The sequence below is a fragment of the Candidatus Halocynthiibacter alkanivorans genome (genome assembly GCF_003333265.1).
Taxonomy (GTDB): domain Bacteria; phylum Pseudomonadota; class Alphaproteobacteria; order Rhodobacterales; family Rhodobacteraceae; genus Halocyntiibacter_A; species Halocyntiibacter_A alkanivorans.
This window is the reverse complement of record NZ_QOLB01000073.1, coordinates 1-45,960: the sequence shown is the minus strand read 5'-3', so window position 1 is coordinate 45,960 and position 45,960 is coordinate 1. Positions and strand designations below refer to the sequence as shown.

The following is a 45,960-nucleotide window of genomic DNA, read 5'->3' as shown; positions in this document are numbered from 1 at the left end:
GCGCCGGACCCGCCCACTGCTGGCAGCCTGATTGCGGTGCAATCAGGCTGTGGCCCCGCATGGAATGCGGGGCGCGGCCCAAGTCGGGATGCGCATCTCTGATGCGGGGCTGAGGCGCGGGAGAGCTGCCCCGCTGCGTGTTCAGGATTTTGCTGCTTTGCTCGGGTCGTCGGGATGGGGTTCATTGCCGACCGGGTCTTTGTGGATGATCACATCGGCTTCGGGAAAAGTATGCAGGATGGCGCGGCGCAGCCCAGCGCCAATATCATGCGCCTGATGCAGGCTTTGTTCGCCATCAACTTCGATATGCAGGTTGATGAACAGTTTTGAGCCTGAGGTGCGTGTTTTCAGGTCATGAAAGCCGTAGACCCCGGGCCAGCTGCCGGCGATCTCTTCAATCCGCGCCACCAGAGCGTCAGGTGCCGCCCGGTCCATCAGCGCGTCCCAGGCGCCTTTGCCGATGCGCAGCGCGCCGGCGCCCAGCACCCCGGCCGCGCTCAGCGCCACCACCGAATCGACCTGCCCCATGTCCCAGCGCGCCGAGGCGAACAGCGCCAGAAGTGTTGCGGTATTGGGCACCAGATCGCCGATGTAATGCAGGCTGTCAGCGTGGATCACCCGGTTGCCTGTCTGGCGCGCCACCCGGCGCTGCCACAGCACGAGGCCAATGGTCAGCGTGACCGAGAGCGCCATCACCACCATGCCGCGCCCCTCGGCCATCAGCGGCGGCGGGTTGTCGTTGCTCAGCCGCAGCAGCGCAGATCCGGCAATCACCAGCCCGGTGATAAAGATAAAGATCGCCTGGCCCAGCGCGGCCAGATCTTCGGCCGAGGAATGGCCAAACGCGTGGTCCTCATCCGGCGGGCGGGCGGCATAGGTGATCGCCGCCAGACCGCCCAGCGAGACCATCAGATCCATCGCACTGTCGCCCAGCGAAGCGGCAATCGACAGCGAGCCGGTCTCGCCAAGCGCCCAGAGTTTGGCCAGCACCAATACCAGCGCCACGCCCGCAGAAGCCAGTGCGGCAGAGAGGTTCAGCTGCAATTTATCTGTCATCAGATCCCACTTTCAACTTTGCCCCCGGCCGATGCAGCAGCTCCGGCAGCGCCACCGAAGCTGTGGCAATGCCGGCAGGCGCGTGGCCCGCCACAATGGCATGTTTTGCGGCAGTCGCGATGTATTTTCCCGCAGCGCGGGTCCTGGGGGAGCCGTTGAAAAAACAACCCCTTCTGGCGGTATCAATGCGGGCGTGGGCAATACGGTGATTACTTAACATTGAGCGCGTCGCGGCGCTGGTACCGTCCGGAGACCAAGCGCTGCTGACAGAAAAGCTGCCCTGGGTCAGCCCCCGCCACAGGCGCACAGAGGCGGCGTGCACCCTGCTCTGAAAACGGTGGGGGTGAGGCCGGTTTGCTGACCGCCGGCTGACTGTTGTTACCGGTGCGGCGGGGATGGCGCTGCGGTCCGGCGTGCGGCTTACGGGGGAAAAGACGCCGTTGTCGCCGCCGGAAATGCACCGCAGCAGGTCTTTGCGTGGTCGAAACACCGCCCGGCCGCGCGCGCCGGGCTGTTGCATTTTGCGGATGCCGCCGCCGGGCCAGGTCAGATCGCGCATCGCGCTCTGTTCCAGCATCGCATCATTCCAGGATTTCTTCGGGGTCCACGCCCCAGAGCGCGGTCTTTTTGGCCCAGCCTTTATATCCTGACGCATTGACGCGGCACCAGTCGATCCGGCACTGGTCGAGAAAGGCCACCACCCCGGCCTCAAGTTCAGCCGTGACCGGTGCATTGGCTTCGGGTGTCCGGCGCAGCGTCAGGATGTCTGGTTCGACAATCACCGTGCGTTCGCCCGACAGCAACGAATAATGCACCCAGCCCCCCAGGCCGTCACGGTCCTGCACCCGGCGCCAGTTGTCATATTCAGCGACCACTTCCAGCGGCATGTTGCGGCGTTGGAACACCCAGTCAATCCGGTGGGTCAGCGACGGGCCCCGGCGTACATTGCCGCTGGCAGCTTTCATTGACACATAGCGCGGGATTGGCAGATTGGTGACCGCGCCGCGCGCCTTGCCATCGCTGGCCGCGTCCGGAGAGGCGGCGGGGGACGCGCTGGCCATCGGCGCCAGCGCCCCGCTCAGCATTACCCCGGCAACAACAATCAGTGCCAACATCTTTTTCATGCGCAATCTGTCTTTCCTCAATCGCCGCCGCTGATGCGCTCAGTCACCGCGGAAGATCTGTCTGCGGGTGCTATATGGACTTGCCCCGGTTGGCCAGAGTTTGCCAGTATGGAGCAGAAAAAGAAAGCAAGGGGAGAGGGCGTATGTCGTCTGAACGTCTGAGTGTTGTTATCACGCGACGCTTACCTGATGTGGTCGAAACCCGCATGAAAGAACTGTTTGATGTCGAGCTGCGCGATGAGGACAGTAAAATGTCCCGTTCCGAGTTGATTGAGGCGATGAAGCGCAGTGATGTGTTGGTGCCCTGTGTCACGGATCAGATCGACGCGGCGATGCTTGCCCAGGCTGGCGACCGGCTGAAACTGATTGCCAGCTATGGCGCCGGGATCGACCATATTGACGTCTCCACCGCCCGCCAGCGCGGCATTCTGGTGTCCAACACCCCGGATGTGGTGACCGAAGACACCGCCGATATGACACTGGCGCTTATTCTGGCGGTCACCCGGCGCATTCCCGAAGGCCTGGCGGTGATGCAGCAGGACGGCGACTGGGAAGGCTGGGCGCCGACGGCCTTTATGGGCGGGCGTATTGCCGGGCGGCGACTGGGCATTCTGGGCATGGGCCGTGTGGGGCAGGCGGTGGCACGCCGGGCCCGGGTCTTTGGCATGCAGGTGCATTATCACAATCGCAAACGGTTGCACGCCGAGACCGAAGCCGCGCTTGAAGCGACCTGGTGGGAAAGTCTCGATCAGATGGTGGCGCGCATGGATATACTTTCAATCAATTGCCCGCATACGCCGTCGACCTTCCACCTGATAAACGCCCGGCGGCTGAAACTGATGAAGCCGGATGCGGTGATCGTCAACACGTCGCGCGGCGAAGTGATCGATGAAAACGCGCTGACCCGGGGCTTGCGCGCAGGTGAAATCGCCGGCGCCGGGCTGGATGTGTTTGAACACGGCAATCAGATCAATCCGCGGCTGCGGGCCTTGAAAAACGTGGTATTGCTGCCACATATGGGCTCGGCAACAGTAGAGGGCCGCATTGAGATGGGCGAAAAAGTCCTGATCAATATAAAAACCTTTGACGACGGCCACCGTCCGCCGGACCTCGTCGTGCCCTCGATGTTATAAGAGTTTGCTGGAGAATTCTGACCTATGGATATCCGTTACTGGCTGCGCAACTTCCTGATTGTTGGCGCGCTGCTTGGCGTCATCACGCTGATAAATTCAGTGCGCCCGTTCGCCGCCAGCGAATCCGGCATATTTGAAGTTGGCTCAATCGTGGTGCTCGCGGCCATGTTGCTGGCCTGGGGGGCTCTGGCGCTGCGCCCGCTCACGGTGGCACATGTCCAGAGCAACGCATTGCATGCTTTCGCAGCAGTGTTTGCGGCGGTGTCTTTTGCAGGGATCGGCCGCGAAACAACCTGGGGCGCAGTTTACGGGGTCTCCAGAACGACGGAACTGATGCTGACCAACATTTCAATTGTTATCTTTGCGGCGATGCTGCTCTACGGGCTAGCATTGTGGGTAATGTGTACATCCGGGCGCCTCGCCTCAGCGCGTGTGTTTTTCAGATCGCGCTCCTGGGGCTGGATCGCCTTTGGACTGGTGGTGTTTGTTTTTGCGGATCTATTTGAAAAACATCTGATTCCTGTGGCCAATTCAGGCCTTTACGAAGAAGTTCTGGAGTTGATCGCATATGGCAGCGTGTTGCTGGGGGCGATGGAAGCGACTCGCCGGCAGAAACTTTCCCCCGATGCAGCAGGTGCCGCGAAGTGACGGGTGTAACCGCGCTGGCGGGGCGGCGGTGTGAAAGTGAAATCGCAGAAAACCGTCAATTCTACGCATGAATAAAGGCGCCCCGGAGGGCGCCTAATGAAGTTATGTTCTGGCGTCAGCGGCTTCCAAAGGGCTAATCCGCCAGAGATGCGCGCCTTCGCTTTTATCTCTGATCGCGGATAAAGGTGCCGTTGTTCAACTCGCGCATCGCCTGCTGCAGCTCGGCGCGGGTGTTCATCACGATCGGGCCGTGCCAGGCCACAGGCTCCTGAATCGGCCGTCCCGCCACCAGCAGAAAGCGCACGCCCTCAGCCCCGGTCTGCACGGTGATCTCATCACCGCTGCCAAAACGCACCAGCGTGCGGTTGCCGCTCATGTCGCGGATGTTGATTTCCTGGCCGGCAACCTCTTTTTCCACCCGTACGCCCAGCGGCGCGGCGGCATCGACAAAGCTGGCCGCCCCCGCGAACACATAAGCAAAAGCGTTGGCGCGGGTATCAATCGGCAGCGAGCGCCGCGTGTTGGGCGGCACCGAGATGTCCAGGTACAGCGGGTCGGCGGCAATGCCGTCCACCGGGCCCCGTTTGCCCCAGAAACCGCCGGTGATCACTTTGACGCTGGTGCCGTCATCGTCAATCACCACGGGAATATCGCTGGACTGAATGTCCTGATAACGCGGCGCGGTCATTTTCAGGCTGGAGGGCAGGTTGGCCCAGAGCTGAAACCCGTGCATCACCCCTTTGGTGTTTCCGCGCGGCATTTCCTGATGCATGATGCCGGAGCCGGCGGTCATCCACTGCACCGAACCGGCGCCCAAAAGCCCGCTGTTGCCAAGCGAGTCACTGTGTTCCACCTCTCCGTCCAGCACATAGGTGATGGTTTCAATGCCGCGGTGCGGATGCCAGGGAAAGCCCTTTTCATACAGCGCCGGATCGTCGTTGCGGAAATCATCCAGCAACAGGAACGGGTCGCTCTCACTGGTGTCGCCAAAGCCGAACACCCGCTGCAAATGCACGCCGGCGCCTTCCATGGTCGGGGTGGCCATGGTCTGGGATGTAACTGGTCTGAATGTCATGGCGGTGCTCCTTTTCTGAGCCTCAATATCGTGTTTCAGGGCATAATATGGCGCGAAAGCGGGGCCGGGGAAACACCTGCCACCAAACGCCGCCTGTGCAAAAATGCGAAGACCGTGGCGCGGGGGAGCGCCGGGTCTGGATCAGCGCGCGCGGCAGACGTCGTTCTTCCCGGCGCGGTTGTGACGTTGCGGCGCGATGCAGATCCCGGTTTTGCGTATCGCCTTTGCTGCTGTAGCGTTTCCCTGCGCGGCTTACCCGCGCGCCAGACAGCGCACAGGATTTGATATGACGACTCACACCGCATTGGCCGGGACGCGCCACAGCCCCAAAAATCCGGATTTTGACCAGGCCGTCAGAACCAGTTTTAAACGCCAGAAGGTGATGGGTACGCTTGGAGTGCAGATCAACACTCTGTCGCCGGGGCTGATTGAGCTGGAAATGCCGTTTGGCGCCGATTTCACCCAGCAGCATGGTTTCCTGCACGCCGGCATTGTCACCACCGCGCTGGACAGCGCCTGTGGCTACGCGGCCTATTCGCTGATGCCGGTTGAGGCGACGGTGTTGACGGTGGAATTCAAAACCAACCTGATCTCCCCGGCCCGGGGCGAGAGGTTTCTGTTTCGCGCCGAGGTTCTGAAGGCCGGCAGAACGCTGATCATCAGCGAAGGCAAAGCCTGGGCGGTGACCGGCGGGCGTGAAAAACTGATCGCTTCAATGACCGCGACCCTGATGGCGGTGCAGGGGCGCAGCGAAACCACCGGGCAAAGCTGAACCTCTGGCTGCCGTGTGGGGTGTATCATCGGGCTCATCCCAATTGTGCGCGCGGGCCAATGGGGCAGGTGAGGCGGGAAACTCCCGCCCCCATCTCATGAACACGCCGTCCTCAGCGGTAGAGGTGCTCCTCGCCGGGAAAGACGCGCGATTTCACATCTTCAGCATAGTCAGACACTGCTTTTTCAATCATCGGCCCCAGATCGCCGTATTTTTTGACGAATTTCGGCACCCAGGGATTCATGCCCAGCATGTCCTCCAGCACCAGGATCTGACCGTCACAGCGGGCGCTGGCGCCGATGCCGATGGTGGGGATTTCAACCTGGCCGGTGATCCGCGCCGCCAATGGCTCGACCATACCCTCCAGCACCAGGGCAAAGGCGCCGGCGTCAGTCACCGCGCGCGCGTCCGCCTCATGCGCCGCCCAGCTGTCTTCATCCCGGCCCTGGGTTTTGAAGCCGCCCATCACATGGCTGGACTGCGGCGTCAGCCCGATATGCGCCATTACCGGGATGCCGCGCTCGCTCAGAAATCGGATGGTTTCCGCCATGCGCGCGCCGCCTTCCAGTTTGACCGCACCGCACTGGGTTTCTTTCATCACATGGGCGGCATTGCGAAACGCCACGCCAGGGCTTTCCTCATAACTGCCAAAAGGCATGTCTACCACGATCAGGGCGCGTTCTGTGCCACGCACCACAGCGCGCCCGTGCATGATCATCAACTCAAGCGGCACACCAATGGTGCTGTCCATGCCGTGCATCACCATGCCGAGACTGTCGCCCACCAGGATAAAATCAGCATATTTGTCAACGATCGCGGCCGTGTGGGCGTGATATGAGGTCAGCGATACGATCGGTGCCCCCCCTTTACGCCCGGCAATCTGAGGCACGGTTGTGCGGCGGATCTGTTGTTTCTGGCTCGACATTATTTCACTCCTTCAAGCACCGGGGCAGGCACGGCAACACGTTGATCTATCAATAGGACTTCGCCAAACCGGGCCGCCAGCAGGATCACCACCGGCACCATGATCAACCCGTCCACTTCGGCGAGCGTTTCCGCATCGCGTACGTCCACCGTTTCCAGCATCGCCGTCGGCTCCCTGGTGATGAAGTCGGCAACCTCCGCCTCCAGTGCTGCAGCGGTGATGCCGTCGGCAACCCGCGTCTGGCCATAATCCAGCGCGGCCGACAGCACCGGTGCTGCTGCGCGGTCCGCTGCGTTCAGACGCAGATTGCGCGAGGACATCGCCAGCCCGTCGCTTTCGCGCACCGTCGGCACGCCAATAATGTCGACCGGCATATCCAGATCGCGCACCATGGTGCGGATCACCAGCAATTGCTGATAATCCTTTTCGCCAAAAACGGCAGAATCAGGCTGAAGAATGTTGAACAGCTTGGTGATCACGGTGCAGACGCCGCGGAAATGCCCTTTGCGCAACGCGCCCATCAGGACGGTGTCCAGCTGTTCCGTCAGCACTGTGGTCTGGGTTTCTGCGTGGTAGATTTCGCTGATATCCGGTGCAAAAACGGCGTCCACACCTGCGGCGCGCAACAGGTCAAAATCGCGGGCCTCATCGCGGGGATAAGCCGCAAGATCAGAGGCTTGACCAAATTGCATCGGATTGACGAACAGCGACACCACCACCCGGTCACACGCCGCTGCGGCCGCGACAAGTTGCATATGGCCGGCGTGCAACACACCCATAGTCGGCACCAGGCCCAGAGACTTGCCCTGCTGGCGCCCCGCCCGCGCCCAGTCCCGTGCCGCCTGTTTTGTCCGCAAAATCTTCATAAAACCTCCAGATCACCAGCTCCGGTACCGTATAAATACGGTATCGCACTCTGGCAACCGGGTACAAAGTCGGTTTCGCTCATTATTGGGTCGTCATTCTGTCGCTGAATCAGGGCGAAATCGGCAATCTGTCCCAAAATAGAATTTGCGGAGTCGGTCTATGAAAACCCATGTCAAAGCTCTGGTTGTAGGTGGCGGTGCCATCGGGACCTCGATTGCCTATCACCTGGCCAAAGCGGGCTGGGACGATGTTATGCTGATTGAACGGGACGAGCTGACGTCCGGTTCAACCTGGCATGCGGCGGGCCTGCTGCCCCTGTTCAACATGTCCTTTGCCACTACGCATATTCACAAATATTCGGTCGATTTCTACAAATCGCTGGAAGAAGAAACCGGTCTGAACGCTGGTTTCGCTGTGGTGGGCAACCTGCGTATGGCGCAGACCGATGAGCGTATGGACGAATATATGCTCTATGCGTCCATCGCCGAAACCTGCGACGTGCCCTATGAGTGGCTGACACCGGATGAGATCAAAGCCCGCTGGCCGCTGATCAAGACCGATGATCTCAAAGGCGCGCTCTATCACAACACCGACGGCTATATTAACCCCGCCGATGTGACTCAGGCGATGGCCAAAGGTGCCCGCCAGCACGGCGCAGTTATTGAGCGCAAATGGCAGGCCGACGCTTTCAACTGGAACGGCGAAGCCTGGGACGTCACCCTGACCAAAATGGTCGAAAAGGGCGGCAACCTGGTACCGTCTGAAGAGCAGATTGTGATCACCGCCGAACATGTGGTTACCGCCTCGGGCAACCACGCGCAACGCACCGCCAAAATGCTCGGCATCAAAATGCCTGCGATTCCGGTGGAACATCAGTTCATTGTGATGGACACAGACCCGGCGCTGGAAAAATACCGTACCGAAGGCAACCCGGAGCACCCGGTGATCCGCGACGCCGACGCCCAGTCCTATGTGCGTGAAGAGCGCGGCGGCTGGATCCTTGGTGTCTATGAGAAACACGCACCGGCTTGTTTTGAATATGGCGTGCCCGACAGTTTCCGCGCCGACCTGTTCCCACTCGATCTGGAGCGGATCGAAGACCAGTATATGGCGATGATCCACCGGATGCCGTCTTGTGAAGAGAGCGGTCTGAAAGACGATTTCAACGGTCCGATCTGCTATACGCCTGACGGCAACCCGCTGGTGGGCCCGGCACCTGGCCTGCGCAACATGTGGCTGGCTGAAGGGTTTTCCTTTGGCATCACCGCGGCTGGCGGCACCGGCTACTACCTCGCCCAGATGATGGTGAACGGCGAAGCCGAGATCGACATGGCGTCGCTCGACCCCAAACGCTATTCCTCCAACTGGCTGACCACCGACTTTGCCGCGCGCAAAAACGAGGAGTGCTACGAGCACGTCTATGTGCTGCACCACCCGGATGAAGAACGCCCCGCCGCGCGCGGCTTGCGCACATCGCCCGCCTATGACCGTCAGGCCGCCCGTGGCGCGCAATTTGGCTGGGTCAACGGCTGGGAACGTCCCAACTACTACGCGCCCGAAGGTTTCGATGACGAGGCGTCCCGCAGCTTCCGCCGTGGTGGCTGGTGGCCCCATGTGGTGGAAGAAGCCAAAGCGATCCGCGAAGGTGTTGGTCTTGTCGACGCGACCGCCTTTACCAAACATGTGGTCAAGGGCCCCGGTGCCACCCAGTTCCTCGACTGGTTCACCTGTAACAAACTGCCCAAAATCGGCCGTATCAACCTGACCTATGCGCTGACCTCGGCCGGCACCACCCGCACCGAATACACCATCGTGCGCAATGGCGAAGACAACTACTATCTGGTCTCCGCCGGCGGGTGGTCTGAATATGACGCCGATTACCTGCGCAAAGCTGCGGAAGATAAAGCAGAAGAGTTCGGTTATATCGAGATCCAGGACGTCACCACTCAATGGGGCGTGTTCGCCATTGCCGGCCCGAAATCGCGCGATGTTCTGAAAGAGATCATCAAAGATGCCGATCCGGAAACCGCGCTGAGCAACAAACGTTTCCCATGGCTGTCGGCGCGTCAGATCGAGCTGGGCATGTGCCCGGTCAACGCGATCCGTGTGGCCTATACCGGCGAGCTGGGCTGGGAGCTGCATCACCCGATCGAGATGCAGAACTACCTGTTCGACCTGCTGGAAGAAGCCGGCAAGAAACACGGGATGAAACTGGTTGGCGCCCGGGCACAGAACTGGCTGCGTCAGGAGAAATCCTACCGGGCGTTCGGCACGGAACTGGGCCGCGACGCGACCCCGCTTGAAGCCGATCTGCCGCGTTTCTTTGACCAGGGCAAAGAGTTTTACGGCAAAGACGCTGCCAACGAGACCGGCATCCGCTTTAAATGCTGTACCTTGCTGATTGACGGGCCGGATGATGCGGATCCATGGGGCCGCGAAGCACTGTTCCTTGATGGTAAAAAGGTCGGTCGTCTGACTTCGGGCGGTTATTCGGTGGCGTTTGAGAAGTCCATCGGCATGGGCTACATGCCACCGGAACTGGCGGTGCCGGGCACCAAAGTCAAAGTCATGATGCAAAACAAGCTCTGGGATGCAGAGGTGACGGCGGACAGCCCGTATGACCCGAAAAACGAAACCATCCGCATGAACGGATAATGTGAAAGGGCCCGCGCGTTGCGGGCCCTTTTTTTGTGACGCGCCTCCCCCCCGGCCCCTGTTTTCCGCGTTGCGTTTTTCAGCGCGTGCTTGTCGGGAAACCCGGTGGCCATGCCATGCGGTCTGCCGGCAGCGGGGGGTACTACGCGGTTGCGGCGGCCCGGGCACAATGCGATGCGCCTCTGGCTGACTCACCCGCCTCTGCGCGGCTTTGCTCTGCCTGCACGGTTGCGCCGATTAAAATCACCACCACGGTCAGAATTAAACGCATGATCATTGCCCCTGTTTTGTATCGTTAAGGGTAATACGCAGCAGTGCCGTCTTTCCGTCGTTATTTTTTCACCATCTGATGCCAGCACTCCAGGGCTTTGGCGGCATTCATCAGGGACGGTCCGCCGCCCATCCGGATCGTGAGCGACAGCACGCGTTCAGCTCTTCGCGACGGGCGCCAGCGCGGCCAAGTGCCAGGATGTGAAAGCCGGTACAGGGTTCGCAGCGATCTGCCACCGAGATGGTCCGCGCCACGAATTCTTTTGTCTTCGCATCCAGCACCCCGGACGCATGCACCGTGCTGGTCAGGGCAGAAAAGGCGCGGCTGGTGTCCGGCATCGCCTTGTTCAGGGACCACAACTGGCTGCGGGTGGATCCAATACTGTTGGCCCAGGCCATGGTGCCCTCCATTGCTGACGTTTGTGCAGCAATGGCAGGCGTGAAGTCCCACCACCTTGATCCTGGCCGATCCGGTTTCAGCGTGGCTACGTCCTGAACGGGTCAGCCAAACCTTTCTGCTGACAGAGCCCGCACCATATCCGGTGCCAGTTCCGGCACACGCCCGGCTACAAGATCCGCAATCAGGCGCGCAGAGGCAGGGGCGGTCTGAAACCCGTAACCACCCTGGCCGGCGGCCCAGACAAAACGTTCATCCTGAAGCGACGGCCCCAGCACCAGCACTTCGTCTGGCGCAAAGCTGCGCAGTCCGGCCCAGGAGCTTTCAAGCCGGGTCACCGGTTCCGTGACCATCTCCTCGTAACGGGCCAGCCCCTCGGCCAGCACCATATCATCGGCCCAGGCGTCATGCGGCTCGACAAGATCTTCTTCGGCGGGAGAGACAATCAGACTGCCGGCGTCCGGTTTGCAGTAAAACGACATATCCACCGCCACCACCATTGGCCAACTCTTCACATCGAGGCCTCCGGGCGCCGGAATGCGGGCCATAGAGCGGCGCATCGGGGTGATGCCGATGGGTTTGATCCCGGCCATGACGGCCAGTTGATCAGCCCAGGCACCAGCGGCATTGACGATGTTGCGGGCGCGATACTCTGCACCACTTACAGTGCGGACCAGCCAGCCCTCAGCCACCCGGGTAATCGCGTTGACTTGCTGGCGGCACTCCACCCTGCCGCCGGCGGCGCGCAATACCCGGGCATAACCCTGCAACATCAGATCGGTATCCATATCCCAGGCCTGATCGGTGTAACCGGCAAAGGCCACAGCGCCGGGTTTGAGTAAAGGCACGCGTCTTGCGGCCTGTTCGAAATTCAGCACCTGAAGCTGGTGATCCGATACCAGCCCGGCAAATTCCACGGCCTGATGCGCGGCGGCGACAAACATGATGCCGCGCTCAGACAACAGCCCGCCTGCGGCCTGAAGCTCTGGCAGGCTGGCCTCGCTCAGCGCCACCACCGGTGCCGCACCATAATTGCCGTCAAACAGCGCCGCCGAGCGCCCCGATGCGTGATAGCCCGGCGCATCTTCGCCCTCCAGCACCAGCACATGACCCAAAGCGGACAGCTCAACTGCCGCTGACAATCCGGCAATGCCGGCGCCGATAATCAGAAAATCTATATCCATGCGCGCAACCTGCCCTGGGCGGCGGCAAGAAAAAAGGCCCGACGGGTGCCGGGCCTCAAATTTTTTGCAGTCAGTTACAAACTTAGTTGGGAATGTCGCCGACAATGCCTTCGACATAGAAGTTCATGCCTGCTAGTGTGCCATCATCCGCAACTTCGCCATCCGCAAGCCAGACAGAACCGTCCTGCTTGTTGATCGGACCGGTGAACGGGCTGAATGTGCCGGCTTTCATCTGCGCAATCAGATCCATCGCTTCAGCTTTCACATCGGCCGGAACCGCATCGGTGATGTCACCGATTTTCACCATGCCGGTGGAAATGCCATCCCATGTATCCGTGGATTCCCAGGTGCCGTCCATTACGTCCTGAACGCGCTGGATGTAATAAGGCGCCCAGTTGTCGATGATTGAGGATACCCGTGGCGCTGGGGCATAGGCGGCCATGTCAGAGGCCTGGCCAAAGCCGATCACGCCGCCAGCATCTGCTGCTTTGGCGAGGGGCGCGGTGGAATCGGTGTGCTGCAGGATCACATCCACACCATCGTCAATCAGTGCCTGAGCCGCATCGGCTTCTTTGGCGGGGTCAAACCATGTGTAAACCCAGACCACTTTCATCTCCACATCCGGGTTCACCTTCTTGGCGCTCAGATATGAGGAGTTGATGCCACGGATCACTTCCGGGATCGGGAACGAGCCGATGTAGCCGATTTTGTTGCTCTTGGTCATGCGACCGGCAATGGTGCCGATAACCGCACGGCCCTCATAGAAACGCGCCGAATAGGTCGAGACGTTGGGCGTGTTGCGCATGAAGCCAGTGGCGTGCTCAAATTTCACATTGGGGAATTTGGCCGCGACGTTGTTGGTGGCTTCCATATACCCGAATGAGGTGGTGAAGATGATGTCAACGCCGGTCAGCGCCATCTGGGTCATCACCCGTTCCGCATCGGGGCCTTCAGGCACGCTTTCCACATAGGTGGTTTCGACCTCATCGCCGAAATAGGCTTCAACCGCCTGGCGCGACTGGTCGTGCTCATAGGTCCAGCCGCCGTCACCCGGCACACCGACATAGATAAAACCTGCTTTGACCACTTCGTTGGCCTGGGCAGAGACCGCCACGCCAAGGGCAAGCGTCGCCCCGGTCAGGATTGTTTTCAAGTTCATTGTGCAAACTCCCGTTGTGTTTTGAATGAGACCCCTGTGGGTCTTTCAGACTATTCTGCCTCTAATTTGAGGCGTGGAAAACTTTGGTCAGCGCCGCAGGTGCGCCGACAAATCCCGGTCCGCGAAGGGCCGAAACGACGACCATTACCAGGATGGTGATAACAAAAGGTGCCATCGACAGATATTCGACCGGCACCGGAATATTGGCAACCTGCAGCTTGAGCTGCAACACGGTCATGCCGCCAAACAGATACGCACCGACCAGGATCCAGACCGGCTTCCAGCTGGCGAACACCACAATCGCCAGCGCGATCCAGCCGGCGCCGGCGGTCATGCCGTCGGCCCATTGAGGCACCCGCACCAGCGACAGGTAAGCGCCGCCAAGCCCGGCACAGGCGCCGCCGAACATGATGGCCAACATGCGGATGCGCACCACTTTAAAGCCCAGCGCATGGGCCGCATCATGGCTTTCTCCCACCGCGCGCAGGATCAGCCCGGCACGGGTGAATTTTAACAGCGCCCAGACCAGCACAATCAGTACCAGTGACAGGTAGACCATCAGGTCATGAGAAAAGAACATCTGCCCCAGCACCGGAATGTCCGAGAGAACCGGGATGTCCAGACGCGGTGTTGAGGGCGGGCGCACACCCTGGTAGCCCTGGCCCAGCATGGAAGACAGCCCAAGCCCGAACAGGGTCAGCGCCAGACCGGTGGCGACCTGATTGGACAGCAGATACTGGGTCAGAAAGCCAAACAAAAACGCCATACCCGCGCCCGAAAGTGCCGCAAACAAGAAACCAAATACCGGGCTGCCGGTGGCGACCGCCCCCATGAAGCCGGTGATGGCTCCGGTGATCATCATGCCTTCGACACCCAGGTTCAGCACCCCGGATTTTTCCACCACCAGCTCGCCGATTGCGGCCAGCAGGATCGGGGTTGAGGCGACCATCAGCGCAGCCACCAGGGTGACCAGATCAATTGATGACAGATCCATCAGGCAATGCCCCCTTTTCTGAAGCGGATACGGAAGTTGGACAGCACGTCCAGCGCCAGCAGGAAAAACAGCAGCATGCCCTGGAAGATCTGGATTGCTGCCGCCGGTAACCCCAGCATGATCTGCGCCAGTTCTCCGCCGACATAGGTCAGCGCCATCAGGATGCCGGCCAGCAGAATACCCACTGGGTTCAACCGGCCGAGAAAGGCCACGATGATGGCGGTAAAGCCATAACCCGCGTTAAAATCGATCGAAATCTGCCCGGACGGGCCGGAGACTTCAAACATGCCCGCCAGCCCGGCCAGCAGGCCTGAAATACCGAGACAAAAGATCACCAGCCGTTTTGGATTGACCGACGCAAAGCGCGCCGCGCGCTCAGATTGCCCGGTGAGGCGGATCTGAAAGCCGAGGATATGGCGGCTGAGCAGGATATAAGCGCCGATCACCGCGATAAACGCGGTCAGCACGCCCCAGTGAATGCCGGTGCCGGTAAACAGTTCCGGATTGCTGGCGGAGGCATATTGGCTCAGGTTGCGCGAGCCGGGAAAACCCGAATTGTCCGGGTTGCGCAGCGCTCCCAACGCCATCGACTGCAGCAGAAACTCCGCCACATAGACCAGCAGCAAGGACACCAGGATCTCATTGGTATTGAACTTTGTACGCAGCAAAGCCGGGATCATCGCCCAGAGCCAGCCACCGAACGCGCCGGCAATCACCATCAGCGGGAAGATGTAAAACGCTTCCATCGGATAAAAGGCCAGCCCCACAGCGGCGCCAAAAATCGCCCCCATGATATACTGACCTTCCGCACCGATGTTCCAGATGCCAGCGCGAAAGCCCAGTGAAAGACCGATCGCGATCAGGATCAGCGGCCCGGCTTTGATCAGCAGTTGCGGCCTGGAATAGGCGGCGAACTGTTCGGAAAACAGCGGATCCCAGAAAATGGTGCGGATCGCCTCGACCGGTGGTTTGCCCAACATGGCAAACAGGATGCCGCCGGCAATCATCGTCGCGATCACCGCCAGAACCGGCGTCAGCGCGATCCACAGTTTGGACGGCTGCGGTCGTTTTTCCAGACGTATCACAGTCGCGCCTCCGGTGCTGTCGTCAGATCAAACATGTGCGGCCTCCATATCATGCGCGCCGCCCATCATCAGGCCAATGTCTTCCACGCTCAGCCCCCGGGCCGGGCGCGGCGGTGTTAAGCGCCCTTCATTCAGCGCGGCAAACCGGTCGGAAATCTCCATCAGCTCGTCCAGGTCCTGGCTGATACAGATCACCGCCGCGCCTTTGGCCGCCAGATCCATCAGCGCCTGACGGATCGAAGCCGCGGCAGAGGCGTCCACCCCCCAGGTCGGCTGGTTCACCACCAGCAGATCCGGGTCTTGCAGCACTTCGCGGCCAATGACGAATTTCTGCAGATTACCTCCCGAAAGCGAACGCGCGGCGTTTTCCGGCCCCGGGGTGCGCACATCAAAGGTTTCAATCACTTCGCTGGCGTATTTGCGGATCTTGGGCCAGTTCAGAAAGCCGTTGCGGGCCAGGCCCTGACGGATCGCCGCAGTCAGCAAAGCGTTCTCAGTGAGGCTCATATCCGGGGCTGCAGCGTGGCCCAACCGTTCTTCAGGCGCGGTCAGCAGTCCCAGCGCCCGGCGCGGGTTCGGCGGCAGGGTGCCGACCGGAATGCCCTTGAAGATGATGTCGTTTAACTCGGTCCGGACTTCACCTGACAGCGCCAGCACCAACTCGTCCTGGCCATTGCCGGCGACGCCGCCGATGCCCAGAATCTCGCCCGCCCGCACGGTCAGGGAAATGTTGCGCAGCGATGTGCCAAACTGGTTGTCTGCCGGCACCGAGAGATCATTCAGTTCCAGCAGCACCTCGCCCGGCTCCCCGGGAGTGCGGGTGGGGATAAGCAATTCTTGTCCCACCATCATCTCGGCCATGGAGCGGGCAGATTCTTCGCGCGGGTTGCACTGGCCCACCACCTTGCCCAGCCGCAGGATAGTGGCGCTGTCACAAATGGTGCGGATCTCTTCCAGCTTGTGGGAAATATACAGGATCGCTGTGCCCTCTTCGGACAGCTTATTCAGCGTCTCAAACAGGATAGCCACTTCCTGTGGCGTCAGCACCGAAGTGGGTTCGTCCATGATCAGCAGTTTCGGATCCTGCAACAGGCAGCGGATGATCTCGACCCGCTGGCGTTCGCCGGCCGACAGATCGCCCACCATCCGGTCGGGGTCCAGCGGCAGGCCGTAATTTTCGGAGACTTCACGGATACGGCGTGACAACTCGCGCATTTTGGGTGGCTGATCCATGCCAAGCGCCACGTTTTCCGCTACGTTCAGTGCATCAAACAGCGAGAAATGCTGAAACACCATCGCGACGCCGTCGCCGCGCGCAGCCGAGGGCGTGCCCGGTTCAAAGGGCGCGCCGTTCATCACCATGCTGCCGCTGTCCGGGCGCACCAGACCGTAGATCATTTTCACCAGGGTCGACTTGCCGGCGCCGTTTTCCCCCAGCAGCGCATGCACTTCCCCCGGTGCAATTTCAAACCCGACCTGATCGTTGGCAACGACCCCCGGATATGCTTTGGTCAGTCCCTTGACTGACAGAAGGCTGGTCGCTGTCACGGTGCCATCCCCTTGTGGATTCTGTATTTCTTTCAATGACCATACTGCCAGCCAGCCGCAAACAACACTGATTTGTGACTGTCCGGTCAAAACCTTTTGCCAATTTGTACCGCCCGGGCAAGTTTTTACCCTGGGCAGCAGGCTTTTCCCGCTAAGCAGTTGCAAAACGGGCATCAATTCCACCAACTCTCCGGACGCAACCGCCGGGTGAGCGGAGTGAAATCGCCAAATGGTGGCTTTCTGCCGGCGGCGCGCTGACATAGGATGCGGCTATGAGCCAGGACCCACGATTCATCCACCTTCGTCTGCACACTGAATACTCCCTTCTCGAAGGGGCGGTGCGTGCCAAGAAATTGCCCGGCATGTGTGCTGCGGCTGGCATGCCCGCAGTGGCGGTGACCGATACCAACAACCTGTTTGCGGCGCTGGAATTTTCCTGCACCGCCAGTGAGGCCGGCATTCAGCCGATTGTCGGCTGCCAGATTGATCTGTGCTATGAGGTTGCCGCGCCGGGGGAAAAACAACGGGATCCCGCGCCTGTGGTGCTGCTGGCGCAGAACGAGACCGGCTATGAGCATCTGATGAAGCTCAACAGTTGCCTCTATATCGACAAGGGCCATCAGCTGCCCCAGGTGACGCTGGATGAGCTTGAGCAATATGGCGGCGGGCTGATCTGTCTCACCGGTGGTGCCGAAGGCCCGGTCGGGCAATTGCTGGTGGACGGGCAGTTGCCCAAAGCCCAGGCGCTGATGGCGCGGCTGAAACGCATTTATGGCGACCGTCTTTATGTAGAATTGCAGCGTCACCCGGGCGAAGGCGGGCGATGTACTGCGCCCGAGCGGGCTTCCGAGCGTGGTTTTGTGGAAATGGCCTATGCGATGGAGATCCCGCTGGTCGCCACCAACAATGTCTATTTCCCCAAAACGGACATGTATGAGGCCCATGATGCGCTGATCTGTATCGCCGATGGCGCCTATGTCGATCAGCAGGCTGACCGCCGCCGGCTGACGCCGCAGCATTATTTCAAAACGCCTGAGGAAATGATCGCCCTGTTTGCCGATCTGCCGGAAGCGATTGAGAGCACGGTGGAAATCGCCAGGCGCTGCGCCTTCAAAGCCTATCGCCGCGACCCGATCCTGCCCAAGTTCGCCGATGACGAAGTGGTGGAACTGCGCCGTCAGGCCAACAAAGGTCTGCAGGACCGGTTGGCGGTGATCCCCCATGCGGTGTCGCTGGAAGACTACCAGGCGCGGCTGGATTTTGAGCTCGATATCATCGAAGGCATGGGCTTTCCCGGATATTTTCTGATCGTGGCCGACTTTATCAAATGGGGCAAAGATCAGGGCATTCCGGTCGGGCCGGGCCGGGGCTCGGGTGCGGGCTCGCTGGTGGCCTATGCGCTGACCGTCACCGACCTTGACCCGCTGCGCTATTCGCTGCTGTTTGAACGTTTCCTGAACCCGGAACGGGTGTCGATGCCGGATTTCGACATCGATTTTTGCATGGACCGCCGCGAAGAGGTGATCCGCTATGTGCAGGAGAAATATGGTCGCGACAAAGTTGGCCAGATTATCACCTTCGGCGCGCTGCTGTCCAAAGCGGCGGTGCGTGACATCGGGCGCGTGTTGCAGATGTCCTATGGTCAGGTCGACGCCCTGTCCAAAATGATCCCGGTCGAAGGTGTGAAACCGGTGTCGATCCGCGAAGCGCTGGACCAGGAAGAACGGCTGCGCTTCGCGGCCAAAAATGAAGAGGTGGTGAAGCGGCTGCTGGATTATGGCATGCAGGTCGAAGGCCTGCTGCGCAACGCGTCAACCCACGCCGCCGGTGTGGTGATCGGCGACCGGCCGATTGATGAGCTGGTGCCGCTGTATCAGGATCCGCGCTCGGACATGCCCGCCACCCAGTTCAATATGAAATGGGTGGAACAGGCCGGCCTGGTCAAGTTCGACTTTCTGGGTCTGAAGACCCTGACGGTGATTCAAAATGCCGTGGATCAGGTCCGCGCCGGCGGCCGCGATCTGCACCAGGCGGCGGATGGCACCACGCTGTACGAGCCGCCCGAGGGCGCGGTCAACGAAATTAACGCCATCCCGCTGGATGACGATGTCACCTACAAACTTTATTCCGACGCCCGCACTATCGCCGTGTTCCAGGTGGAATCCACCGGCATGATGGATGCGCTGCGGCAGATGAAACCGACCTGTATCGAGGACATCGTGGCGCTGGTGGCGCTCTATCGTCCCGGTCCGATGGAAAACATCCCGACCTATTGTCAGGTGAAAAACGGCACCAAGAAACTGGAATCAGTGCATCCGCTGATTGACCATATTCTGGCCGAAACCCAGGGCATTATTGTTTACCAGGAACAGGTGATGCAGATCGCCCAGGTGATGGCGGGCTATTCGCTGGGCGGCGCCGACCTGCTGCGCCGCGCTATGGGTAAAAAGATCAAAGAGGCGATGGACGCCGAACGGCCAAAGTTTGAGAAGGGCGCGGCCGATAACGGGGTGCCAAAAAAGAAAGCCACTGAGGTTTTCGATCTGCTGGAAAAATTCGCCAACTACGGCTTTAACAAATCCCACGCCGCCGCCTATGCGGTGGTCAGCTATCAGACCGGCTGGCTCAAGGCGAACCACCCGGTAGAATTCATGGCCGGGGTGATGAACTGCGATATTCACCTGACCGACAAACTGTCAGTCTATGCCAATGAGGTGATGCGCTCGACAGAGCGTGACGGTCTGGGCCTGACCATCATCCCACCCTGCGTGAACCGGTCTAAATCGACGTTTTTCACCAAAGACGGCGATCTGGTCTATGGGCTGGGGGCGCTGAAAAACGTCGGCGGCGAAGCGATGCAGCTGATTGTGGACGCGCGCGGTGATCGTGCTTTTGCCAGCCTCTATGATCTGGCGCGGCGTGCTGATCTGAAACGGGTGGGCAAACGGCCGATGGAAATGCTGGCCCGCGCCGGTGCCTTTGACCAGCTCGACCCCAACCGTAAACGGGTGTTCTCCAGTCTCGACGGGCTGGTGGCCTATTCCGCCGCGGTGCATGAGCAGCGCAATTCCAACCAGGTGTCGCTGTTTGGCGAGGCGGGCGATGACCTGCCCGAGCCGCGCATGACCCAGGTCAATGACTGGCTGGCCGCCGAACGGCTGGCGGAAGAATACAAGGCGGTGGGTTTCTACCTGTCGGGCCATCCGCTGGACGATTACATGCCGGCGCTGAAGCGCAAGAAAGTGCTGACCCTGGCAGAGCTGGAAGTGATGGCCGCGCAGAAAGGCGCCTGTCTGGCCAAGCTCAGCGGCACGGTCGCGGGCTGTCAGGAACGCAAATCTGCCAAGGGCAACCGATTTGCTTTTGCCCAGCTGTCAGATCCGACCGGTGGCTATGAGATCACCATTTTTTCTGACACGCTGGAACTGGCGCGCGACCATCTGACCACCGGCGCCAATGTGGTGGTGACGGTGGAAGCCACGGTGGACGCCGATCAGCTGAAGCTGCTGGCGCGCGCGGTGCAGCCGGTGGATATGGTGGTGGCCGATGCAGGCAGCGCCGGGCTGCGGGTCTGGATTGAAGACGCTTCGGCAGTGGTGGTGGTGGCAGAGATGCTGGCGCGGGCGCGCAGTGAAGCCAAGACCCGCGCCCGCGGCCCGGTCTCAATGTGCCTGATGTCACCCGATCTGCCCGGCGAGGTCGAGCTGGATCTGGGCGGTGATTTCGCGCTGAACCCGCAGATTAAAAGCGCTGTGAAAAGCATCGAGGGCGTGGTGATGGTGGAGGAATTCTGAACCTGCCGCCGAAAAGCGCCGCCGCCGGAAACGCCCGCGGCCAGAAGGTCATGCTGCGAGAAAATGCCTCTGCCAGAAGATCGCCGTCTGAAAACCTGCGGTCTGATGCCGCCCGGTCTGAAGGCGCTCCATCTGAAGCCCCGCAGCCCGGCGTGCCGCAGGGGGAGGGCTGTGCGTCTCCCCATCGCCGTTGTGACGGCAGAGGCCGCGTGCAGCGGCGCGGTTACCGCCCCTGCCACTGTGGCACCAGGGGACCACGGGGCGGTATGGCGCCAGTTCTACCAGTGCGGCGGGCGCTGATCGGCCAGCGGCACCGAACCGCCACCGTCCATCTCGCGGTGGGCCTCGCGTTGCATCAGCATGCCCAGCCTGCGGGTCGCCAGTTCCAGCTCATTTTCCTGCCGCGCCACGATCTCGGACAGGTCATCCACCGCCCGGCTGAGATGGGCGATCTGTTCTTCCAGCGCGGTGATCCGGGTCTCTGACATCGCTGAACTCCTTTGTATCTGGCCTCCCCCATATGAAAAGACGCGGCGGAATGCACGTCAAATCGCCGCATTGCTGCGCTGCGGGCGCTGCCACCTTGCCCCTGGTGTCGCCTTGGGCTATGCGAAGCCTGCCTGGATAAAGACCTTGAAGGAGCCACATGCGATGGCCAAGCAGAAGAAACAACCCCGGCCCAAGGCGGTCACGCCAAAGGGTTTCCGTGATTATTTCGGCTCTGAAGTGAGCGAGCGTAAGACCATGCTCGATCAGATCGCAGAGGTCTATCATCTGTATGGCTTTGACGCGCTGGAGACCTCGGCGGTGGAAACGGTTGAGGCATTGGGTAAGTTTCTGCCCGATGTGGACCGGCCCAATGACGGTGTGTTTGCCTGGCAGGAAGAAGACAGCGGCTGGCTGGCGCTGCGCTATGATATGACGGCGCCTCTGGCGCGGGTCGCGGCGCAGTACCGCAATGATCTGCCAAGTCCTTACCGTCGCTATACGATGGGGCCTGTCTGGCGCAATGAAAAACCCGGTCCTGGCCGCTTCCGTCAGTTTTATCAATGTGATGCGGACACTGTCGGTGCGCCGTCAGTCGCGGCAGACGCAGAGATCTGTTCGATGCTGTCGGACACGCTCGAGGCGGTGGGTATTTCGCGCGGCGACTACATCGTACGCGTCAACAACCGCAAGGTTCTGAATGGGGTGATGGAAGTGGCCGGGGTGCTGGACGCGTCTGATCCGACAAAATTCGAACATGAGCGTGGCATCGTATTGCGCGCCATCGACAAGCTGGACCGGCTGGGCCATGACGGGGTTCTGGCGCTGCTGGGTGCCGGGCGCGAAGATGTGTCGGGTGATTTCACCAAAGGCGCCGGCCTGTCGGACGAGCAGGCGCAGATCGTGATGGGCTTTATGGCAGCAAAACGCGACAGCGGGGCCGCCACCGTGGCGCGGCTGCATGAGCTGGTGCAAGGCTCTGTGATTGGCGCAGAAGGCGTCAATGAGCTGGAAACCATCGCAGAACTGATGGCGGCGGGCGGCTATGGCTCTGACCGCGTTGAAATTGACCCGTCCGTTGTACGCGGCCTGGGCTATTACACTGGTCCGGTCTATGAGGCGGAACTGACATTTGAAGTGCAGGACGAAAAAGGCCGGCCGCGTCAGTTTGGCTCCGTCGCTGGTGGTGGCCGTTATGACGACCTGGTGAAGCGTTTCACCGGCCAGTCGGTGCCGGCCACCGGTGTTTCTATCGGGGTGGACCGTCTGCTGGCAGCACTGCGTGCCAAGGGCCGCGCCGGCAAAGAGGCGCCAGGTCCGGTCGTGGTCACGGTGATGGACCGGGACCGCATGGCGGACTACATGGAAATTGTCACCGAACTGCGCAATGCCGGTATCCGTTCGGAAGTCTATCTGGGCAATCCGAAGAACTTTGGCAATCAGTTGAAATACGCCGACAAACGCGGCTCTCAGGTGGCGATCATCCAGGGCGGCGACGAAAAAGAGCGGGACATGGTGCAGATCAAAGACCTGGTGCTGGGCGCCAAAATCGCTGAAAACGCAACGCTGGAAGAGTGGAAAGAGCGCCCGTCGCAATATGAGGTGCCGCGCGCTGAGATGGTTGCCAGGGTGCGCCAAATTCTGGAAGGCGAAGGCTGATGATTTCCAAAGCCGATATCCGGGCCGAGGCCGCACGGCTGCTGGCCCGGTTTGAACAGGCCGGGGCCACCGCGGTGGAAGCCGACATTCTGCAGCCGGCGGATGTGCTGCTTGATCTCTATGGCGAAGACATCCGGGGCCGCGCCTATGTGACGTCAGACGCCTGGCGTGGCGAGCAGATGCTGCGGCCGGATTTCACCGTGCCTGTGGTGCAGATGCATATGCAGCACGGGGCCGATCCGGCGCGCTACGCCTATGCCGGTGAAGTGTTCCGCCGTCAGGAAGACGCGCCCGAACGCGCCCATGAATATATCCAGGTCGGCTATGAGGTGTTTGAGCGCGACAATGCCGCCGCCTCAGATGCAGAAGTGTTTGCGCTGTTCGCCGATCTGCTGGCGCCTCTGAAGCTGCGCGCCGCCACCGGTGACATCGGCATTCTCAAAGCTGCGATCACCGGGCTGAAAACCACCGACCGGCGCAAGGCGGCACTGTTGCGCCACATCTGGCGGCCGCGCCGTTTCCGCAGCCTGCTGAAACGCTACAGCACGCAAGGCACCGCGCAGCGCGAGCTGATGTTGGAGCGTACCGTAAACAATGCGGCGGCGATGGAGGGCACACCCCATGTCGGGTTGCGCTCAGTTGCTGAGGTGGCACTGCGTTATGACTCGCTGCGTGAAGACGCGGCGACCGATCCGATCTCCGATACTGAAATGGCACTGCTGGATGACATTCTGGCGCTGCGCGAAACCGCGCCCCATGTGTTGTCCAACCTGCGCGATATTGCGGTGGATATGCCGGCGATCTCACCCGCCGTTTCGGCGCTTGCCGCCCGTCTGGATGCGATGGATGCGCTTGGGGTGGATGTGGAGAATCTCGCGTTTGAGACCAGCTATGGCCGCAGCTCGATGGAATATTATGACGGGTTTGTCTTTGGATTTTACGCACCGACGCGTCCTGACCTGCCGCCCGTTGGCAGCGGCGGACGTTATGATGCGCTGACAAAAGTGCTGGGCCAGGGCAGCGAAATTCCGGCAGTGGGCGGGGTGATCCGTCCGGCGCAGGTGCTTGAACTTGGCGGGCTTACCGGTACCGGCGATCATTACGCGGCAGGCAAAGGAGGGCTGAGCCAATGACAATCAAACTTGGGGTGCCCTCTAAGGGTCGGCTGATGGAAAAGACCTTTGACTGGTTCGGGGAACGCGGTGTGAGTTTGCGCCGCACCGGCTCGGAGCGCGAATATGCTGCGGCCGTCGAAGGTGTAGACGGGCTGGAACTGGTGCTGCTGTCGGCCTCGGAAATCCCTCGTGAACTGGCCGCGGGCCGGATCCATATGGGGGTGACGGGTTCGGATCTGGTGCGCGACAAGCTGGCGCTGTGGCAGGAACAGGTGACGGAAATGGCGTTGCTGGGCTTTGGCCATGCGGATCTGATCATCGCGGTGCCCAAATGCTGGGCCGATGTGGAAACACTTGACGATCTGGATGCGGTGGCGGCTTCGTTCCGGGCCGAACACGGGTTCCGCCTGCGCATTGCCACCAAATATCACCACCTGGTGCGCGAATATCTGCGCGCCAACGGGGTGGCTGATTATCAGCTGGTGGACAGCCAGGGCGCCACAGAGGGCACAGTGAAAAACCTGACTGCCGAAGCGGTGGCCGATATCACCTCGACCGGGGAAACGCTGCGCGCCAACCACCTGAAAATACTTTCGGGCGCGGTGGTGCACAAGAGCCAGGCAACGCTGTTTAAATCGCGCCGGGCGCAGTGGTCCGACAGTGACCGGGGTAATTTCAGGGTGCTGGCAGAAAAGCTCGGTCTCAGCGGCTGATGACGGAAGCGGCCCGGGGTCAGACTGAATTAAGGCGCTCCTCCGCGGGGCGCCTTTTTTATTGGTATCGGGGAGGTTGCGGACGGCGGCAGGCTCCCGCCCCTTTGGCGCCACATCAGAGATGAGACGCAAAGCGTTGGGCCGCGCCTCGCTGCGCTCGGTGTGTTGCGCCAGGAGGCTTGATGATTTTCAGTCGCCGGACAGGCGCAGCTATTGAGGATCGGCCCGGTGCTTTGTGCCGGGCTTTGCGTCGGACTCGCGTGCGGCGAGGGTTGCAAGGGAAGCCTGTCGGCAGGGGCGGGCAGGCGAAACCAGTCCGCGGTGTCGCCATGTCCGTTTCCTGCGCCTTGATCCCGGCGTTCAGCCATCAAAGACGACTGCAATCCGGACCTTAGCGCAGCCCGATATCGGCCAGTGCGGCGGCCAGTTCGGCTGGCAGCTCGCTGTCGGCCTGACGCACGCGGGCCTGGTCTGGCGGGCTGTCCTCAGGCTTCAGGTAGCGCCAGCCCTGAAACGGGCGGCGCGGCGCGGCGAGCGTACGGGTAAGTGGCGTGCCCAGCACGATGCGGCAGCGGGTTTTGCCGTCCTCGCCCACCACCTCTTCCAGCGCCAGGATCGGCTGGCGGGCCTGGATCACCCCTTTGATCACCCAGTAAAGGGAGCCGCCGTTGAGCAATTCGTCCTGGCGCTTGGGGCGCATGCGGGTGGTGTGAGAGGTGTTTGTACCGCCGCGCTGATGCTGCCAGGCTTCAAGCTGTTCGACACTGTCTACGCCAACGCAGAGTTTTATCAGATTGACCTGACCCGTCATATTTCGCTCCAACCGTATCGCTCATATTCATCTCACCGCCCCGGTTGCGCAACTTGCCAGCCAGGACCGGAGTGCAAATCTAGCGCATTTTTGGCTGGCTTCAAGTCTTCGCCGGCAGGGCGTGGCAATGGTACGGGTGGCGGTGCAGAAAAGACGGCAGAAGGGTGTTCGTCTTTTGTCTCCGGTCCCGGCAAGATCCCGCCGGAAAATGTACATTATTCAGATTAATCTTAACGGCGGTGAATCGCCGCCTCATGCGCCCGAAACAGCTCTCAAGGCGCATTGGAGGCGCAAACATATCGACGGATGGGTGGAAATATACTATATTTACTGTCCGACCCGCATTTTCACCCCATATGATGTGGTGAGATTTGCGGCGCTGCCCCATTGCCCGACGCGACCGGCCTGGGTAAACAGCGCTCTGAACAAACTGACGACTCGCTGAATGGATGACCGAATGACTCGCTTTGCTGCACCGATTGCTGAACAGATCTGGGATATGAAATACCGCCTGAAAAATGCCGATGGCACGGCGGTGGATCAGACCGTGGAAGACAGCTGGCGCCGCATTGCACGCGCGCTTGCAAAGGTCGAGAAAAAGCCGGCTGAGTGGGAAGATAAATTCTACGCCGCGCTGGAGGATTTTAAATTCCTGCCCGCAGGCCGTATCACCGCCGGCGCCGGAACCGGGCGCGCCGTGACGCTGTTCAACTGTTTTGTGATGGGCACCATTCCCGATTCCATGGGCGGCATTTTTGACATGCTGAAAGAAGCGGCTCTGACCATGCAGCAGGGCGGCGGCATCGGCTATGATTTCTCCACCATCCGGCCCAAAGGCGCGGATGTGAAAGGCGTGGCGGCAGATGCCTCTGGTCCGCTGTCCTTTATGGATGTCTGGGACGCAATGTGCCGTACCATCATGTCTGCCGGTTCGCGCCGCGGCGCGATGATGGCGACCATGCGCTGTGACCACCCCGATATCCTTGACTTTATCACCGCGAAATCCGATGCGGCGCGGCTGCGCATGTTCAATGTTTCGGTGCTGATTACCGACCCGTTCATGGAAGCGGTCAAGGCAGATGCCAGCTGGGACCTGATATTTGACGGCCGCGTGTACCAGACCGTGAAGGCGCTGGATCTGTGGAACCAGATCATGCAGGGCACCTATGATTACGCTGAGCCGGGCGTGATTTTCATCGACCGTATCAACCAGATGAACAATCTGAACTATTGCGAAGACATCGCCGCCACCAACCCCTGTGGGGAGCAGCCGCTGCCACCCTATGGTGCCTGTCTGCTGGGCTCGATCAACCTCGCACGTCTGGTGGACCGCCCCTTTGAAAAGGGCGCGGATCTGGACGAGAAACTGCTGGGCGATCTGGTCGCCACCGCGGTGAGGATGATGGACAATGTGGTGGATGCGTCGCGTTTCCCGCTGCCCGCCCAGGAGCGTGAAGCCCATGCCAAGCGCCGTATCGGCCTTGGTGTCACCGGTCTTGCGGATGCGCTTTTGATGGTCGGCAGCCGCTATGGTTCTGTCGAAGCGGCGGCACTGACCGAACGCTGGTTGCACCAGATCGCCACCGCTTCTTACCTGGCCTCCTCTGATCTGGCGGCCGAAAAAGGCGCTTTCCCGCTGCTGGATACCGACGCCTATCTGAACAGCGGCTCGATGCAGCTGATGGATGAGTCAGTCAAAAAGGCCATCCGCAAAAACGGCATCCGCAACGCGCTGCTGACCTCAATCGCGCCCACCGGCACCATCAGCCTTTATGCGGGCAATGTGTCCTCGGGCATCGAGCCGGTGTTTGCCTATGCTTATACCCGCAAAGTGCTGCAGAAAGACGGCTCGCGCACTGAAGAAGAGGTCGTTGACTACGCGGTGCAGATGTGGCGCGAGAAATTCGGCGATGTGGAGCTTCCCGACTATTTCACCAATGCGCAGACCCTGGCACCTCTGGATCATGTACGCATGCAGGCGGCGGCGCAGAAATGGGTCGACAGTTCGATCTCCAAGACCATCAACTGCCCGGAAGACATCAGTTTTGATGACTTCAAATCGGTCTATATGGAAGCCTGGGACAGCGGCTGTAAGGGCTGCACCACCTACCGCCCCAATGATGTGACCGGCTCTGTGCTTTCGGTGAACGAAGCCAGCGAAAAAACGCCGGAAGTCGATGCCGGTGCCGATGTGATCTACCTGGCAGAGCCGCTGGATCGTCCGCAGTCGCTGGAAGGCCAGACCTACAAGCTGAAATGGCCTGATTCGGAGCACGCAATCTATCTGACCGTGAACGATATTATCGTTGGTGGCCGCCGTCGTCCGTTTGAAGTCTTCATCAATTCCAAGAACATGGAGCATTTCGCCTGGACCGTCGCTCTGACCCGGATGATTTCGGCAGTGTTCCGGCGTGGCGGTGATATTTCCTTTGTGGTTGAAGAGCTTAAAGCGGTGTTTGATCCCCGTGGCGGTGCGTGGATGCAGGGTAAATATATCCCCTCGATTCTGGCGGCGATTGGCGGCGTGATCGAACATCACCTGGTCAACATCGGCTTTATCGAAGGCGAAGGCATGGGGCTGAAGACAGATCCTAAGGCGGAAGTTGTTCAGGTCGGTGCGCCCAAAGGCAAAGCCTGCCCCTCATGTGGCGGCTATGACATGCGTATGGTTGAAGGCTGCATGACCTGTGGCAGCTGCGGCCATTCCAAATGCGGCTAAGCCGTTGATGTAACACTGCGGAGACCGGCTCCCCGGTCTCCGCACCCGGCCCATATTTGCGGGCCCTGCCGTCGGTTCAACGCCTGTGGCAACCCTCCTTTCCCCCTGATATGACCCGGTTGCCGCGCCGCTCTGGCTGTTCTGGCATCCGGCCCTGACCGCTGTGAGCGGGGCAGCCCGTGCAGGCAGGTTTTTGCGCAATCTGCACATTTTTTGCAATTTAACGGTTGCGTTAATTAACGGAATGGATAAATATAAGCCTATGTCAGAATTACCCCTCATATTTGCCGCGCTCTCCGAGCCCACCCGCTTTGCCATCGTTGAACGGCTGATGGCCGAAGGTGAGTTGCCAGCCGGTGCTTTTCTCGATGACTTCGACATCTCGGCGCCCGCGATTTCGAGGCATCTCAACGTGCTCAGCAACGCAGGCCTGGTGACCAAACGGGTCAACCGTCAGCAACGTCTCTATTCGGCGCGCCCCGAAACCATCGGTGTTGTCAGCGCCTGGGCAATGGGACATCGCGAATTCTGGGAAAACAGCCTTAAACGCCTGGAACTGGCGCTTCAGCAGGAGATGGAACGAAAATGACAACGCTCGTATTGGAACGAACTTTTGCCGCACCGGTCAGCCTGGTGTTTGATTTTGTCACCCGGCGGGAAAACCTGCTGAACTGGTGGGGGCCTGAAGGCATGCATGTGCCCGAAGACGAGCTGGATTTTTCCGCCACCGGCCCTTGGCATTCGGTGATGATGAATGCCGAAGGCAAACGCTTCAAAGTCAGCGGCCAGGTGACCAAAGTGAAAGCACCCAACCTGGTGGCTTTCACCTGGGGCTGGCATGACGAAACAGATGCACGGGGCCACGAAAGCCACGTGATGATTGAAATCTCGGAAACCGACAATGGTCAGAGCAAGCTGGTGCTGAGCCACCAGGACCTGGTCGATGAAGAGAGCAAAACCAACCACAACATGGGCTGGACCTCGTCGCTGCGCAAACTCGAGCGGCTGCTGGCCTGATCTCAACCAAGGAGAAAAACGATGGCTAAATTTGTATTTGCATATCACGGTGGCAAGAAACCCGAGAGCCCCGAAGAAGGCGAAAAAGTCATGGCGTCCTGGCGCGCATGGTTCGCTGGCATGGGCGACGCTGTTGTAGACGGTGGCGGTCCGGTCGGCCTGTCCAAAACTGTCACCTCTGGCGGTGTTGACGATAACGGCGGCGCCAACCCGCTGTCGGGTTATTCGCTGATCACTGCAGACTCGCTTGACGCAGCCGTGGCGATGGCACAGGGCTGCCCGATCCTTGACAGCGGCACAGTTGAAGTTGCCGAAGCGATTGAAATGTAAACGGCTCTGCGCCGGAATATATTTCTGAACAAGCCGTGACTGTGGCGCTACCGCCATAGTTGCGGCTTTGTTGTGTGTGAGAATGTTAACGAAGGCGTGACTGACCTATGGTCCCGCAAACGGAAAATTATTCAGAGGCAACACAATGCGGTTTTCATGTGCAGTTCTTTCAGCGGTCTTTGGACTGGGTTTTGTGTCTCTGGCCGCGCCGGTCGCCGCTCAGGAAGACGTCATTCATATGCAGTTTGATGAGAGACGCGCGGTGCTGGGCTACGGCCGATTGTTCTCCAATGATTTTCTCGGCGATGGCCAGGATCGCTGGCGCAGCGGCTCTTATGTTTTCAGCCAGATCCGTGGGTATGAGGGCAGCGCCCCCCGGCCTTCAGAATTCGGAGAAGTCCTGGAGTGGCGCGCGCGCACCGACATTCTGGCTCCGGAAAATCTGGTCACCCCCGCCGCCGGTGATCGCCGTTATGCGGGTATTTTTTCGTTTGAGGCCTACACCCACTGGCAAAAAGCATCTGTTGAATATTCCGCAGGCGGTGGTCTGGCTTTCGTCGGGCCGCAGACCGGACTTGGCAATTTTCAGACCACGGTTCACAAGTGGATCGACGCGGGCGAGCCGGATCTGAGCAACCAGATTGAAGACAGCATCTATCCGACCGCCACATTTGAGGCCGCGCGCACCTACAGCCTGGGCGAAACCGGCACGGTGCGCCCTTTTGTCGAGGCTATGGCCGGCCCCGAAACGCTGTTGCGGGTCGGCGCGGATATGGTTGTCGGGCGGCTTGGCGGTGATGAGTTGTTCCTGCGCGATTCCGGCACCGGTCAGCTGTACCAAGGCACGCGCAGTGCAGAGACCGGCACCAGCTTCGTGCTCGGGGGCGATATCGCCTATGTTGCCGACAGCAAGTACCTGGCCGAGTCGGACGGCTATGTGCTGACCGACAGCCGCCAGCGTCTGCGCGCCGGCCTGCGCTGGCAGTCTGAAAATACCACGGTGTTTTACGGGCTGACCTGGTTGAGCGAAGAATTCGAAGCCCAGTCCGAAGGTCAGACCATTGGCTCGCTGAAAATACAGTTTCAATTCTGACGCGCCGCCTGCGACAGAAATTCATTCTGCCAGGCAAACTGAATTCCCCTCTTCTCAGGTGGGGGGACGCCGTGTTAACCTGTCGATAATAATAAAAGAAGATGGCAGGTACTACAGGCATGAAAACGGGCTTTCCCAGCGCGTTTGTCATTTGTTGGTCGCAGTGTGAACTGGATGGTTTGCGCGGCGCACCCTTTGCGGCTCTGGCTGCCGGGGTGGCGTGGCGCTGGTCTGGTGAGGCGCTGTGCCTGGACGGACGACGCGACATATTGCGGCTGGAAGGGGCGGAAGAGGTCACAGAACTTCATCGCCATGCAGCGCAAAAGGTAAAACGAATTCTGGGCGGGGCTGGCAGCAGCCCGGTGACTTCAGCGGCTCCTGAGCCTCTGGACTGGCTGTTTGACGGCGGGTTTGATGTCACCGATGGCCAGAGACATTACCACGTTCAGGTCATCGAAATGAGCCGGGGCAAACCGCCGCTGCTGGTCTTTGGGAGCGCGGTGCCGCCGGCGGATACGGATTTCTGGGTGGTCAACCGGGTGGAACGGGCGCAGCGGCCCGGCGGCCCTGTGCACAGCCCCCGCGGCGTGATCTGTTTCACCCCGGACACCTGGATCGCAACGCCTTCGGGCCGGCGTCTGGTGCAGGACCTGCAGGAAGGTGATCTGATCTCAACCAAAGACAATGGCGCGCAGCAGCTCCGCTGGATCGGTCAGCGCCGGCTGACGGGCGCACGGCTTTATGCGATGCCACATCTGTGCCCGGTGCGTCTGCGTGCTGCGGCGCTGGGGCAGGGGGAGCCGGACCGGGATCTGCTGGTCTCGCCACAGCACCGGCTGCTGGTGCGCGGCGACTTCGCCCGGGCACTGTTTAACACCGATGAAGTTCTGGTTGCCGCCGGGGATCTGGTGAATGACCGTTCCATTCTGGTGGACCGCCGGGTGCGCGACATCACCTATATTCACCTGATGCTCGACGCGCATCAGATCGTCTGGGCCAATGGGGTGGAAAGCGAAAGCTTTCACCCGGCCAGTGCCGATATGGCGCAGCTGCTACCCGATCAGCTTGGCCGGATGGAGGCACGGTTTCCCGGCGTCTCAGCAACACCGCATGGCTATGGCGCTTATGCGCGGCGCACATTAAGCCGGGCCGAAGCGGCAATAATGGCGTTTGAGATGTAAATGGGTGCCGGCGCTTGTTGACTCCGCCAATCAGCGCGGTATAAGCCGCCATTCCCGGCAGTGGTAACACCGTCGGGTGCCTTATTTTTGGTGTTGGTGGCTCCCGCAAGGGATGTCCTGTCGCCCTTCGGGGAAAGGACAGCACCTTTCTTGAAACCTTGAGAAAGGATCCAGATCGTGACCAAACGCACATCTGCCAAGTACAAAATTGACCGCCGTATGGGCGAAAACATCTGGGGTCGTCCGAAGTCCCCGGTAAATCGTCGTGAATATGGCCCCGGCCAGCACGGTCAGCGCCGCAAGGGCAAACTGTCTGACTTCGGTCTGCAGCTGCGCGCCAAGCAGAAGCTGAAAGGCTACTACGGCGACCTGACCGAGAAACAGTTCCGTCGCATCTTTGGCGAAGCTGAGCGCGTAAGAGGCGACACTGGTGAAAACCTGATCGGTCTGCTGGAGCGCCGTCTCGACGCTGTTGTGTACCGCGCCAAGTTCGTTGCAACCGTATTTGCTGCACGTCAGTTCGTGAACCACGGCCACGTGACCGTCAACGGTAAGCGCGTCAACATTCCTTCTTACCGCGTGTCTGAAGGTGACGTGATCGAAGTGCGGGACCGTTCCAAGCAGATCGCTGTTGTGATCGAAGCCACTCAGCTGGCTGAGCGTGACGTGCCTGACTACATCGACGCCGACCATTCCAAAATGAAAGCCACATTCGTGCGCACACCGGGTCTGGGCGATGTTCCATACGCTGTTCTGATGGAACCAAACCTGGTCATCGAATACTACGCACAGAACTAATTCTGCCGCGTCAGATATTGTTAAAGGGCTGCCCTCAGGGGCGGCCCTTTTTCGTTGCAAACGGGGCGCAGCAGCTGCAGCAATTCCGCTTTGATGACGATGCGGCTGGCCACAACGCCGCCGGCGAATTAAGACGGGGCGGAGAACTAATGAGTGAGCCAAATGTCCCGCACGATCCAGCCACAGCCCGGAATCATGGAAATCGCCCTGTACCAGGGCGGAGCCTCAGTGATTGACGGCGTCAGCGATGTTGTAAAACTGTCTTCAAACGAAAATCCGGCCGGCCCGTGCGATGCCGCCAAACGTGCGGTTGAGCGGGCCGTGCATCAGCTGCACCGCTATCCCAACACCGATCATGCGTCGCTGCGCAAAGCCATCGGTGAGGTGCATGGCATCAACCCCGAGCAGATCATCTGTGGTGTTGGCTCTGACGAAATCATCACTTTTCTGTGCCAGGCCTATGCCGGGGTCGGGGACGAGGTGATCTATACCGAACACGGGTTTTCGATGTATAAAATCTCGGCGCGCGCCGCCGGGGCCACAGCTGTGGAAGTCGCCGAACATGAGCGCACTGTCGATGTGGATGCGATCCTGGCAGCAGCGACGGATAAGACCCGGCTGGTGTTCATCGCCAACCCGGCCAACCCGACCGGCACTATGATCGGCGGCAATGAGGCCGCACGTCTGGCCGCAGGTTTGCCGGAGAATTGCCTGCTGGTGCTGGACGGCGCTTACGCGGAATATGTCGAAGGTTTTGACGGTGGCAAAGCGCTGGTTGAAGCACGCAACAACGTGGTGATGACACGCACCTTTTCCAAGCTCTACGGCCTTGGCGGTCTGCGCATCGGCTGGGGTTATGCGCCACGCGAAGTCATTGATGTGCTGAACCGGGTGCGGGGTCCGTTCAACCTGTCTGAAGTACAGATGGCGGCGGCGGAGGCGGCGGTGCGTGATACGGATTACGCTAAAAAGTGCCGGCTGGAAAACACCCGTCTGCGGGCCTGGCTGGCCGAAGCGCTGGCCGAACTCGGGGTATCGTCTGACACCTCCTGCGCCAATTTCATCCTCGCGCGTTTCCACGATCAGGCCGAGGCCGAAGCCTGTGACGACTTCCTGAAAACCCACGGTATTCTTGTGCGCCGGGTGGCAGGCTACAAGCTGCCCCATTGTCTGCGCATCACAGTGGGGGATGAAGCGTCCTGTCGTCGCGTCGCCCACACGATTGCCAAATTCAAAGAGGGTCTTGAATGAGTGTGATTTACCAACGGGTCGCCCTGATCGGGCTGGGACTGATTGCCGGATCAATGGCACGCGCCATGCAGCGCGGTGGTCTTGCCGGGGAAATCACCGGCTATGCCCGCTCCGCTGAGACCCGCACCACCGCCGCAGACATCGGCCTGGTGGACCGGGTCTGTGACAGCGCTGCCGAGGCGGTAAAAGACGCAGATCTGGTGGTGCTGGCCGTGCCGGTCGGGGTGATGGGCGCGGTGGCTGCTGAGATTTCAGCCCATCTCAAACCCGGTGCCACGGTGACCGATGTGGGCTCGGTGAAACGCGCGGTGATCGAGACCGTTTCGCCCCACATCCCGGACGGGGTGCATTTTGTCCCGGCGCACCCGCTGGCGGGCACCGAACATTCCGGTCCCGAAGCCGGTTTTGCCGAACTCTATGACAATCGCTGGTGCCTGATTGTGCCGGTTGAGGGCACGGAGCCGCAAGCCGTCGCCCGTCTGCGCAGCCTGTGGGAAGCGATGGGGGCCAATGTGGATGAGATGGACGCCGACCATCATGATCTGGTGCTGGCGGTGACCTCGCACACGCCGCATCTGATCGCCTATACCATGGTGGGCGTTGCCGACGATCTGCGCCGGGTGACCGACAGCGAAGTGATCAAATACTCCGCCGCAGGTTTTCGCGATTTCACCCGCATTGCGGCGTCTGATCCGACCATGTGGCGCGATGTGTTCCTGACCAACAAAGACGCCACGCTGGAAATTCTCGGTCGTTTCACCGAGGAGTTGTTCGCGTTGCAGCGTGCCATCCGCACCGGCGACGGCGACCACCTGTTTGACTATTTCACCCATACGCGTGCCATACGTCGTGGCATTATTGACGCTGGCCAGGACACTGATGCGCCAGACTTCGGCCGGGGCGGACCCAAGAGCTGATGCGGGGTAAGGCGCCTGACACAGGCCGCGCGCCCCGCCTTGACCGGCTGCCCTGTCTTGCCCTGAAGAAGGCAGCGGCCGTGGCACTCAGCCTTTTGCTCGGCCCGATGCCCGGCCTGGTACCGAGTGTCGTTGTGGCGCTGTACGCAGCGCCGGTGGCAGCGCAAAACACCTCTGAAATGTGGCGCTCACCGCTGCCAAGCCTGCGGCCCGGCTCAAGAACCTATGTGCCGGTGCGGGTGCTTCCGGCTCTGACACCTGCCAGGGGGCCCGCCGCTGTTCGCAGCGTTGATCCTGCCGCTGCCCCGTCTGATCCGCACACAGAAACGGTGTTGGCCTCGCCGCAGGCATCCGGGCTGACACGCGCGCCGCTGCCGGTCTTGCGTCAAAACAAACCCCAGGCCAGTGCTGCAGACACAGCCCAAAACACGGGCCAGAATGCGGCCCGCAGTGTCGCGCCATTCTCAAATACTCTTTATTCAACCCCGGTAAACACCGGCCCGGTGGGCAGGATCTGCAACAGCCGTGCCATCCGGGGTCAGCAATTGCCCGATATTGCCGCCGCGCTTCCTGGGTGTGGCTTGAAGGATGGCGTGCGCGTGGTCTCGGTCTCCGGCGTGGCGCTGTCGCCACCGGCGACCCTCAGCTGCCGCAGCGCCAAAGCGTTAAATTCCTGGGTCGCCAGCAGCGTCATCCCGACGCTCGGCCGTCTTGGCGGCGGTCCGGCAGAGCTGCGCATTGCCTCCAGCTATGCCTGCCGCAGCCGCAACAATCAGCCCGGGGCAAAAATTTCTGAACATGGCAAAGGCAGCGCCATCGACATCTCGGCGATCCGGTTGAAAAACGGTGTGACGCTGGATGTGCTTTCGGGCTGGCAAGACCCGCTGAAGGGCAAGCTGTTGCGCGCAATGCACCGGGGGGCTTGTGAGCCCTTTGGCACTGTACTTGGCCCCGATGCCGACAGGTTTCACCGGGACCATTTTCATTTTGACACCGCGCGAAACCGCGGCGGCAGGTATTGCCGTTAGCGGAGTATCAGCTTTGGGGCCGGCCCCAACGGCAGGATGCCAAGCGACATGCGGCCGCGCGAAAAAGTCAGATCCGCTTCCAGAACATCCTTGTCTCCCGACATGCCGGCCACCAGTGCCAGGGCGCGTTCCAGCCCGCTGGCCAGACCATCGCTCAGGGAGCCGCTGTTTTTGGCCAGCGCAATCATGTCGCGCCAGTTTTCCGCCCGTATGGTGATTTTGCCCTCGGGCACGCCGTTCGTACCGACCTGTAATTCTCCCGCCATGCGCAGATCCAGATCGCCCCAGCGCGCGTTGATATTTTTCACATCCAGCGAGGTCAGCTGTGGCCGGGCGCGCTCAATCGCAAACCGGTCCCAGGGCGCGGTGAACCCGGCGGTCAGATCAAGCGACAGGGTATCGAGGCTTTCGGGCAAGGCGCCGGTCGGATCCAGCCGGTCGCGCAGCGTGGATGAGGGTGTCAGCCCCTGCGCCGAAAAGGCGATGTCATGCGCCAGCGGAATGGCGACGCTCTGACGAGTGGCAAAACTACCGCTGCCCAGACTGCTGCTCCAGCCTTTGCTGGAGCTGAACTTCAGATCCTCCAGAATAAAAGAACTGCGCTGCAAGGTCAGGTCGGTGCCGGGTTCAAACACCACCGAGCCGCGCATGGTCTCATTGCTGATATTGATGCGCTGATTTGGTGTTGCCAACACCTGGTCTTGTGCGAATACAGCGATGATATGATTGGGTTTATAACTCAGCGCCAGGATCTGAAACACTGGCAGCTCCCAGGCCAGACCCGTGGCGGGGTCCGCCAGCGACAGATCAGTGATGCTGGTATCAAAACGGTTGGGAAAGCCGCGGGTTTTCAGCTCGGCATAATCCGCCGCCCAGCCGTCGCTGCGGCGCTGATCGATCCAGCTCCGCAGCCCGGTTTCCACCGCCGATTTTCCGACAAACCAATATCCCCCCCACAGTGAAGACGCTATAATCAAAAGTAACAATAGTTTCCGCACATCCGGGCCTTTCGTAATTCGTTGCGCTCGTATCTACAGGGGGCAGAGAAGGAGGGCCAGTGAAATGGACGTGAGATCACTTTGGGTATTTGGCTATGGCTCACTGATGTGGAACCCGGGTTTTGAGTACGCGGATCGCGCAGTGGCGACCCTGCCAGGATACAGCCGCAGCTTCTGCATGTGGTCGATCCATCACCGCGGCACTGAAGAGAACCCGGGCCTGGTGCTGGCGCTGGATGAGCATGCGGGCAGCGAATGCCACGGGCTGGCGTTTCAGGTGCCCGAAGAGCATCGCGATGAAACCATGGCGGTGCTGCGGGAACGCGAACTGGTGTCCTCCGCCTATCTGGAACGCCGCCTGCAGGTGCAGCTTGCGGACGGGCGCGAAGTGGAAGCGGTCTCCTACGTGATTGATCCCCATCATATCCAGTATTGCAGGAACCTGTCGCTGCAGGATCAGGCCGATGTGATCGCCCGCGCCATTGGCGGCCGCGGACCCAATACGGAGTATCTGTTCAATACCGCAGACCATCTGCAGGAGCTGGGCATTGAGGACGAGGATTTAAGCTGGCTGGCGGCACGGGTGCGTGAAATGCGCGGCCTCTGAGGGTCGTCTGATGCCGCCTCGGAACACGCGTTTATCCGGCCTCATTTCTGACCGCTGACCCGGCCCTTTAACCAGGCCCTTAACCCGCCGCCGGGCACTGGCTGCTGCCGCGACTGTGTCATTCACGCAACCAATGCCGCAGTGCGCGCAGAGCTGAAATTGCGTGTTGGCAGGGGCGCAATCTGTGCCTATCCTGGGGCAGATAATCAAGAATTGGATCGGACCCGTCCCCATGGACAAGCCGGATCGCACCGTCGAGCTGCATTTTTCTCAACCTGTACGCCAGATTCTGACCATGCTGGTCGTTCTCGGGCTGGTCGCCGCTGGTCTGGCGCTGGCGCTGCCGCGGGTGCTGCCAGTCTTTCTGACCAACCCCTACCTGAACGGCTTTATCGTTTTTGTCTTTGTGATCGGCGTTGGTGCCTGTTTCACCCAGATGATTCAGCTGGTCAGCTCGGTGTTGTGGATCGAACGTTTCATTGGTGTCCGCCCGAAAGTAGCGGGCAAAAAAGCGCCGCGCCTGCTGGCGCCGCTGGCCGCCTTGCTGCGCGGACGTGGCGCGCGGTCGCAGATTTCGCCCACCTCGTCGCGCTCGATCCTGGATTCAGTTGCCACCCGGATTGACGAAGCGCGGGACATCACCCGCTACATTGTGAACCTGCTGATCTTTCTGGGCCTGCTTGGTACGTTCTACGGGCTGGCAACGACGGTTCCGGCGCTGGTCGAAACCATCCGCTCGCTGACGCCCAAAGACGGCGAGACTTCTATCTCGGTGCTGGAACGGCTGATGAGCGGGCTGGAAAGCCAGCTTGGCGGCATGGGCACCGCCTTTGCCTCCTCGCTGCTGGGCCTCGCCGGCTCGCTGGTTGTCGGTCTGCTGGAACTGTTTGCCAGCCACGGTCAGAACCGGTTTTTCCGCGAACTCGAAGAATGGATGTCCAAATTCACCCGCATCAGCTTTGCTGAGGGCGACAGCCATGACGGTATTGGCCATGACGGTGGCGGTATTTCCGGCGCGGTGATGGATCAGATGGCCGAACAGATGGACGCGCTGCAACAGCTGTTCACCCAGTCCGATGTCAGTCGTTCGCTGGTCGATGAACGGCTCGGTCAACTGGCGGGCGCGCTGGAGCGCATGACGCTGCGGATGGAAAACGAGCAGGGCACATCTGACATTATGCTGCGCATCGCCGAGGGCCAGGACCGTCTGTTGGCGACACTGGGATCACAGACCGGCATTGCCGGCTCGATGGAGCGTATGCTGCGCCAGATGGAAGCCGACCGCTCCGCAACAGAGGTGATGATGCGGGTGGCAGAGGGCCAGGAACGCCTGTTGTCGACGCTCGAAGCCCAGGCCGATGCCGGCGGCGGTGGTATTGGGGCCGACGGGGGTATTGACGCCGAAAGCCGGATGCGCCTGCGCTCCATCGACGTGCAACTGCTGCGTATTCTGGAAGAACTCTCCGCCGGCCGTCAGGAAACTGTTGCCGACCTGCGCTCGGATCTGAGCGCGCTGGCGCAGGCGATGCGTTTGGGCGGACGCTAAAATGGCCCTGGTGCGCCGCTCCACCCAACGTGTGTCGGGCAGCATCTGGCCCGGCTTTGTGGACGCGATGACGGCGCTGTTGCTGGTCTTGATGTTTGTGCTGACCATTTTCATGGTGATCCAGTTCATTCTGCGCGAGACGATCACCGGCCAGGAAGAAACCATCACCGGTCAGGAAACCGAGTTGAGCTCGCTGACCTCTGAAATGAACGCGCTGGCCCGGGCGCTTGGGCTGGAACAGCAACGCGCCTTCGGCCTCGAGGGCCAGGTGGCGGGGCTGCGCTCCAACCTGCAGGAACGCAGCAGTGAGATCCAGGCCCAGGCCGCTCTGATCGCCTCGCTGCAACGGCGTTCAGACGAACAATCCGGTCAAATCGCCAGTTTTGAATCCCAGGTCGCCAGCCTGCTGGCACAACGCGACACAGCACTGGCCGGTGTCGCCAGTCTGGAGGGCGAACAAAGCGTCTTGCTGGACGAAAAAACGGCGCTGGAGCTGGCGCTGGCCACCGCGCGCAGCGAAATCAATGAGCAGAGCCAGGCCGCCCGTCTGGCCGCCGCCAGACGCGAGGCACTTGAGGCACTGCTGGCCGATCTTCAGACCCGCGCAGAAGCCGATAAATTGTCTCTGAGCCAGGCGCTGGCGCAGCTGGACCTGTCGCAACAGGCCGTGGCCGCTGCCTCCGCGGGGCTGGTGAGTGCTGAGACGGAAGCGGCACGGATCGCCGCGCTGCTGGCGGAGACCACGGCTGCTGCCGCAGCTGATGCGGCACTGGCGGCAGAACAGCTGAGCGAGGCGGATGCTGCCGCGCTGCTGGCGGCGGAACTGCTGCGCAACGCTGACGCTGAGGCACTGCTGGCGGCCGAACAGCTGAGCGAGGCGGATGCTGCGGCGCTGCTGACGGCGGAATTGCTGCGCAACGCTGACGCCGAGGCGCTGCTGGCAGCCGAACAGCTGAGCGAGGCAGAAGCCGCAGTCGCACTGACGGCGGACCGTCTGACCAACGCGGAAGCTGCAGCCGCGCTGGCCGCAGAACGGTTGCGCCTCGCCGACGCCGCAGCGGCGCGCGCCGCCGGCGAATTGACCGAGGCCGAAAAACAGGCGGCGCTGATCCGGGCGCGGCTGGCCAAAGCAGAACAGATCTCGGCGGAAACCGTGGCCCGTCTGACGGCGCTGGAGAGCGAACTGACCGGTGCGGAAAGCGCCCGTCTTGCAGAACTCGCGGCGGCAGAAACCCTGCGCCAGCGCCTGGGCGACGCCAGCGCGGCGCTCAGCGAAGCAGAGGCCGCACGCCTGGTTGAAATTGCCGCCGCGGAAGCCCTGCGCGAGAAACTGGCGAATTCCGATGCCGAGCTCAGCGCGATGACCCTGGCGCTGGAGGCTGAACGCAAAAAGGCCGAGGATACGCTGACCCTGCTGGCCGCCGCACGTCAGGCCCGCACGACCGCCGAAAATGAATCGCTGGAAGATCTGAACGAGGCGCTGAAACAGGCTGCCTTGCTGAAGCTGGCCAATGAAACCCTGGCCGAACAAGAGGCGGTGTCTGCCGACAGTCTGCGCCAGGTCGAAGCGCTGAGCCTGCAGGTGGCTGAGATGCGCAACCAGCTGGGGGTTCTGCAGAACATTCTGGATGACTCCGCGGGGCGGGATTCTGCGGCCGATGTGCAGATCACTTCGCTGACCTCGCGTCTCAACGCCGCCCTGGCCCAGGTCGCCAGCGAAGAACGCGCGCGTGCCAGACTGGAGGCCGCCGAGCGCCAGCGTCTGGAAGAAGAGGCCCGCCGCCTGACAGCCGAGGCCAAAAACCTGGAAAACTACCGCTCCGAATTCTTTGGCCGCATGCGTGAAATCCTCAGCGACCGTGAGGGCGTCTCCATTGTTGGCGACCGCTTTGTATTCAGCTCGGAAGTGTTGTTTAACTCCGCCTCTGCCGATCTCTTTGAGAGCGGCCAGCAGCAGATCACCCGGGTCGCCAATATGCTGATGGAAGTCGCCGGCCAGATCCCGCCGGAAATCGACTGGATCATCCGCGTTGACGGCCACACAGACAGCGTGCCGCTGGCGCATGATACTATCTATGCCGACAACTGGGAACTCAGCCAGGCGCGGGCGCTGTCGGTGGTGCGTTATATGATTGACGAGCTTGGTTTTCCGGCCAGGCGGCTGGCGGCGACCGGCTTTGGTGAATTTCAGCCGCTTGATACCGGCAGCAGTGCCGAAGCGCTGGCGCGCAACCGGCGCATTGAGCTGAAACTGACGGAACGCTGATCAGGGGCGGTGCGCGTCAACAGCCCCTAATCACCGATGGTAAAACGTTGCTCGCGGTAGTCGATCTCGCTGTCGCCACGCATATGCCGGACCGAACTGACGTAGTCTCCTGACGGCCAGAATGACGGCGTCGTTTCGGTCTGACGTTTGCCCAGGTAACGAAACGCCCGGGCTTGCTCGCGGGTCAGGTCCACCACGTCATCAATGACCGGTCCACCCGGCCCCAAAATCTTCATTTCCAGCCGGTCCCCGTCGCGCACCCCAAAGGCCTGGACCCAGAGCACCAACATCGGCGCATCCGCCGGAAAACTGCTGGCCTGGACCATGCCCATTCTGGCGGCTTCAAATTTGGGCAGTTTGGAGGTCGTGCCCATATTGACGATACCGCCAGGCAGATAGGCGGGCGGGTCCTGCCACAGGCTGTCGCTTGCCGGGCGCGGATCACAAGAGACGATGCCGGAGGGGTTAAACGGATCGACCAGATTACCGTCTTTATAGACCGACATATGCACATGGGGGAACTGGGTGCGCCCGGTCAGGCCAACCTGGCCCATCACCGTGCCCTTGGCCACTTTCTGACCCTGGCGCATGGTGATCGAATATTGTTTCATATGGCAGTATTTCGAGGTCCAGCCGCCCCCGTGGCTGATTTCAACACCATTGCCACATTCCCGCCCGTTCATGTCGCTCAGCGGGTCAGAAGGCGATCTGCGGTCGGGCACAAAATTGCGCACCTTTGTCACGGTGCCGGGCGCCGCTGCGATGACATTGACGCCCCGCTTCATCGCCGCCATGTCGGGGATGGCGAGATCGATGCCCTTGTGCCCGTCATAGGTCAGCGGCCCGCAGGTGTAATCGGCCGCGCCAGCGCCGGGATCAGCATCAATGTAATTCTGGATAAAACAATCAACGCCGGGCTCACACTCCAGCGGCAGATTAAAAACCGGTACCCCTGCCGCCGCGGGGGCGGCAAGGGACATAAATACGGCAGCTAGCTGAGCGGTCCGCATCGGGCGGATCAGTCTGCGGTCAGCAGTGGCGGTTTCTTGCGGGTGGAAATGCGCGGGCTGGCTGGTTTTTCGATGCGCAGATCCAGTTTGCGGTCTTTGACGCCGACCTTGACCAGGCCACCTTTGGCCAGTTTGCCAAACAGCAATTCTTCCGCCAGAGGTTTTTTGATGTATTCCTGAATCACCCGGCCCAGTGGGCGGGCACCCATTTTATCATCATAGCCTTTGTCGGCCAGCCATTCGGCTGCGGGCAGGGTCAGTTCGATATGCACGTTGCGGTCCATCAACTGGGCCTCAAGCTGCAGCACGAACTTTTCCACCACCTGCAGGATCACCGATTTGGACAGCGGCGCAAAACTGATTACCGCGTCGAGCCGGTTGCGGAATTCTGGCGTAAACGTGCGTTCAATCGCGGCGGTGTCTTCGCCTTCGCGCCGGTCGCGGCCAAAGCCGATCGCCGATTTTGCCTGTTCCATCGCCCCGGCATTGGTGGTCATGATCAGGATCACATTGCGGAAATCCACAGTGCGCCCGTTGTGGTCGGTCAGCTTGCCGTGGTCCATCACCTGCAACAGGATGTTGAACACATCGGGGTGGGCTTTTTCGATTTCATCCAGCAACAGCACACAATGGGGATGCTGGTCGACCTTGTCGGTCAGCATGCCGCCCTGGTCAAACCCCACATAACCGGGAGGAGCCCCGATCAGCCGGCTGATCGCGTGTTTCTCCATGTATTCGGACATGTCAAAGCGCAGCAGCTCCACGCCGAGTGTATCGGCGAGCTGATTGGCCACTTCGGTTTTGCCCACACCCGTGGGGCCGGCAAACAGGTAATTGCCGATGGGTTTTTCCGGTTCACGCAGCCCGGCACGCGCCAGTTTGATCGCGGAAGACAGTGCTTCAATCGCCGGATCCTGACCGAACACCACCCGTTTCAGGGTCTTTTCCATGTCTTTCAGGATTTCCGCATCATCCTTGGATACGGATTTCGGCGGGATGCGGGCGATCTTGGCGACCACGGCTTCGATCTCTTTGATGCCGATGGTCTTGCGCCTTTTGCTTTCGGCCACCAGGTGCTGGGCGGCGCCCGCCTCATCAATCACGTCAATCGCCTTGTCGGGCAGTTTGCGGTCATGGATATAACGCGCCGACAGTTCCACCGCCGATTTAATCGCATCGGTGGTGTATTTGATGTCGTGATGGTCCTCAAAGTAGGTTTTGATCCCCTTCAGGATCTTGATGGTATCGTCCACCGAGGGTTCACTCACGTCGATTTTCTGGAACCGGCGCGCCAGGGCGCGGTCCTTTTCAAAATGCTGGCGGAACTCTTTATACGTGGTGGAGCCCATGCAGCGCAGCTTGCCGCCCTGCAATGCTGGTTTCAGCAGGTTGGAGGCGTCCATCGCGCCGCCTGAGGTGGCGCCGGCACCGATCACAGTGTGGATTTCATCGATGAACAACACCGCGTCCGGATGCGCTTCCAGCTCGCTGACCACGGCTTTCAGACGTTCCTCAAAATCGCCACGGTAGCGGGTGCCCGCCAGCAGCGCGCCGAGGTCCAGCGAATAGATGGTGGAACCGGCCAGCACTTTCGGGGTTTCGCCCTGGACGATTTTACGCGCCAGCCCTTCGGCGATGGCCGTTTTGCCGACGCCGGGGTCGCCCACCAGCAGCGGGTTGTTCTTGCGCCGGCGGCACAGCACCTGAATGCAACGTTCAACCTCATGGATGCGGCCAATAAGAGGGTCCACTTCGCCCTCGCGCGCCTTGGCGTTCAGATCAATGCAATACTTGGCCAGCGCCGATTCCTTTTCGGCACCACCACTGGCAGGTGCGGCCTCTTCGGTGTTGAATTCGTCTTCGATTTCAGCGCCCTGGATCGGGCGGTTCTCACCAAAACTGGGATCTTTGGCGACCCCGTGGGCGATGTAATTCACCGCGTCATAGCGGGTCATATCCTGTTCCTGCAGGAAAAACGCCGCATTGGATTCGCGTTCAGCAAAGATGGCGACCAGCACATTGGCGCCGGTGACCTCAGTGCGGCCAGAAGACTGCACATGAATGGCGGCGCGCTGAATCACCCGCTGGAACGCGGCGGTCGGCACCGCTTCGGAGCCTTCAATGCTGGTTTCCAGGCTGGAGAGTTCATCGTCGATGAAAACCACCAGAACGTTGCGCAGATCTTCCATGTCGACGGAACAGGCCTTCATCACCTTGGCGGCATCAGGCTCGTCGAGCAGCGCCAGCAGCAGATGCTCCAGCGTTGCGAGTTCGTGACGGCGCGCATTGGCCAGCGCCAACGCCGCGTGGATTGCTTGTTCGAGGGTGTTCGAAAATGACGGCACGTCGGGAGTGCTCCTTGATCTGGGTCGGCAGCGGTCTCATGGCCGGTGTCAACCGTGGCCTCATACTATTAAAGTTTGCTTGAATTCGCCTGGCTTCAAGCTGTTTTTCGGAATTTCTCTCATCTTATTGGCGAGAGATTGTGTTAATTGTGTCAGAACCGGTCTTTGCGGGCGCGAATTTCAATGAAGACCTCAAGATCGGAGGCGTCAGCCATGTCTATCTGGTGGCGGATGGCGGCGCTGTCGCAGCGCAGAAAGGGGTTGGTTGCCAGTTCTTCTGACAACAGCGACGGCACCGTCGGCAGGCTTTTTTCCCGCAGCGCCGCAACCTGTTCACACCGAGAGATAAGTGCGGAATTCTCCGGGTCAACGGTCAGTGCGAATTTTCCGTTGTTGGCGGTGTATTCATGGCCGGCACAGACCAGGGTCTCAGCGGGCAGGGCGGCAAAGCGCTGCAAGGTGTCAAACATCTGCGCCGGACTGCCGTCATTCAGCCGACCACAGCCCAGCACCATCAGACTGTCGGCGGAAAACAGCGCGGAGGCGGCTTCGATATAATAGGCGATATGGGCCGCGGTATGTCCCGTCGCGTCCAGCACCTGCACCGTATGGCCGGCGAATTCGAAATCTTCTCCCGGCACTGCCATATGGTCGAGCGCCGGCAGCCGGTGGGAATCCTGGGCGGCGCCTTTCAGCAACGCACCGGTGGCAGCGCAGAGCGCCGGTGCAGTATCCGCATGGTCCCAGTGATGATGGGTCAGCCAGACTTCATTCAGCGTCCAGTCCCGTGCCTTCAGCGCCGCCAGGATCGGCTCCGGGTCGCCGCAATCGATACAGACGGTCTGGCCTGAGTCAGAATCGTGGATCAGGAAATTGTAATTGTCCTGCAACGTGGCGACGGTAACGATCTCAAGGGGCATGGCGTTTCGCGCTTCCTTCGGTATGGTTGTCCTAACGATTGCCTTTTTGAGACCTGTTTGCAATGCATCTCGACGTCGTAGACCTGCGTAATTTTTATTACCGCACCGACCTGGGCCGGGCGGCGCAACGCGCTGTGCGTGACCAGGTGTTGCGGTTCTGGCCCGAAGCCTCTGGTCAGACCGTTGCCGGTTTTGGTTTTGCCGTGCCGCTGCTGCGCCCCTATCTGGGCCAGGCGCGCCGCGTGATCGGCCTGATGCCGGGGCAGCAGGGGGTGATGCACTGGCCTGCAGGGGGCAAGAACATCTCGGTGCTCTGCGAAGAAACGCTCTGGCCGTTGCAGACCGGCCATGTGGACAAGCTGGTGGTGATGCACGGGCTGGACACGTCGGAGAATCCCTCGGCGCTGCTGGAGGAATGCTGGCGGGGGCGGGGGCCGGGCGGGAGGCCGCTGGTTGTGGTGCTC

At 60.7% G+C, this 45,960-nt stretch carries 39 protein-coding genes and 1 pseudogene; 22 read left to right on the top strand and 18 right to left on the bottom strand.

Annotation, left to right across the window (positions count from 1 at the left end):
* Nucleotides 1-141: 141 nt before the first annotated feature.
* From DWA01_RS07400 to DWA01_RS07390, 3 genes are read right to left on the bottom strand one after another with little or no spacing between them, the layout of a single operon-like run.
* Nucleotides 142-1,056 (bottom strand): cation diffusion facilitator family transporter, encoded by a 915-nt coding sequence (locus tag DWA01_RS07400; protein WP_114285202.1) that lies wholly within the window; start codon nucleotides 1,054-1,056, stop codon nucleotides 142-144.
* Nucleotides 1,046-1,633, bottom strand: coding sequence for a hypothetical protein (locus DWA01_RS07395; protein ID WP_114285201.1), 588 nt, complete (start codon nucleotides 1,631-1,633; stop codon nucleotides 1,046-1,048). Before DWA01_RS07395 ends, DWA01_RS07400 begins: the two co-directional genes overlap by 11 nt.
* Nucleotides 1,634-1,637: 4 nt before the next feature.
* Nucleotides 1,638-2,117, bottom strand: a complete 480-nt coding sequence (locus tag DWA01_RS07390) for an SH3 domain-containing protein (protein WP_235008459.1) — start codon at nucleotides 2,115-2,117, stop codon at nucleotides 1,638-1,640.
* 206 nt (nucleotides 2,118-2,323) lie between these two features.
* Here DWA01_RS07390 and DWA01_RS07385 point away from each other — a divergent pair, with 206 nt between their 5' ends.
* On the top strand, nucleotides 2,324-3,313 hold the full coding sequence (locus tag DWA01_RS07385; RefSeq protein WP_114285200.1) for a 2-hydroxyacid dehydrogenase: 990 nt from the start codon (nucleotides 2,324-2,326) through the stop codon (nucleotides 3,311-3,313).
* Between the two features lie 24 nt (nucleotides 3,314-3,337).
* Nucleotides 3,338-3,961, top strand: a complete 624-nt coding sequence (locus tag DWA01_RS07380; RefSeq protein WP_114285199.1) for a hypothetical protein — start codon at nucleotides 3,338-3,340, stop codon at nucleotides 3,959-3,961.
* 163 nt (nucleotides 3,962-4,124) lie between these two features.
* Here DWA01_RS07380 and DWA01_RS07375 read toward each other — a convergent pair whose 3' ends face one another.
* On the bottom strand, nucleotides 4,125-5,036 hold the full coding sequence (locus DWA01_RS07375) for a pirin family protein (RefSeq protein ID WP_114285198.1): 912 nt from the start codon (nucleotides 5,034-5,036) through the stop codon (nucleotides 4,125-4,127).
* A gap of 286 nt (nucleotides 5,037-5,322) precedes the next feature.
* Here DWA01_RS07375 and DWA01_RS07370 point away from each other — a divergent pair, with 286 nt between their 5' ends.
* On the top strand, nucleotides 5,323-5,808 hold the full coding sequence (locus DWA01_RS07370) for a PaaI family thioesterase (protein ID WP_114285207.1): 486 nt from the start codon (nucleotides 5,323-5,325) through the stop codon (nucleotides 5,806-5,808).
* A gap of 112 nt (nucleotides 5,809-5,920) precedes the next feature.
* Here the strand turns inward: DWA01_RS07370 and panB are convergent, their stop codons facing one another.
* Together panB and panC are read right to left on the bottom strand one after the other, a co-directional pair.
* A complete protein-coding gene (panB, locus tag DWA01_RS07365; RefSeq protein ID WP_114285197.1) occupies nucleotides 5,921-6,733 on the bottom strand; it encodes a 3-methyl-2-oxobutanoate hydroxymethyltransferase in 813 nt (270 codons plus the stop codon).
* The gene (gene panC, locus DWA01_RS07360) at nucleotides 6,733-7,599 is read right to left on the bottom strand and encodes a pantoate--beta-alanine ligase (protein WP_114285196.1); all 867 of its coding nucleotides are present in this window, start codon (nucleotides 7,597-7,599) and stop codon (nucleotides 6,733-6,735) included. Before panC ends, panB begins: the two co-directional genes overlap by 1 nt.
* Before the next feature lie 160 nt (nucleotides 7,600-7,759).
* Between panC and DWA01_RS07355 the strand changes: the two genes are divergently transcribed.
* Nucleotides 7,760-10,255 (top strand): GcvT family protein, encoded by a 2,496-nt coding sequence (locus DWA01_RS07355; protein WP_114285195.1) that lies wholly within the window; start codon nucleotides 7,760-7,762, stop codon nucleotides 10,253-10,255.
* Between the two features lie 381 nt (nucleotides 10,256-10,636).
* On the opposite strand, the gene DWA01_RS07345 is transcribed toward DWA01_RS07355, so the two are convergent.
* From DWA01_RS07345 to DWA01_RS07320, 6 genes are all read right to left on the bottom strand, one after another.
* Nucleotides 10,637-10,924, bottom strand: coding sequence for a carboxymuconolactone decarboxylase family protein (locus tag DWA01_RS07345; protein ID WP_336470002.1), 288 nt, complete (start codon nucleotides 10,922-10,924; stop codon nucleotides 10,637-10,639).
* A gap of 102 nt (nucleotides 10,925-11,026) precedes the next feature.
* The gene (locus DWA01_RS07340; protein WP_114285193.1) at nucleotides 11,027-12,106 is read right to left on the bottom strand and encodes an NAD(P)/FAD-dependent oxidoreductase; all 1,080 of its coding nucleotides are present in this window, start codon (nucleotides 12,104-12,106) and stop codon (nucleotides 11,027-11,029) included.
* A gap of 82 nt (nucleotides 12,107-12,188) precedes the next feature.
* Complete coding sequence (locus DWA01_RS07335; RefSeq protein ID WP_114285192.1) at nucleotides 12,189-13,265, bottom strand: BMP family ABC transporter substrate-binding protein; 1,077 nt, start codon at nucleotides 13,263-13,265, stop codon at nucleotides 12,189-12,191.
* 61 nt (nucleotides 13,266-13,326) lie between these two features.
* Complete coding sequence (locus DWA01_RS07330) at nucleotides 13,327-14,259, bottom strand: ABC transporter permease (RefSeq protein ID WP_114285191.1); 933 nt, start codon at nucleotides 14,257-14,259, stop codon at nucleotides 13,327-13,329.
* A complete protein-coding gene (locus DWA01_RS07325; RefSeq protein ID WP_114285190.1) occupies nucleotides 14,259-15,344 on the bottom strand; it encodes an ABC transporter permease in 1,086 nt (361 codons plus the stop codon). Before DWA01_RS07325 ends, DWA01_RS07330 begins: the two co-directional genes overlap by 1 nt.
* A 27-nt stretch (nucleotides 15,345-15,371) precedes the next feature.
* Nucleotides 15,372-16,892, bottom strand: coding sequence for an ABC transporter ATP-binding protein (locus tag DWA01_RS07320; protein ID WP_235008458.1), 1,521 nt, complete (start codon nucleotides 16,890-16,892; stop codon nucleotides 15,372-15,374).
* 272 nt (nucleotides 16,893-17,164) lie between these two features.
* On the opposite strand from DWA01_RS07320, the gene dnaE reads away from it, so the two are divergent.
* Nucleotides 17,165-20,686, top strand: a complete 3,522-nt coding sequence (dnaE, locus tag DWA01_RS07315; RefSeq protein ID WP_114285189.1) for a DNA polymerase III subunit alpha — start codon at nucleotides 17,165-17,167, stop codon at nucleotides 20,684-20,686.
* A gap of 278 nt (nucleotides 20,687-20,964) precedes the next feature.
* On the opposite strand, the gene DWA01_RS07310 is transcribed toward dnaE, so the two are convergent.
* Entirely contained in the window at nucleotides 20,965-21,174 is a 210-nt protein-coding gene (locus DWA01_RS07310) for a SlyX family protein (RefSeq protein ID WP_114285188.1), read from the bottom strand.
* Nucleotides 21,175-21,337: 163 nt separating this feature from the next.
* Here DWA01_RS07310 and hisS point away from each other — a divergent pair, with 163 nt between their 5' ends.
* The 3 genes from hisS to hisG are packed head-to-tail and all read left to right on the top strand — an operon-like array spanning nucleotide 21,338 to nucleotide 24,659.
* Nucleotides 21,338-22,831 (top strand): histidine--tRNA ligase, encoded by a 1,494-nt coding sequence (gene hisS, locus DWA01_RS07305; protein WP_114285187.1) that lies wholly within the window; start codon nucleotides 21,338-21,340, stop codon nucleotides 22,829-22,831.
* A complete protein-coding gene (locus tag DWA01_RS07300; RefSeq protein ID WP_114285186.1) occupies nucleotides 22,831-23,964 on the top strand; it encodes an ATP phosphoribosyltransferase regulatory subunit in 1,134 nt (377 codons plus the stop codon). Before hisS ends, DWA01_RS07300 begins: the two co-directional genes overlap by 1 nt.
* Entirely contained in the window at nucleotides 23,961-24,659 is a 699-nt protein-coding gene (hisG, locus tag DWA01_RS07295) for an ATP phosphoribosyltransferase (RefSeq protein WP_114285185.1), read from the top strand. The genes DWA01_RS07300 and hisG overlap by 4 nt, the downstream gene beginning before the upstream one ends.
* 391 nt (nucleotides 24,660-25,050) lie before the next feature.
* Here hisG and DWA01_RS07290 read toward each other — a convergent pair whose 3' ends face one another.
* Complete coding sequence (locus DWA01_RS07290) at nucleotides 25,051-25,470, bottom strand: DUF1489 family protein (protein WP_114285184.1); 420 nt, start codon at nucleotides 25,468-25,470, stop codon at nucleotides 25,051-25,053.
* 457 nt (nucleotides 25,471-25,927) lie between these two features.
* Between DWA01_RS07290 and DWA01_RS07280 the strand changes: the two genes are divergently transcribed.
* The 10 genes from DWA01_RS07280 to DWA01_RS07235 all read left to right on the top strand — a co-directional run bounded on the left by DWA01_RS07280 (nucleotide 25,928) and on the right by DWA01_RS07235 (nucleotide 35,804).
* Nucleotides 25,928-28,189, top strand: a complete 2,262-nt coding sequence (locus DWA01_RS07280) for an adenosylcobalamin-dependent ribonucleoside-diphosphate reductase (protein ID WP_114285205.1) — start codon at nucleotides 25,928-25,930, stop codon at nucleotides 28,187-28,189.
* Between the two features lie 262 nt (nucleotides 28,190-28,451).
* The gene (locus tag DWA01_RS07275) at nucleotides 28,452-28,778 is read left to right on the top strand and encodes an ArsR/SmtB family transcription factor (RefSeq protein WP_114285204.1); all 327 of its coding nucleotides are present in this window, start codon (nucleotides 28,452-28,454) and stop codon (nucleotides 28,776-28,778) included.
* Entirely contained in the window at nucleotides 28,775-29,206 is a 432-nt protein-coding gene (locus DWA01_RS07270; RefSeq protein ID WP_114285182.1) for an SRPBCC family protein, read from the top strand. The genes DWA01_RS07275 and DWA01_RS07270 overlap by 4 nt, the downstream gene beginning before the upstream one ends.
* A gap of 21 nt (nucleotides 29,207-29,227) precedes the next feature.
* A complete protein-coding gene (locus tag DWA01_RS07265) occupies nucleotides 29,228-29,536 on the top strand; it encodes a YciI family protein (RefSeq protein WP_114285181.1) in 309 nt (102 codons plus the stop codon).
* A gap of 145 nt (nucleotides 29,537-29,681) precedes the next feature.
* On the top strand, nucleotides 29,682-30,629 hold the full coding sequence (locus DWA01_RS07260) for a lipid A-modifier LpxR family protein (RefSeq protein WP_114285180.1): 948 nt from the start codon (nucleotides 29,682-29,684) through the stop codon (nucleotides 30,627-30,629).
* A gap of 101 nt (nucleotides 30,630-30,730) precedes the next feature.
* Entirely contained in the window at nucleotides 30,731-31,810 is a 1,080-nt protein-coding gene (locus tag DWA01_RS07255) for a Hint domain-containing protein (protein WP_235008457.1), read from the top strand.
* 177 nt (nucleotides 31,811-31,987) lie between these two features.
* Complete coding sequence (gene rpsD, locus DWA01_RS07250; protein WP_114285178.1) at nucleotides 31,988-32,608, top strand: 30S ribosomal protein S4; 621 nt, start codon at nucleotides 31,988-31,990, stop codon at nucleotides 32,606-32,608.
* A 162-nt stretch (nucleotides 32,609-32,770) separates the two neighbouring features.
* Nucleotides 32,771-33,859, top strand: a complete 1,089-nt coding sequence (gene hisC, locus DWA01_RS07245; RefSeq protein ID WP_114285177.1) for a histidinol-phosphate transaminase — start codon at nucleotides 32,771-32,773, stop codon at nucleotides 33,857-33,859.
* Nucleotides 33,856-34,776, top strand: coding sequence for a prephenate/arogenate dehydrogenase family protein (locus tag DWA01_RS07240; RefSeq protein ID WP_114285176.1), 921 nt, complete (start codon nucleotides 33,856-33,858; stop codon nucleotides 34,774-34,776). Before hisC ends, DWA01_RS07240 begins: the two co-directional genes overlap by 4 nt.
* An 80-nt stretch (nucleotides 34,777-34,856) precedes the next feature.
* Complete coding sequence (locus DWA01_RS07235) at nucleotides 34,857-35,804, top strand: extensin-like domain-containing protein (protein ID WP_235008456.1); 948 nt, start codon at nucleotides 34,857-34,859, stop codon at nucleotides 35,802-35,804.
* Here the strand turns inward: DWA01_RS07235 and DWA01_RS07230 are convergent.
* Nucleotides 35,801-36,802 (bottom strand): DUF2125 domain-containing protein, encoded by a 1,002-nt coding sequence (locus DWA01_RS07230; protein ID WP_268807706.1) that lies wholly within the window; start codon nucleotides 36,800-36,802, stop codon nucleotides 35,801-35,803. The two genes, DWA01_RS07235 and DWA01_RS07230, sit on opposite strands and share 4 nt — an antisense overlap.
* 64 nt (nucleotides 36,803-36,866) lie before the next feature.
* Between DWA01_RS07230 and DWA01_RS07225 the strand changes: the two genes are divergently transcribed.
* The 3 genes from DWA01_RS07225 (at nucleotide 36,867) to DWA01_RS07215 (ending at nucleotide 41,221) form a co-directional block, all read left to right on the top strand.
* Nucleotides 36,867-37,409, top strand: a complete 543-nt coding sequence (locus DWA01_RS07225; RefSeq protein ID WP_114285174.1) for a gamma-glutamylcyclotransferase — start codon at nucleotides 36,867-36,869, stop codon at nucleotides 37,407-37,409.
* A gap of 232 nt (nucleotides 37,410-37,641) precedes the next feature.
* Entirely contained in the window at nucleotides 37,642-38,955 is a 1,314-nt protein-coding gene (locus DWA01_RS07220; protein ID WP_114285173.1) for a biopolymer transporter ExbB, read from the top strand.
* A 1-nt stretch (nucleotide 38,956) separates the two neighbouring features.
* Nucleotides 38,957-41,221: a peptidoglycan -binding protein gene (locus DWA01_RS07215; RefSeq protein WP_114285172.1), complete on the top strand. Its 2,265-nt coding sequence runs from the start codon at nucleotides 38,957-38,959 to the stop codon at nucleotides 41,219-41,221.
* A gap of 26 nt (nucleotides 41,222-41,247) precedes the next feature.
* Here DWA01_RS07215 and DWA01_RS07210 read toward each other — a convergent pair whose 3' ends face one another.
* The 3 genes from DWA01_RS07210 to gloB all read right to left on the bottom strand — a co-directional run bounded on the left by DWA01_RS07210 (nucleotide 41,248) and on the right by gloB (nucleotide 45,496).
* Complete coding sequence (locus DWA01_RS07210; RefSeq protein WP_160115971.1) at nucleotides 41,248-42,201, bottom strand: M23 family metallopeptidase; 954 nt, start codon at nucleotides 42,199-42,201, stop codon at nucleotides 41,248-41,250.
* A gap of 38 nt (nucleotides 42,202-42,239) precedes the next feature.
* Nucleotides 42,240-44,576, bottom strand: a complete 2,337-nt coding sequence (gene clpA, locus DWA01_RS07205; RefSeq protein ID WP_114285170.1) for an ATP-dependent Clp protease ATP-binding subunit ClpA — start codon at nucleotides 44,574-44,576, stop codon at nucleotides 42,240-42,242.
* A gap of 152 nt (nucleotides 44,577-44,728) precedes the next feature.
* A complete protein-coding gene (gloB, locus tag DWA01_RS07200) occupies nucleotides 44,729-45,496 on the bottom strand; it encodes a hydroxyacylglutathione hydrolase (RefSeq protein ID WP_114285169.1) in 768 nt (255 codons plus the stop codon).
* Between the two features lie 62 nt (nucleotides 45,497-45,558).
* On the opposite strand from gloB, the pseudogene DWA01_RS07195 reads away from it, so the two are divergent.
* Nucleotides 45,559-45,960, top strand: a pseudogene (locus DWA01_RS07195) (hypothetical protein); the annotation flags it as partial.

Coding starts and splice junctions, on each gene's coding strand:
- DWA01_RS07275 (WP_114285204.1), top strand. CDS start 28,452: ATGTCAGAATTACCCCTCATATTTGCCGCGCTCTCCGAGCCCACCCGC.
- DWA01_RS07255 (WP_235008457.1), top strand. CDS start 30,731: ATGGCAGGTACTACAGGCATGAAAACGGGCTTTCCCAGCGCGTTTGTC.
- DWA01_RS07375 (WP_114285198.1), bottom strand. CDS start 5,036: ATGACATTCAGACCAGTTACATCCCAGACCATGGCCACCCCGACCATG.
- DWA01_RS07340 (WP_114285193.1), bottom strand. CDS start 12,106: ATGGATATAGATTTTCTGATTATCGGCGCCGGCATTGCCGGATTGTCA.
- DWA01_RS07225 (WP_114285174.1), top strand. CDS start 36,867: ATGGACGTGAGATCACTTTGGGTATTTGGCTATGGCTCACTGATGTGG.
- DWA01_RS07240 (WP_114285176.1), top strand. CDS start 33,856: ATGAGTGTGATTTACCAACGGGTCGCCCTGATCGGGCTGGGACTGATT.
- panB (WP_114285197.1), bottom strand. CDS start 6,733: ATGTCGAGCCAGAAACAACAGATCCGCCGCACAACCGTGCCTCAGATT.
- DWA01_RS07265 (WP_114285181.1), top strand. CDS start 29,228: ATGGCTAAATTTGTATTTGCATATCACGGTGGCAAGAAACCCGAGAGC.
- DWA01_RS07260 (WP_114285180.1), top strand. CDS start 29,682: ATGCGGTTTTCATGTGCAGTTCTTTCAGCGGTCTTTGGACTGGGTTTT.
- DWA01_RS07395 (WP_114285201.1), bottom strand. CDS start 1,633: ATGCTGGAACAGAGCGCGATGCGCGATCTGACCTGGCCCGGCGGCGGC.
- DWA01_RS07220 (WP_114285173.1), top strand. CDS start 37,642: ATGGACAAGCCGGATCGCACCGTCGAGCTGCATTTTTCTCAACCTGTA.
- DWA01_RS07370 (WP_114285207.1), top strand. CDS start 5,323: ATGACGACTCACACCGCATTGGCCGGGACGCGCCACAGCCCCAAAAAT.
- dnaE (WP_114285189.1), top strand. CDS start 17,165: ATGAGCCAGGACCCACGATTCATCCACCTTCGTCTGCACACTGAATAC.
- panC (WP_114285196.1), bottom strand. CDS start 7,599: ATGAAGATTTTGCGGACAAAACAGGCGGCACGGGACTGGGCGCGGGCG.
- DWA01_RS07345 (WP_336470002.1), bottom strand. CDS start 10,924: ATGGCCTGGGCCAACAGTATTGGATCCACCCGCAGCCAGTTGTGGTCC.
- hisS (WP_114285187.1), top strand. CDS start 21,338: ATGGCCAAGCAGAAGAAACAACCCCGGCCCAAGGCGGTCACGCCAAAG.
- DWA01_RS07270 (WP_114285182.1), top strand. CDS start 28,775: ATGACAACGCTCGTATTGGAACGAACTTTTGCCGCACCGGTCAGCCTG.
- DWA01_RS07280 (WP_114285205.1), top strand. CDS start 25,928: ATGACTCGCTTTGCTGCACCGATTGCTGAACAGATCTGGGATATGAAA.
- DWA01_RS07215 (WP_114285172.1), top strand. CDS start 38,957: ATGGCCCTGGTGCGCCGCTCCACCCAACGTGTGTCGGGCAGCATCTGG.
- DWA01_RS07335 (WP_114285192.1), bottom strand. CDS start 13,265: ATGAACTTGAAAACAATCCTGACCGGGGCGACGCTTGCCCTTGGCGTG.
- DWA01_RS07330 (WP_114285191.1), bottom strand. CDS start 14,259: ATGGATCTGTCATCAATTGATCTGGTCACCCTGGTGGCTGCGCTGATG.
- DWA01_RS07355 (WP_114285195.1), top strand. CDS start 7,760: ATGAAAACCCATGTCAAAGCTCTGGTTGTAGGTGGCGGTGCCATCGGG.
- DWA01_RS07400 (WP_114285202.1), bottom strand. CDS start 1,056: ATGACAGATAAATTGCAGCTGAACCTCTCTGCCGCACTGGCTTCTGCG.
- DWA01_RS07385 (WP_114285200.1), top strand. CDS start 2,324: ATGTCGTCTGAACGTCTGAGTGTTGTTATCACGCGACGCTTACCTGAT.
- DWA01_RS07300 (WP_114285186.1), top strand. CDS start 22,831: ATGATTTCCAAAGCCGATATCCGGGCCGAGGCCGCACGGCTGCTGGCC.
- DWA01_RS07290 (WP_114285184.1), bottom strand. CDS start 25,470: ATGACGGGTCAGGTCAATCTGATAAAACTCTGCGTTGGCGTAGACAGT.
- DWA01_RS07210 (WP_160115971.1), bottom strand. CDS start 42,201: ATGTCCCTTGCCGCCCCCGCGGCGGCAGGGGTACCGGTTTTTAATCTG.
- DWA01_RS07380 (WP_114285199.1), top strand. CDS start 3,338: ATGGATATCCGTTACTGGCTGCGCAACTTCCTGATTGTTGGCGCGCTG.
- hisG (WP_114285185.1), top strand. CDS start 23,961: ATGACAATCAAACTTGGGGTGCCCTCTAAGGGTCGGCTGATGGAAAAG.
- gloB (WP_114285169.1), bottom strand. CDS start 45,496: ATGCCCCTTGAGATCGTTACCGTCGCCACGTTGCAGGACAATTACAAT.
- hisC (WP_114285177.1), top strand. CDS start 32,771: ATGTCCCGCACGATCCAGCCACAGCCCGGAATCATGGAAATCGCCCTG.
- DWA01_RS07390 (WP_235008459.1), bottom strand. CDS start 2,117: ATGGCCAGCGCGTCCCCCGCCGCCTCTCCGGACGCGGCCAGCGATGGC.
- DWA01_RS07310 (WP_114285188.1), bottom strand. CDS start 21,174: ATGTCAGAGACCCGGATCACCGCGCTGGAAGAACAGATCGCCCATCTC.